This is a genomic window from Burkholderia sp. Bp8984, from assembly GCF_003853755.1.
Classification (GTDB): Bacteria; Pseudomonadota; Gammaproteobacteria; order Burkholderiales; family Burkholderiaceae; genus Burkholderia.
In genome coordinates this window covers 1-57,671 of the sequence record NZ_QTQN01000017.1, presented here as the reverse complement: position 1 = coordinate 57,671, position 57,671 = coordinate 1, and the positions used below count along the sequence as shown (strand labels likewise).

The following is a 57,671-nucleotide window of genomic DNA, read 5'->3' as shown; positions in this document are numbered from 1 at the left end:
CCGGCGCTAGGCGCAAAAGAGCGTGTGCTGACGCTCGACGATGTGCTGAACGCAGACGAGTTGATGATCTGCAATGCGTTGCGCGGGTCGGTCGCGGCGCGGCTGATTCAAGGCAGCGCACCGGCCTGAACGCGGATTACTTCCGCGGCGTGCATTGCCAGCTTTGTACGATGGCGTGCCCACGCCTGTAACGCGCGACGCAAGTCTGCGCCTGTCTGCCGAGCGGTCGTGCGATCACGACGCTCGTATTCCCGTAGTCGCATGAGACCCAGTAATCCTCACGGTTTTCAGCGAGCGACCAGGTATAGACGTCGCTTTTAGGTTCGGAGCGCGAGCGGTTCGGCAGCAAGGACATCATCCGGTCCGGCGGCCCTGACCAGAAGGTGACGCTGGCAAGCGGGTAGGTGCTTTGCGTGTCGAAGCTTTTCCAGCCATCGGGTGGTTGACCGTCGAGCTGCTGGGTAACGGCAACGCGTGCGGGACAGTCTTCGGTCGCAGCGGACGCGGGTAATGCGACGAGTGAACTGCATGCGAGCGCGGCGATGGCGAGCAGCCGATACGGTGTTTGGCGGATGAGCGTCATTATTTCACGACCGAAAATGCATCGGCGTTATTGCTCGGATCGATGTAACGGCCATTTTTGTCCTTGCCTTTGAACGGAATGCATCTTCTCTGAATTGCCTTGAGTGAGCGCCATTGTTCAACGACGTGGATACCGCGCACATCCTGGCCCAGATAGAACGCCGCATGATTGCCATGCGATCGGCTTGGGTAGCGATCGTTCTCGAAAGTCGCAATGACGGTACCGGCGCGGATACTCCCGTCGCCGCCTATCTTTTTTCTGGGCGCCAGATGGCGGTGGGGCCGGCGGAAGTATAAATTTTGACCAGCGCGACGCATTCTCCGTCGCCTGCCAGCTTTTGCCCGACGAGGTCAGCCGCCTTTTCATACACGTGCGCCATCCTTTCCACTCCTTCGATCGACGAAGGCTTGATGGTCGCAGCGACGAAGGTGTGCAGGAATAGGACGAGTTAGAAAGTACGCGCTGTTCGTCATGCACTACGAGAAACGGCGCACCGCATCGCGGCCACGTCAGCGAGTGTGCCGCAGCAAGCGCCGACCGCGCGCCACGGCACGCCCGTCCCGCGTCAGAACGAGTGTTCCGGGCCCGGGAACGTGCGGTCCTTCACCGCGCTCACGTACGCCTCGACGGCCGCCTGGATGTTCGGCTGCCCCTGCATGAAATCCTTCACGAAACGCGGCCGCTTGCCGGGGAAGATGCCGAGCATGTCGTGCAGCACCAGCACCTGGCCCGAGCAATCGAGCCCTGCGCCGATGCCGATCGTCGGGATCTTCAGCATGTGCGTGACTTCGGACGCGACAAGCGTCGGCACCGCCTCGAGCACCACGAGCTGCGCGCCCGCATCTTCGATCGCTCGTGCATCGCGCAGCAGCTGCGCGGCGCCGGCTTCCGTGCGGCCCTGCACCTTGAAGCCGCCGAACGCATGCACCGACTGCGGCGTGAGGCCGAGGTGCGCGCACACCGGCACCGAGCGTTCGACGAGGAAGCGGATCGTGTCGGCGAGCCATTCGCCGCCTTCGAGCTTCACCATCTGCGCGCCGGCGCGCATCAGCGTAACCGCGTTCGCGAACGCCTCGGCCGGCGTGCCGTACGTGCCGAACGGCAGATCGGCGACGACGAGCGCGCGAGGCTGCACGCGCGCGACGCATGCGGTGTGGTACGCGATGTCGTCGAGCGACACCGGGAGCGTGGTCGTGTGGCCCTGCAGTACGTTGCCGAGCGAGTCGCCGATCAGCAGCACGTCGGTGCCGGCGCGATCGAGCAGCGCGGAAAAGCTCGCGTCGTAGCAGGTGAGCATCGCGATCTTCTCGTCGGCTTCGCGCATTGCCTGCAGCTTGGGCACCGTGACGGCAGGCCGGCTCGATTCCTGGAGATAGGTCATGGGAAATCCGGTTCGATGGGGAGGAACGACAGGCGAGGACGCGTCAGCGCGTCGTCTCGCCCTTGACGAAGAATTCCTTGCGGCCGCGCATCGTGTCGATGCGCTCGATCAGCAGCGCGAGGTCTTCGGGGGAATCCAGCGGGTTCAGGTGTTCGGCTGCGACCGTCAGCACCGGCGTGCGGTCGTAGTGATAGAAGAATTCGTTGTATGCATCGACGAGCGAGCGCAGGTACGCGTCGCTGATCTGCAGCTCCATCGGCAGCCCGCGCTTCTGGATGCGCGAGAACAGCACCTCGGGGCTCGCCTGCAGGTAGACGACGAGATCGGGCGCGGGTGCCTGCGGCACGTCGAGGTGCGTCGCGATCGACCGGTACAGCTGCCATTCGTCTTCCGGCAGGTTCAGCCGCGCGAAGATGTCGTTCTTCTGCGGCATGAAATCGGCGACGACGGGCCGGCCCGTATCGAGCGCGCCGATCAGTTCGCGCGCCTGCTGCGCGCGCTGCAGCGCGAACGACAGCTGCGCGGGCAGCGCATAGCGCGCGGTGTCGCGATAGAAGCGTTCGAGGAACGGGTTGTCCTGCGGGCGTTCGAGCAGCGCCTGCATCGACCAGCGCTCGGCGAAGAGGCGCGCGAGCGTCGTCTTGCCGACGCCGATCGGGCCTTCGATCACGAGGTAGCGATGCGGGGCGCGCAGGTCGGGCGCGGTGACGGTCAGCGGAGTGGTGTTCATCGGCAGGGGTTCTTGTCGGCGTCAGCGCCGGCGGCAAGGGCCTTCTGCATCAGGCATTGGCAGGTCTGCACCTTCTCGACGCGCTGATCGGCGACGGCGGCGAGGAACGCATCGGCGCGGCCGCGCGCGGGGATGTCGAGCGCCGGTTCGATTTCGACGAGCGGCACGAGCGCGAATGCGCGATCGGTGAGGCGCGGATGCGGGACGATCAGGTCGGGTTCGTCGATCGAATCGGAGCCGAACAGCAGGATGTCGAGGTCGAGCGTGCGCGGCGCGTTGCGATACGGGCGCTCGCGCCCGAAGTGATGTTCGATCTTCTGGCAGAGCGCGAGCAGCTCCCGGGCCGACAGCGTCGTGTCGAGCTTGACGACGCAGTTGTAGTAATCGTCGCCGCCCGCTTCGAAGGGCGCCGTGCGATACAGGCTCGATTTGCCGAGGATCGAGATGGTGCGCTGCTGCGCGAGGCACACCACCGCGTCCTTCAGGGTCTGGCGCGCATCGCCGAGATTCGCCCCCAGTCCGATATATGCAACCGTCATGGCATCACTTCCTACGTCGTTCGCCGGCGAGCGCGTCAGTCGTCGGAACCGCCCGCGGTGTCCGGCGCCTGCTCGGCGGCGCCTTCGCCCGGCTTGCGGTTTCGCGCACCGCCGCGGCGGCGCCGCTTGCGGGGCGATTTTTCCTTCGAGCCGCCCTGCGTGAGGAGTGCCTCACGGGCGGCCGCGTCGCCTTCGATGAAATCCGTCCACCACTGTCCGACTTCCGCATCGAGCTCGCCGGATTCGCAGCGTAACAGGAGGAAATCATACCCCGCTCTAAACCTTTGGTGTTCCAGCAGCCGCATCGCGCTGCGGCCCGAGCGTTTTTCGAGGCGCAGTTGCAGGCCCCAGATCTCGCGCATGTCGGCCGAGTAGCGCTTGTGGATCGCGAGCTTCTCGGTCTGCATGTCGAGCACGTCGTCCATCGCGCGATGGAGCGCCGGCACCGGGATTTCGCCCTCCGCCGTGTATTGCTCGAAGCGCTGGCGCATGTCGTGCCACAGCAGCGTCGCGAACAGGAAGCCCGGCGACACCGGCTTGCCGGCGCGCACGCGCGCGTCGGTGTTGTTCAGCGCAAGCGTGATGAACTTCTCGCCCTGCGGCTGCTCGAGCACGACGTCGAGCAGCGGCAGCAGCCCGTGGTGCAGGCCTTCCTTGCGCAGCTGCTGCAGGCACGCGAGCGCATGGCCCGACAGCAGCAGCTTCAGCATTTCGTCGAACAGGCGCGCGGCCGGCACGTTGTTGATCAGGTCGGCGAGCGCGTTGATCGGCTCGCGCGTGTGCGGCTCGATCTCGAAGCCGAGCTTCGCCGCGAAGCGCACGACGCGCAGCATCCGCACCGGATCCTCGCGGAAGCGCGTGGCCGGGTCGCCGATCATCCGCAACAGGCGGGCGCGCATGTCGGCCATCCCGTCGTGGTAGTCGAGCACCGTCTGCGTCGACGGGTCGTAGTACATCGCGTTGATCGTGAAGTCGCGGCGCGCGGCGTCTTCGTGCTGTTCGCCCCACACGTTGTCGCGCAGCACGCGGCCGCTCGCGTCCACCGCGTGCGTGCGGCGGTCGAGCTCGTCGCGCTTCAGGCGCTTCGGCGGCTCGGCCGCGGCGGCTTCGGGCGGCGCGTCGACCAGCGCGCGGAAGGTCGACACCTCGATCAGTTCCTGGCCGAACTGCACGTGGACGATCTGGAAGCGGCGGCCGATCAGGCGCGCGCGGCGGAACAGGCGCTGCACCTCGGTCGGCGTCGCGTCGGTCGCGACGTCGAAGTCCTTCGGCGCGATGCCGAGCAGCAGGTCGCGCACGGCGCCGCCGACGATGAACGCGCGAAAGCCCGCCTGCTGCAGCGTGTCGGTCACGCGCACGGCGTTCCGCGAGATCAGCGACGGATCGATCTGGTGCACGCTGGCCGGCACGACGGTCGGCTCGTGGTTGCTGCGCGCCTTCCTGGCGCCGCCGCCGCGGCTCCCCTTCGCGGGGCGCGGGGCAGGGGCCGTTTCGACGGCGGGCGCCTCGACGGGCGACGTGTGTTCGGCGCCGTCCTGGCCGAGCAGCTTGCGAATGAATTTTTTGATCACGACGTTCAGAAGAGATCGAGGATGCGCCAGCCGCGGTCGCTTGCATGCGCACGCAGCGTGTCGTCGGGGTTGGTCGCGATCGGGTCGGTGACTTTCTCGAGCAACGGGATGTCGTTGTGCGAGTCGCTGTAGAAGTAGCTGTGTTCGAAGTCGTCCCAGTGCTTGCCGAGCGACGCGAGCCACGCTTCGGTGCGCACGATCTTGCCTTCGCGATAGCTCGGCGTGCCGGTCGGCCGGCCCGTGTACGGCGAGTCGGGATGGCCGTCGGTCGTTTCGACCTCGCACGCGATCAGCGTGTCGACGCCGAACGCGGTCGCGATCGGACGCGTGATGAACTCGTTGGTCGCGGTCACGACGCAGCACAGGTCGCCGGCATCGAGGTGCTTGCGCACGAGTTCGAGCGCGGCGGGCGTCATCGCGGGGCGGATCACCTCGTGCATGTACTGCTCGTGCCATTCGGCCAGTTGCGCGCGCGAATACTTCGCGAGCGGCGTGAGCATCGCGCACAGGTAAGCATGGATGTCGAGCTTGCCGGCCTTGTAGTCGGCGAAGAACTGATCGTTCTGACGCGAGAAGCTTTCCGCGTCGACGATGCCGAGCTTCACCATGAAGCGGCCCCATTCGTGGTCGCTATCGGTCGGGATCAGCGTGTGATCGAGGTCAAAGAGTGCCAGATTAGTCATGGAAGCGCATTTTACTCGAAGCGGTTCGGGCCTGTGCCCGGCGGTGCGATGTCGTCGCCGGGGCGCGCCAGCATCCGGCGCAGCAGCGGCAGCGTGACGGCGCGTTTCTGCTCGAGCGAGAAGCGGTCGAGCGCGTCGAGCAGCGCCATCAGGCTCGGCATGTCGCGGCGGAAATGGGTGAGCAGGTAAGCGGCGATGTCGTCGGTGAGCGCGATCCCGCGCTCCTTCGCCGCGAGCTTCAGCACGGCGATCTTGCCGGCGTCGGACGGCGGCGACAGGTGGAACACGAGCCCCCAGCCGAGGCGCGTGCGCAGATCCTCGCGCACGTCGAGCGCGAGCGGCGCCGCGGGGCCCGCCGCGACGAACGCGCTCGACGGGTGCGCGCGGACCTCGTTGAACAGGTTGAACAGGGCGACCTGCTGCGTGTCGCTCATCTTGTCGCAGTCGTCGATCGCGTAGATGCCGATGCGCGGGTCGAACGTGAACGCGCCGAGCGGGCTTTGCGGCGTCAGATAGCGCGCGTAGCCGTACGACGCGTCGCTCACGAGCGCCTGCAGCAGGTGGGTGCGGCCGCTGCCGGGCTCGCCCCAGATGTAGAACGACCGGTCCGGCACGGGCCCCGCCGCGAGCGCGAGGTCGAGCTTCTGGAGCCGCGAGATGAGCTCGTCGTTCTCCTCATTCATGATGAAGTTGTCGAACGTGGCGGGCGGCGGCGTGCCGAGATCGAGCGTCAGTTGACGGGACACAACAGTCACAATGCAGGTCGGTTGATGAAACGCGCGCCGTACGCCGGGCACGCGCGGGGGGCTGCTCCGGTGCCTGAACACGCGGCCGCACGCACGGCGGCGCGCGGTTTCCGGCGCGGCTCGCGGGGCGATGAAAACGGGGACGTGTCGACCAAGATGCAATCCCTGACGATTCGGTGCTGGGAATTCCGGCCAACGGGCCGGCTTCGGGTAAAATCGCATTTTACCGACCTTCTCGCATTCCCCCATGAATCCTCCGAAATCCGCTCCCGACGCCCAAGGTCTGTCCTACCGCGACGCAGGCGTCGACATCGACGCGGGCGACGCGCTCATCGACAAGATCAAGCCTTTTGCGAAGAAAACCCTGCGCGACGGCGTGCTCGGCGGCATCGGCGGGTTCGGCGCGCTGTTCGAAGTGCCGAAGAAGTACCAGGAGCCCGTGCTCGTGTCGGGCACCGATGGCGTGGGCACCAAGCTCAAGCTGGCGTTTCATCTGAACAAACACGACACCGTCGGCCAGGATCTGGTGGCGATGAGCGTGAACGACATCCTCGTGCAGGGCGCCGAGCCGCTGTTCTTCCTCGATTACTTCGCGTGCGGCAAGCTCGACGTCGACACGGCCGCGACCGTCGTCAAGGGCATCGCGCATGGTTGCGAACTGTCGGGCTGCGCGCTGATCGGCGGTGAAACGGCCGAAATGCCGGGCATGTACCCGGACGGCGAATACGACCTGGCCGGTTTCGCGGTCGGCGCGGTCGAGAAGAGCAAGATCATCGACGGCAGCACGATCGCCGAAGGCGACGTGGTGCTCGGCCTCGCGTCGAGCGGCATCCACTCGAACGGCTTCTCGCTCGTGCGCAAGATCATCGAGCGCGCGAACCCCGACCTGTCGGCCGATTTCCACGGCCGCTCGCTGGCCGACACGCTGATGGCGCCGACGCGCATCTACGTGAAGCCGCTGCTCGCGCTGATGCAGAAGCTGTCGGTGAAGGGCATGGCCCACATCACCGGCGGTGGCCTCGTCGAGAACATTCCGCGCGTGCTGCGCGAAGGCCTCACGGCCGAGCTCGACCAGAACGCGTGGCCGCTGCCGCCGCTGTTCAAGTGGCTGCAGGAGCACGGCGGCGTCGCCGACGCGGAAATGCACCGCGTGTTCAACTGCGGGATCGGGATGGCCGTGATCGTCTCGGCGGCCGATGCCGACGCGGCGATCGCCGACCTGACGGCCGCCGGCGAACAGGTGTGGAAGATCGGCACCGTGCGTGCGAGCCGCGAAGGCGAGGCGCAGACGGTCGTGGTCTGACGCAGCGCACGCAGGATGCAGCAAGGAAAGCCGCCCGGAGTCGATCCGGGCGGCTTTTTTTCTGGCGTGGCGCTTGGCGTATTGGCGGGCGGCCCGAAAGAGGAACGACGCTGACCGAAGACGAGGGTATCGCGCGCAAGCAGGATCGATGCGCGGCGATCCTGCCCCGTTATTGATCGTCGATGCGGCCGTCGAGCACGCGTTCGAGCGTGTCGAGCGCCTGCGCCGTCGAATCCGGCGCGACGCAGTCGACGACGATCCGCTCCGGCATCGCGCGCAGCCACGTGATCTGCCGTTTGCACAGCTGGCGCGTCGCGAAGATGCCCTTGTCGCGCATGGTTCGGTAGTCGGTGTCGCCGTCGAGGAATTCCCACGCCTGCCGGTAGCCGACGCAGCGCATCGACGGCAGGCCGAGATGCAGATCCTCGCGGCGGCGCAGCCGTTCGACTTCGTCGATGAAGCCCGCGTCGAGCATCGCGTCGAAGCGTTGCGCGATGCGCGCGTGCAGCACCGCGCGGTCCGACGGTTCGAGCGCGACCGGCACGAAGCGATAGGCCGCGGCCGCGTCGTCCGCGCGCCGCGGCGCGGCGAGCAGCACCGACATCGGCTGCCCGCTCAGCAGGAACACTTCGAGCGCGCGCTGGATCCGCTGCGAATCGTTCGGTGCGAGCCGCGCGGCCGTCGCGGGGTCGACCTGCGCGAGCCGCGCGTGGAGTGCCGGCCAGCCGTCGCGCGCGGCCTCGGCGTCGAGCTCCGCGCGCACGGCGGGATCGGCGGTCGGCAGGTCGTTGAGGCCCTGCGTGAGCGCCTTGTAGTACAGCATCGTGCCGCCCGCGAGCAGCGGCGTGCGGCCGCGCGCGGCGATCTCGCCGATCAGGCGCAGCGCGTCCGCGCGGAATTCGGCCGCCGAATATGCGTCGGCCGGGTCGATGATGTCGATCAGGTGATGCGGCACGCTCGCGCGCTCGTCGCGCGTCGGTTTCGCGGTGCCGATGTCCATGTCGCGGTAGACGAGCGCCGAATCGACGCTGACGATCTCGATCGGACGGCGCGCGGCGAGCGCCAGCGCCGCGGCCGTCTTGCCCGATGCAGTGGGGCCGAGCAGGCAGGCGATCGTCGTCGGAGCGGACTGCGGTGAAGCGTTCATTGCCCGCGCATGAAGAGACGGTCGAGATCGTTCAGCGTGAGCTGATACCACGTCGGCCGGCCGTGATTGCACTGGTCCGCACGTTCGGTCGCTTCCATCTGGCGCAGCAGCGCGTTCATCTCGTCGAGCGTCAGGCGCCGGTTCGCGCGCACCGCGTGGTGACACGCAAGCGTGCCGAGCAACTCGTGCTGGCGTTCGGTGAGCACGCGCGAACCGCCGAACGCGTGCAGGTCGGCGAGCACCGCGCGCGCGAGCGACTGCAGGTCCGCGTCCTTCAGCAGCGCGGGCACCGCGCGGATCGCGAGCGACGTCGGCGACAGCACCGCGAGGTCGAAGCCGAGCGATTCGAGCGTGTCGCGTTCTTCCTCGACCGTGCCGATCTCGACCGGCGTCGCCGTCATCGAGATCGGCAGCAGCAGCGACTGCACGGCGACCGTGCGGTCGGCGAGCGCGTTCTTGAACTGTTCGTACAGGATCCGTTCGTGCGCCGCGTGCATGTCGACGATCACGAGGCCGTGCGCGTTCTGCGCGAGCACGTAGATCCCGTGGATCTGGCCGAGCGCGAAGCCGAGCGGCTGCTCGTCGTGCGCGGTGGCGGCGAGCGGCGACGCGACGAAGCTCGACAGCGGCGCGGCCGGCGCGGCCGGCGCAGCCGCTGCATCGGCCGCGTCGCGCGCGACGATCGTCGTGCCGTCCGGCGTGCCCGCGCCGGTGTCCTTGCGGCCGAACAGCGCGTCGTAGAGCGCGAGCGGCTGCGCGACCGGCAGCGTGCCCTGCGTCATGCGCGCCTGGCGCATCCACGTGTTGCCCGACGACGAAGAGGACGACGGCGACGAGAAGCCGCTGCCGCCCGTGCCGGCGGCCGCGCCCTGGCCGAGCGGCGTATTCAGGAACGATGCGGGGCCGCTCGGCGCCGGTGAGAGTTGTGCGGCATGGCCGCCCGCGGTGGTTTCCGGCGACGCGCCTGCATGGCGCGCGAGCGCGCGCTGCACCGCGTGGAAGACGTACTGGTGGATCGAGCGCGAATCGCGGAACCGCACCTCGATCTTCGACGGGTGCACGTTCACGTCGACGGCTTCGGGCGGCAGATCGAGGAACAGCACGTACGACGGGTAACGATCGCCGTGGAGGACATCCTCGTACGCCGCGCGCACCGCGTGCGTGAGCAGCTTGTCGCGCACGAAGCGGCCGTTGACGAAGAAGTATTGCTGGTCGGCGCGGCCGCGGCTCGCGGTCGGCAGGCCCGCGCAGCCGTAGACGGCGAGCGGCCCGGCCTGCTCGTCGAGCGGCAGGTGTGCGGTCGCGAAGCCGTCGCCGAGGATCTTCGCGACGCGCTGTGCAGGTTCGGTCGCGTTCCAGTGCTCGACGGCCTTGCCGTTGTGCAGCACCGAGATCGCGACGTCCGGCCGCGCGAGCGCCGCGCGGCGGATCATTTCGAGGCAGTGGCCGAACTCGGTCTGCTCGCTTTTCAGGAATTTGCGGCGCGCGGGCGTGTTGAAGTACAGCTCGCGCACCTCGATCGTCGTGCCGACCGCGCCGGCGGCCGGCGACAGCGCGCCCGTGGTCGCGTCGATCTTCGTCGCATGCGCGACCTCGGCCGTGCGGCTCGTGATCGACATCTCGGCGACCGACGCGATCGACGCGAGCGCTTCGCCGCGAAAACCCAGCGTCGCGACCGCCTCGAGCTCCTCGAGCGAGCGGATCTTGCTCGTCGCGTGGCGCATCAGCGCGAGTGGCAGTTCGTCGGGCGGAATCCCGCAGCCGTCGTCGGTAATCGAGATGCGCTTGACCCCGCCTTCCTCGAGCACGATGCGCAGCGTCGTCGCGCCGGCGTCCATCGCGTTCTCGAGCAACTCCTTGACGACCGACGCCGGGCGTTCGACCACCTCGCCGGCGGCGATCTGGCTGATCAGCTGGTCGGGCAGGGGCTGGATCGCGCGCAGCGGGCGCGCGGCGGGCGTGGGCACGGCGCCTGCGGCCGTTTCGGTGATTTCGGACATGGCCGAATTATAGCGAGGCGGCGGCGGATACCGTGGCCGTGGCTGCTTACGTTTTTTTCACGGAGCCTTAAGGTAGTTTCGGTATGATGACTGCGTTCCGCGCACCGCCTTGTCCGGCGGGCACTCCCGCTTTTCGGCCACTCCGGCCCTTTCGCCTTCGAGGAATCGCATTTGGATACGCTGCTTCATTTCGTCAACCTGGTCCTGCATATCGACGCGTTCCTCGGCGACTTCATCCGGCAGTACGGTGCGTGGGTGTATCTGGTGCTGTTCCTGATCGTGTTCTGCGAGACGGGGCTCGTCGTGTTGCCGTTCCTGCCGGGCGATTCGCTGCTGTTCATCGGCGGCGCGTTCGCGGCGACGGGCGACATGAACGTCGGCGGGCTGATCGTGCTGCTGCTGGTCGCGGCGATTGCCGGCAATACCGTGAACTACCTGATCGGCCGCTGGGTCGGGCCGAAGGTGTTCAATACGCATATCCCGGTGCTCGAGCGCTTCCTCGATCGCGCGGCGCTGCAGAAGACCCACTCGTTCTACGACAAGCACGGCGGCAAGACGATCGTGCTCGCGCGCTTCATCCCTGTCGTGCGCACGTTCGCACCGTTCGTCGCCGGCGCGTCGTCGATGAGCGTCGCGCGCTTCCAGCTGTTCAACGTGGTCGGCGCGTTGCTCTGGGTGCTGCTGCTGGTGCTGCTCGGCTACTTCTTCGGCAATATTCCGTTCATCCGCCAGTATCTGAACGTGATCGTGCTGGCGGGGATCGGCGCGGCGATCGTGCCGGTCGCGATCGGCGCGCTGTGGAAGCTGGTGCGCGGGCGGCATTCGGGCGGTACGCAGAACACGCGCGGCCACTGAGCCTGCGCGTTTTCGCTTCGGCGCAGTAAAAAGCGTGGCAGTTGCCACGCTTTTTTTCGTCCGTGCGGTTCGTGCGGTCCGATCGATTGCCGATGTGCGGTATCGGCCGATCCGGCTGCTCGACGCCGGCAGCTTCAGTCGGATTCCGCGAACCGCTTGGCGACACCGTTCCTCAGGTCGTGCGATGGAAGATCGGCGTTTCGGGCGTCGGGTATTGCGCGTCGCGGAACGTCTCGAGGATCACGCGGTTGGTGTCGCAGTACACCTGCCAGTAGTTCTCCGGCTGCGTCGACGGACGCACGAACAGCAGCGGGCCTTCCGGCGTGAACTGCAGCACGCCGACGTCCGGCGCAGGCACCTTCATCACGTTCGGGATCAACTGGATCTGCGTCTTCAGGCGGTTGATCGCATCGGCCGCGTCGACGCCGTTCGCGATCTTCGCGGTCAGGTCCACGCGGCGATGCGGCGTCGCGCTGTAGTTCGCGATGTTGTCCGAGAAGATCTTGTTGTTGCCGACGATCGTCACGACGTTGTCGGCGGTGATGATCGTCGTGCCGAACAGGCCGAGTTCCTTCACCGTGCCCGTGACGCCGCCCGCGCTGATCACGTCGCCGATCTTGAACGGACGCAGCACCTGCATGAACACGCCGGCGGCGAAATGCGCGAGCAGGCCGCCCCAGGCCGTGCCGATCGCGAGGCCGAGGCCGGCGAGCAGGGCGGCGAACGACGTGGTCTGAACACCGAAGATCTGCAGGATCGCGAGGATCAGCAGGATCGTCAGCAGCACGCTGACTACGGACGTCAGGTAGTCGGTGAGCGTCGGGTCGACCTTGCCGCTGCGGCGTACCACCTTGCCCAGCAGGCGCGTGCCGAGGCGGATCGCCCAGCGGCCGATGAACCACAGGACGATCGCGGCGAGGAGGTTGAGGCCGAAGTCGAGGCCGCGGGTCATCAGGAATTGCTGGGTAGATTCCAGGTTCGGCATGGGGGCTCCATAAATGAAAAAGGGGCCGGCAGGCGGCTTTTCGACGGAAGGTTATAACCGAAGAGAAGTCGATCGAGGATGAAAGAGTGTTAAAACCCCGAGCGATGTAGCAAGGGAGATGTTTTCCCGACGCTTATGCCGAAGCGCGGAAATGCCCGAGTCGCCGGATTGCCGTGCGGACTGTTTGGGGAAAATATTCTATGAATGATGCGCGTTTTTTGTGGGGCATGTCGGATAATGCTGCCGAAAATATCACGATCCAAATCCATATCTCTCGACCATGCCTACACGAAAAAACGGGGTTCCGCGTTGCGTGCTGATTACGGGTGCAACGGGCGGCATCGGTTCCGCGCTGGCGCAGGAATATGCGCGTGCCGGCTCGGCGGTACTCATTTTGCACGGCCGCAATACCGCGCTGCTGCAACAGGTGAGTGACGCCTGTACCTCGCTCGGTGCGCGTGTCATCACGGCGGCATTCGATGTTCGCGATCACGAGACGTTGCGGAATTGGGTCAGCGAAATGAGCGCGGCCGAAGCGCCCGATCTCGTGATCGCAAATGCCGGCGTCAATATCAATACCGGCCCCGGGCATCAAGGCGAAGACTGGGAGGACATGCACCGTCTGCTGGACGTGAACGTGAAGGCAAGCATCGCCACCGCGCATGCGGCGATGCCCGCGATGCGCGCGCGCCGCGGAGGGCAGATCGCACTGGTCAGCTCTCTTGCCGCATGGCGAGGATTGCCCGAGACGCCCAGCTACAGTGCGAGCAAGGCTGCGGTGAAGGCCTACGGGGAAGCGATGCGCGACGGGCTGGCTGCGGAGGGTGTCAAGGTCAACGTGATCATGCCTGGCTACGTCGAGTCGCAGATGTGCTTCGATATGCCCGGTCCGAAGCCATTCCTCTGGAAAGCGCCGAAGGCGGCGCGCGTGATACGCGTGGGCCTGAGCACCAATCGTGCGCGAATCAGCTTTCCATTCCCACTGAACCTCGGATGTTTCCTGCTGGCCGGATTACATCCGGCCGTATCCGGCTGGTTCCTGAGTCGGCTGGGTTACGAGTAAGCGCGACTTGCTCGGGCGCGGTGCGAATCATCCCGATCGGGGCTGGCTGTTCGGCAGGGGGAAGTTGAAGGAGCTTCTGTGCGGCCACGCGCAGTGCGTGTAGGCGGGCCGGATCGCCGGCCAGCGCGCATAGTGCATCCACCCAGATCTGCGGATCATTGGCGAGCAAGAGGCCGTTCTCGGCGTGCCGGATGACCTCTTGATACGGACCCGCGGCGGCATACAGCCCCACCGCGCGGCAGCGGGCGATATCGTAGGCCTTCACGTGCGCGCGCGTAGTGTTGAACGCGGAGGGTAGCAGCGGGGCGAGGCCGATATGCCCGTCGAGAAGGCGGCAGTGGCCGCGATAGTTGGCCCAGTCCATCGGATGTACGACCCGTGTGCGTGGCAGGCTGCGAAAGAGCACATTCACCGCATGCGCGCCAATCAGCTCGAAATGGACGTTCGGACAGCGTGCGAGCACTTGCGCGATGATCGGTTGCAGCCATGTGATCTCGGCTTCATGAGCGGCGCTGCCGTGATAGAACACGAGGATCGGCGATTCCGGTGCGTCGACTACAGCGTTGCGTACCTGCAGCGGGCGGGCATCCTCCGGCAATGCACGCGGCGTCACGAGTTTAGCCGCCCGCTCCGGATAGCGATCGCGTAGTGCCTGCGTCGAAAACCAGTATTCCGTGGCAAGGTCGCGGATGTCCGCGGTATGCGCATGGCAGTATTTGCGGAGTTTTTTCACATACGGGCGAGGCAGCCCGTTCCATGACCGTGGCTGCAGCAGGTCATCGTCCATGAAATACACGATTCGCGCCAATTGCGCGCGATGAATGTGCAATGCGCGCGCCCATCGCGTGTTCAGGTAGCGGATGATCACGACGGCCGTCCCGGGTGCCAGGTCACCGGATTCCGGCAATGCACTGTCCAGGTTTTTATAGACGACAGGCAGCCCCGACTCCCGCAGGCGCGGCAGCACGTAATAATCCGTGGACGGATTTTCACCTTGATGCAGAACGAGCCAACGTAGCACCGCCGTGTTGCCACGGAGGTGAGACGGGCCGTGTGCCGATTTTCGGTATAGGAGCCTGCGCAACATCAGAACATCAAATGCGTGTGGTTGGTCGGCGCGCGTATGCGCGACTCGTGCAAAATCATCCCGGCATGAGCGGGCGTTCTGGACTTTTTGTTGATTGGGTGATTCTAAAGATGTTTGATCGTGTGTGCGCAACTGGCAATGACAAATTTATATGGCTCCACCCTCGTAATAATTTTTAATATTGTAAATTATTTACATTTGTGATGTCGGTACAGGTTGATGTTGCATCCGCAACCGATGGCAGGCCATGGGGCGGAGCGGCCGCTCCAGTGTGCATTCATCGGCTTGCCGGCCTCTTTGAAGGGGATTGCCCGTTAAAATATCGACATCGACCGGATACGGCAGTGGTGGCGGGTCGAGAAGTACAATGCGATTGCTCCCGCGCGAGGATGAGGGCAGGTGGTGAGCGCATGAATTGCATCGTGCGCGCAGCATTTCTGCCGTTGTCGTCCGGTTGCGCGGATCGATATCCGAAGTCCGCTCGACATGACCATCCCGGTGGGCGCATCGATATTCCATTACTCCGGCTTCGCAGGATATACCTCCGCTTTCGGCAATTACCGGATCGCGTGAGCGCGTGTGGCCGCATTTGTCGAGGCTCAAGTTTTTGACTGATTTTTCTGTTGGCCGGGGCGAATTCGCCGGGCAGCCGCTTCGAAAAGCGTCGACAGGTTTGCCGCCGCGCGCCTATACGATGGCGCCCGGCGTGAACCGCATCCCGACACTCGCCGCGTTGCTGGATGATTTTCAACTGCACTACCGGCCGGTGGGCCAGCCGGTCGCGGGTGCGGGTGTCCTTGCATGGGGGCGCCGTCCGAGCGCAATGGCCGCCGAGCGCTACGCGAAGAAACATGGCCTCACGGTCTATCACATCGAAGACGGCTTCGTGCGTTCAGTCGGACTCGGCAAGGACGACCCTCCGCTTTCGGTCATTTTCGACGATGTCGGGCTTTATCTCGACGGCAGCCAGCCATCGAGGCTGGAATCCCTGATTGCGCAGCCGCTGCGCGACGACCAGATCACGCGGGCTCGCGCACTGGCTGCGGCATGGCGGGACGGCCGCGTGTCCAAATACAACCACAGCCGCGACCTGGACAGGGCATTGCCCGATGGATGCATATTGGTCGTGGACCAGACGCGTGGCGATGCCTCGATTTCCTGCGGTCTTGCCGACGCGTCCAGCTTCCACCGCATGCTGGAAGCCGCGCTGCGCGATCATCCCGATCGCACGATTCTGCTCAAGGTTCATCCCGACGTCGTGTCCGGCCGCAAGCAAGGCCATTTCGATCTCGACGCGGTGCGCGCGATGCCGCGCGTGCGCGTGCTGGCCGACAGCGCGCATCCGGCCAGTGTGCTGCCGCTGGTTCACGAGGTTTATACGGTGACTTCGCAACTCGGTTTCGAGGCATTGATATGGGGGCTGCCGGTGCGTGTATTCGGCATGCCGTTCTACGCGGGGTGGGGGCTGACTCGGGACGAGTTGCCGGCACCCGGGCGACGCGGTATGGCCACGTTGGAGCAACTCGTTCATGCTGCGCTGATCGATTATTGCCGCTATGTCGATCCGGAAACCGGCAAGCGCTGCGAGGTTGAAGCCGTGATCGCGTGGCTGGCGTTGCAGCGCCGGATGCGGCAACGATTTCCCGTCGAGATCGATGCGCTCGGGTTTTCAGGTTGGAAGAAGGACTATGTGCGTCAGTTTTTCGGCGGCAGCGCCGTTCGATTTCGCTGGCGGATGCCGCGGGCGAGCGATGCCGCCGTTGCCACGTGGGGACGCAAGCTTGACGACCGGCTTGCCCCCGCATTGTCCGCGATGCACCCGGTCATCCGCGTCGAGGACGGCTTCGTGCGCTCCGTCGGCCTCGGCGCCGACCTGACTCGCCCGTTGTCGTGGGTGCAGGACGACGTCGGCATCTATTACGATGCCACCCGGCCTTCCAGACTGGAAATGCTGCTTGCACACGCGACGTTTTCCGCCGAACTGGTTGAACGTGCAGCCAGTCTGCGCCGGGCCATCTGCGATGCGGGCATTACCAAGTACAACCTCGCGGGCCGCGCGAACTGGAGCCGTCCGCAGGGGCGGCGCGTGATTCTGGTGCCCGGACAGGTCGAGACGGATGCGTCGATCCGCTTCGGTGCGTCGGATATTCGCAGCAATATGGATCTGTTGCGTGCGGTTCGGGTCGCCAATCCCGATGCGTACCTGCTGTACAAGCCGCACCCGGACGTCGTGGCCGGCCTGCGCAATGTGGGGCGCGGCGAGGGCGACGCAGCGCAGTGGTGCGACGAGACGCTTGGCTCAGTTTCGTTTCACGAACTGCTCGGCAGCGTGGACGAAGTGCATGTGCTGACGTCGCTGGCCGGGTTTGAGGCGCTGATGCGTGGCGTGAAGGTCGTGACTTACGGGCAGCCTTTCTACGCGGGCTGGGGCATGACACGCGATGCCGGCTTGACGGAAGCGGTGCGTCAGCGGCGCGCTCGTGTGCTGAAGCTCGACGAACTCGTGGCGGCGGCGCTGATTCTGTATCCCACCTATGTGAGCCGAACGACGAAGCGCTTCACCACGCCGGAGCGGGCACTGCAGGAACTCGTCGAATGGCGTGCTACGCCGCAGGTGCCACGTTGGCGCCACTGGGTTGCACGTCTGTTTCGGGAGGCGTGATGACCGGGGCCACGCCCGTTGCCGGTTCGATACCGCTACCGCGCAGCGAGCCGAAGATCGGGACATTCGACTGCAGCGCGCGATCGAGCCGCGGGGGCGGGTCGACAAACGCGCCCTGGCCATTGACCTCGTCGTTCAGCACGCGACGCACGATTTCGGCGCATGCCGCATCGCGGCCCGCGCGGTTGTAGAACGAGCCGTGTACTTGAACGGTGGCGGCGATCGCCGCCACGAAATCCTTGAGCAGCGGCTTGTTGACGCGCTGCGGTTGAGTCCAGAACGTTTCCAGCGGCCCCTGGTGCGTGAGTCCTTCGATGTCGTACATCGCCATGCCCAAGACTTTTACCGGGCAATTGGCACGTAGCGCGTGCAGACCGACGGTCGAATTGACCGTAATTACACCTTGACTGTGTTTAATCGTGCGTTTGAGATCGCAATCCGTCACAGCGATGACACGCGATGTCACGCCGTGACGTTCACTCGTGCGTGCGACAAATCGCTCCCAGCGTTCCATCCCGTTGTCGAGCGGATGTAGCTTGATGATCAGCGAGCCGTCCTGCGGCGCATGCTGAGCGAATGACGAAATGACTTCCTCGATCACGTGCCGCTGATCGCTGTACGCGGAATTGGCGCGTAGCTGGTAATCGGCCTGCATTTGCAGCGCGAGCATCCAGTAGCGGTCGTCGGAATGGCGCAATACGTCGGCAGCCGCTACCCGTGCCGGTTCATACAGTCGCTGGCCAATCATGCGCGGCAACCAGCGCAGATAATCCAGTAACGGTAAGTAATATTTGTCCGTACGATAGAGTGGGAAGAAGTATGGCACCAACGAGGTCAGGAGGTTATAAAGGACCTCGTTGAACGCCTCCTGCCCGAAAGAATGTGAATAATGTGCGTCGTCCTGTTTCAATGGGCCGACACGGCGGGCGATCGCGCGAATCGTTTGCGGATCGGTGGGGAAGTGCGACAGCGTGCCCATTCCGCCGCGCTCCAGCGTTAGCCAATCGGGGCGCAGATAGCCGAATTCGACCGCGTACGTACGAATGCCGAGCGATTCGGCCACTTCGCGCGCGACCGCATGATAGGGCAGGCGATCAGCAAAGTAGAGGATGTCGGTAATCTGGTGCTGTACCAGATAATCGCGCAGAAAACCAGCCCAGCGGCTAAAGCGCCCACGGTAGTTGACTGCGCCGGATTTGCGCCAGTAGGCCCAGTCTCCCAGCGAAAAATTGATCCGATGCGTGCGTGCGCCCGCCGAATCGAACCGCTCGCATAGTTGACGCCAAAAAAGCGAGGGCGGGCCCTGGAGAAATAGTATAGATCGGCGCATGTTCGATACTTCTAGGTTTATCTGGTCATCCTCTGGTCGTGAATTATAATCGCGGATCCAAAGTGGCGTCATGGTCAAGACAGGTAGTGACGAAGTGCTGGTTAAAAAATCTGAGAGGAATGGCCGCGCGACCATGGCGTGGCTGATAGAAGGGCTGGCGGTGGACAAGGGCAAGGCGCGCGTTGCTACCGCAGTGCTTACCCTGGATGGCGCTCGGACACAATATTTAAAAGTCTTGATAAGCAGCAAGGGACGCATACAGGAGCTAGTCAAGACTGACGCGGCTGTGCGGGCGATCCATTTGATCGTGGACGGCGCCGAGCAACCTGCTCGCATGGAATTCCTTCAATATCGCCGCTTGAGTTTCGCAGTGTATCGTTTGCGACAGCTATGGAGAGTGGGATGCACGTTGTACAAGCAGCCTTGGCACAGGTGTATCCGAGCGGGACTCACGCCAGCTACGCTTTTCTCCGATATTGATTACGCGTACGATGTGGCTTGCCGCTTTCGGGCAAATGTGTTTCGTGGCGGCTACTCGGGGTGGTATCAGGATTTCTATGCTATTACGCCGACGGATCGCGCCCTGATGAGTCGTCGTGCTGCAAGTTGGCAGTTCTCACCAAGATTTAACATTTTTTTGTCGGCAAACCGGCAAACTACACAGGCCGATATCGACGCGACGCGAACCAGTTTGGCGGCGCAGACTTATCAGCGATTTGACGTCGAATTGGTGACGGGCGATTCGGCTGAAGAATGGTCCCGTTTGATGTCGACGACAGTCGAGCAGAACGAGTGGCGCCTTGTTATCCGCGCGGGAGTCACGCTTTCGGAGCAAGCGTTATTCTGTCTCGCGGACGCTGTAGTCAAAACGCCGGATGCTGCTGTTATTTATGCGGATCACGATGTCGTCGGTGCAGACGGTCAATTGTGTGATCCCGTTTTCAAGCCGGATTGGTCCCCCGAGCTGCTGCGCTCCACTAACTACATTGGAGAGGCGTTCGTCTGGAACGGCCGGTATGCATATCGTCTGCCTGAATTCGGTGCGGACGTGAATGGCGCGAATGTCGCTCATGCATTACTGCTGCGTTTGAGCGAACTCGGTTCACCGATGGTGCACGTCCCTGCCCCGCTTTGGCATATCACGCCCAGAGAAGGGCCGGTCGATGGCGTTGAAACGGTGAGTGCGGTGACTGCGCATTTGCGCCGCGTCGGGATCTCGGCGGAGGTGGAAGGCGCGGGGCCTGGCAGATGCCGGGTGCGTTACGCGATAGCGGAGCCGGCTCCGCTGGTCAGCATCGTCATTCCGACGCGCGATCAGTTGGGGCATCTGCGTCGTTGCATCACCAGTGTGCTGGAGAAGACGCGCTACGGGCCGTACGAGATTCTCGTCGTGGACAACCAGAGCGTCGAACCCGAAACACTGGACTACCTGCGGAGCTTGCAGCAGGTGGCCAATGTTCGGGTGTTGGCGTTCGATGAGCCGTTCAATTACTCGCGTATCAACAATGTGGCGATTGCCCACGCGAGGGGCGAGTTGGTGTGTTTGCTCAACAACGATACCGAGGTGATTTCCCCGGAGTGGTTGGGGGAGATGGTGGGGGTGTTGTCGAGCGGTAACGTGGGCGCGGTCGGCGCCAAGCTGCTTTATGGAGACGATACGGTCCAGCATGCGGGCGATACGGTGGGGCCGGGCGGGTGCGCGAACCATTTGCATAACGGGATCGGGCGGAACGAGCCTGGTTATTGTGGACGGGCGTTGGTTGCGCAGGATTTGTCGGCGGTGACGGCGGCGTGTTTGTTGACGCGGAAGGTCACTTATCAGACGTTGGGGGGATTGGACGAAACGCATCTCAAGGTAGCTTTTAATGATGTGGATTATTGCCTGCGCGTACGAGATGCGGGATTTCGTGTGGTGTGGACCCCGCATGCAGTGCTGTATCACCATGAATCGGTTTCTCGGGGCAAGGATGACAAACCTGCCCAACGACGCCGGTTCAACGCCGAGGTCAGTCATATGCGAAAGCGCTGGGCGCATCTGATGCATCACGACCCTTACTACAATCCGAACCTCAACTATCTTCAGCCTGATTTCTCCCTGGCGGCAATGCCAGATATTCAGCGGCCGTGGACGAGGGGTAATCGTTCAAGCGCGCGGCAGTAGTGCAACAAAAAAGTTCCATGTCGATCCTGATGCCGAATTGTGTCCGGCATCGCGTGAAATTATAAAGAATGCAAAAGAAATGAATCTCGATAGTATCAAGAAAAACAGGCTATTCCTGTACATGGTGGTGGTGCCTATGATACTGGCCGCCGTGTACTACGGAATTTTGGCGCGCAATCGTTACGTCAGCACGTCTCAAGTTGTCGTCCACAAGGTCGGTTCGAGTGACGATGCGGCTGCAGCGCAAATTTCGGGGTTGGCGGTATTGATGGGTGGTGGCGCGCTTAGCTCAAGCGCAGAGACGTTGTATGTTCGTGAATTTGTTATTTCACAGGATATGCTCGATATCCTGCAAAGCAAGTTGAAGTGGAGTGAGCATTACTCGGGGCATACTCGCGATATGTGGTATTACCTTTCGCCTAATGCATCACGAGAAGAGGTGTTGAAATATTATCAGAGGATGGTTCATGCGCAATATGACGAAACCACCGGGCTACTGACTATCGCCGTCGATGCGTTCGATCGCGATTTCGCAAAGCAAACATTGGCTCTGATCATTTCGGAAAGTGACCGGTTTGTTAACGAGATATCTCATCGATTGGCGCGTGAACAAGTTAGCTTCGCCGAAAGCGAAGTTGCTCGCTCCCGTCAAGTCTTCGAAGGGAAGCGGCAAGCACTGCTGAAGTTCCAGGGCGCAAATAACGTACTCGACGCGCGTCAGACCGCACGTGCACGGAACGAGGTTATTACAACGCTGCAAGCCGATCTCGCGAAGGAAGATACGGTTCTGCGAGCGCTCCACGCGAATTTTGCGGAAGATAGTCCGCGAGTACGACAGCAAAAAATTAGAATTCAGGCCATCCAGGGTCAAATCGCCGCCGAGCAGGAAAAATTGATCGCCAAGGATTCGCAGAATCAAATGAACGTGATCGCATCCAGGTATCAAGCGCTGGAAATTGACGCAGGGATCGCTGAAGATGCTTATAAGGGGTCCGTCGCGTCAATGAATACGGCGCGAATTGAAGCGGCAAAGAAACTCCGCAGTTTGGTTGTCGTAGTCAATCCGAATATGCCGGAGGAATCTCTGTTTCCGAGGCGCATGTATAGTCTCTTTACCGCTTTGGTTGTTGTTTTGTTGGTCTATGGGATTACATGTTTTGTCATTGCTACGATCAAAGATCACCAGGACTAGAAGGCGGGGAGCGGCTATTATGTACAGAAGTATGATTTTGAAGTGCGGTGTGAGCGGTCGTCGCTCTGTATCCGTAGGTGCGCTGCTCGTCGGCATGTTGATCCTGGGTGGTTGTCAGACCTTGTCCGGCACAGGTCCTCGAGTCGCAGAAATAACGTCCGAAAATAGTGCGCAAAATGCGGCCTACCCGTATCAGCTCATTTCTCTGACGCCGCAAAACGTAGGTGCATATGTGCGCAGGCCGGAAGGCGAGCCACTGAAGCACGTGGTGTTTCCGGCTATGATGGACGTACGGTTGATGCCCGGCGACGTACTTAAGGTGATGATTTCCGACGACAGCGGAGAAGCTGCTGTATTTGCGGCGCTGGCGCAAGGTGGAACGACCTTTGACAAAGTCCTGGTGGACGCGTATGGCGCAATATCGCTTCCCTATCTCGGTAAAAAGAAAGTAAGCGGGCTGAGTCTGTCAGAAGCAGAGGACCTTATCCGGCGCGGCCTCAAAGGCCGCGCCGGAGAACCCCAGGTCCATGTGGAATTGGTGAGCGATCTGTCCGGTTCGGTTCTCGTTGCCGGTGCAGTTAAGAATCCGGGCCGCTTCTCGAAACTGAAGGGTCCGTTGACATTGCTAGATGCGATCAATCAAGCGGGCGGTCCGGTCCTCGAACCGTACTTGATCAATGTTGCCCTTCGCACTGGCAAGTCCGTACAGGTGTTCAATTATCAAGATTTGTTGGCGGGAGGGAATATTCCCGTACCACCAAACTCCGAGGTTGTGCTGGATCGGGCGCGCAAGCGATTCGTCGCCATGGGTGCCGTTGGTGACCCTGGTCTGCACGATCTGCCCTCTGCTACGCCAAGCCTGCTGGAGGTGCTTGGTTCCGTGCACGGATTAAGTGAGCGGAGTGCGAATCCGAGCGGTGTATTTGTATTCCGTCTATCGGACCGTGACGAGAACGGGAAGAAGACTGCCCAGGTGTTTCACGTCGACATGCGTGAGCCGGCATCGATGTTCATGGCGAAAGACTTCCTCGTTCTGCCGGACGACACGGTTTATGTGACCAATGCACCTGTTTACGAGATGCAAAAGATCATTACGCCAATAGTTCAGGTGTTGTTGCTCGGACAGAGAGTTGATTCATTCTAAGGATTTGAATTATGGAAACTCTCGAGCGTTCATTTAAGACAAAGCGTCCGCCTATAAAGATAGTTAAGGCAGTGTTGTTTGCATTGTTTATGCGGGAGATGCAAACGCGTTTCGACGCCCGGAGAATGGGTTTTATCTGGGTGATCATGGAGCCGCTGGCAATTTTGACGGTGGTCATGATTTTTCATGCCCATTTTTGGCATAACCCGGTCTTGGGCGTGGATTTCGTAGTTTATATGGTGAGTGGCATCGTGCCATTTAACCTGATGAGAAGTATTCCGTGGAGAATGGTTGACTCTATTCAGGCAAATCAGGGGTTGTTCTCGTATCGACAGGTCACACCTTTCGATACGTTTGTTGCTCGCGTGATTGTCGAGATATGCATATATTCGTTCGTTTACTTCATCATCTGCTTCTTTCTCGTAGTCTGGTTTGACCACGATTTGCTTATTGCCGATCCGCTGGAGTGGTTGCTGGCGTTGTCAGTCGGTGTATTCCTGTCGTTCTCCATCGGGGTCCTGTATGCAATTATCGGAAATGCGATCCCTAACAGCGGAAGAATATTGAAGCTGTCGTACATTCCCCTGTATATAACTTCGGGGATATTTTTTCCGATCTGGCGAATTCCCGCTGAGAAGTTACATTTCATGGCAATTAACCCATATGTTGCGGTGATCGACCAGATTCGCGCTGCGATGATCGATAACTATCCGGCAACAGAGGGGTTAGGATTGGGTTATCCGTTTATCTTTTCGCTCATCGTTTTGCTGTTTGCGATGCTTTTGTACAGGCGTCGCCGTCAAAATTTGAGGGTGGTTAATACATAATGATCGCGCTCGATAAGCTGACCAAGTCATATGTAACCAAGCTCGGTCGAAAGTATATATTTCGTGATCTTTCGTTTGTCGTGCCACCCGACAAGAATATTGCATTGATCGGCCGAAATGGCGCTGGGAAAAGTACGCTGATGCGGCTGCTATGCGGAACGGATGTTCCGGATGCAGGGCGAATACTCACGGATAAACGAATCTCATGGCCGGTGGGGCTTGGTGGCGGATACCAAGGGTCATTGACGGGGCGCCAGAACGTGAAGTTCATATGCCGAGCATTGGGGGCCGAAGGCGATACCATGGAGAAGATAATCAACTATGTTCAAGATTTTGCTGAACTTGGCGATTACTTCAATCAGCCAGTCAAGACGTATTCGTCGGGGATGAGTGCTCGATTAAGATTCGGAATGAGTCTGGCATTTGATTTTGACTATTACATGGTCGACGAGGCAATGTCCGTCGGCGATGCGCATTTTCGAGCAAAAGCAGAGAAGGAATTCAAGAAACGTGTAGGGCACTCCAATTTGATTGTCGTTACTCACAACATGAATCAAGTAAGGAGTCTGTGTGACATCGTGCTGCTGCTGCATAACGGCACGGTTAAGATATATGACGACGTAGAGGAAGGCATTCGCGTCTATACGGATCTTTGAGGAAATTCGTCGGAATGTTGCCTAATTCTGAGGGGGCTGTAGTGAGAGACTTGTATGATTGATGATCAAGGGCGTGCAAAGATGGAAGAACTCGAGCGTTACGTTCAGGAGATTGATCGTCAAAACAAAAGATTGATTTCTTCGTGTGATGATTTGAAGAGGAGCCTGAATCGACGCTTCCGCGAGCTTGGGCAGCTGGCGCGGTTGCTGGAAGAAAAGGAGCGTGAACTCGCTGCTAGAGAAAAAGACGTTCTTCTATACAAGACGAGGCTGGAAAGGATAAAGGAGACCGTGTCCTGGAAGATTACGGCTCCATTGAGAAAATTTGAAATTCCGTTCTTCGAAGATTCTCAAAGTAAAGAGTTGAAAAAACGTCGACGAATTATTGAGAGATCTGGCTTATTCGATGCAAATTGGTACTTGATGGAGTATCCGGATGTGGCCGAAAGTGGGCAAGATCCAATTCTGCATTATTTGATTTTTGGCGCCAAAGAGGGGAGGCGTCCAAATCCGAACTTTATCGCAATATCCGATCTATCGGCGATGTCGAGTAATGCGGAAAATAATCCACTGCTGCTAAGTATTGCTGCCAATAAAAAATCCAAATAATTGTATTCCACGAGGGCTGGGAGAGTAGTTATGGCGAGTGAGTTTCAAGAGTTTTCAGTGAAAATCGATGAAGAATGGTACGCACGGGAGTATCCCGATGTTGCATTCTCGGGAATGACTCCCATTGAACACTATCGAAAATACGGAATTTTGTTTGGGCGGCCGGCACGCCCTTCGCCCGTCGACAAAAAGGACGATCCGGTGCGTTCGGTTGGGTATCTTCCCAGGCTCCAACCGGATCCTGTGTCGGTTAGTCTTGACAAGGGTGAAAAGAGATCGCCCGGCGAGCGCGATAAGGGGACGCGTGCCACCGATGAAACAAAGGAGCGAGGATCCGCTCAAAAGTCGACTGAGAGGGGCGAGGTAGCTCCGGGCGATCCTGTCAAGGAAGGGCGCGCGATTCAGATATCGGAAAAAACATCATCGGATGTGCGGAAGGAGGAACCTGCCAACTCTCGGCTTTCCGAGGCCAAGCATACTTTCCAGGAATTGATTCGCGTCGTGGAGGCGAGCGGCCTATTCAATAAACCCTGGTATCTGTCTGAATACAAAGATGTCGCTCGACGAAACATCGATCCTGTTTCGCACTATGTGAGGCATGGCGGGCGAGAGGGGCGTGATCCGGGGCCTGCATTTAGCACCAAGTGGTACGTGAGCGAGTATGGCACGGAGATTCCGGAGGGCATGAATCCACTGGTTCACTTTTGCCTGTTCGGAAAATTGAAAGGATACCTGGCGAGACCGCCCGTGCCGGAGTTCAAGATCTGGTGGATGGGACTCAATTCAGTCGAACGAGACGGAAGTCTTCAGTCTGAAGAAAATTGCTCGTCCATTCGAGCGGCATACGAAATGGCCGATCGACTGCAGAGCAACAAGCATTTGCCTGCTGTGATTATTCCGGTCTATAACGCACCAAGAGAGGTTGACGACTGCCTGCAAGCCGTACTGGCACATACGGAAAATGCATGTCGCGTTATCGTAATTGACGACGCGAGCCCGGACCCTAGAATAAAAAAGGTTCTAGGCAAATACAAAGGGAAGCGAAATGTCGAAATTCATGCCAATAAGTCGAATCTTGGGTTTACGAAGACCGTCAATCGAGGAATAGCCTTGGCTGGGCGAGCAGACGTCGTCTTTCTGAATTCGGATACGAAAGTAACGCCTGGTTGGCTCAGGAGATTGAGGTACGCTGCATATTCGGAAAAGAATATTGGAACGGTGACACCTTTCTCCAACAACGCTGGTGCCTTCTCGGCGCCGGTCGCCGGCCCGGAAGAATCCCCAGTTCCTGAATGGTTGAGTCTCGACGAGTACGCTCGCGCAATTTCGCAAGTTTCCAGGAGAGAGTATCCCGTCGTTCCGACCGGAAACGGATTCTGTCTGTACATAAAGCGTGATTGTCTCGATGAGGTCGGGGAACTGGATGCGGCAAGCTTTCCTCGAGGCTATGGGGAAGAAAACGAATTCTGCATGCGTGCCGGTCGTCTCGGTTGGCGTCATATCATCGATGACACCAGTTATGTCTATCACGTGCGATCTGCTAGTTTCGGCGATTCCAAGCGCGACTTGATGGCGGCCGGAAGGCGAGTTGTCGATACTCGATATCCAAATTACTCTACCGTCGTGAAGGAGTGCTTCAACTCCCAGTCGATCAAAAACGCGCGGCAGCAGGTTAGGATTGCTACGGACGCCCTAAGCGGTCAAGGCGATATAGCGCGACCGCGTATTCTCTATGTATTGTCGACGTATACGGGAGGGACGCCGCAAACGAATCAGGATTTGATGCAGTCTCTGACCGACAGAGTAGAAGCCTTCGTTCTTCGTTGCAATAGTAGACGTATGAGCCTGATGTACTACCAAGATGGCGAGTACATTGAAATGGAGGCTCATATCCTCGCCAATGAAATCAAGGCATTTCCGCATCGAAGTGAAGAATACGATGTTGTGATTTCACATTGGTTGATCAAGTATGCATTTGAGCTCGTCCACGTGAGACATGTCGCGTGGCACAGCTTCGGGCTGATAGAGCAGGCGAAAAAGCTCGAATTGCCCGTTGTATTTTCGTTTCATGACTTTTATACCGTTTGTCCAACGGTGAATTTGCTCGACGAAACCAATACGTTTTGCGCCGGCAGCTGCACGGCCAGTTCCGGCCAATGCAAACATTCGCTGTGGACGGAACCCGATTTCCCGCCCCTGAAAAATAATGCAATCAATCAATGGCGAGTGATGTTTGATAAGCTGTTGCGTAAATGCGATGCATTTGTGACGACAGCGCAAAGCGCGAAAGATCTGCTGGTGAAAAGCTACCCGTTTCTAGCCAGTCGGCAATTTTATGTAATTCCGCATGGACGGGATTTTGCTGAATTTGATAATTTGGCATGTCGTTACGATAATCGGGAAAAGCTGAGAATTCTGGTTCCGGGAAATATTTCCAATTGGAAGGGCGCGGGTGTCGTAAAATATTTGAGCAATCATTCCATCGCTCGCAATTTCGAAATGCACATTATGGGAAGTGCCGCTGAAGAGTTATTGGCCGCCCCTGGAGTCGTGTTTCACGGAAAGTATGAGCGGGGGGAGTTCGCGGAAGTTGTCAAGAAGATCAATCCGCATATCGGTGCGGTATTCTCCATTTCCCTTGAGACATATTGTCATACTCTGACCGAGATGTGGTCGCTGGGTATTCCAGTGCTCGCATATGATCTTGGCGCTGCAGGCGACCGAATCAAGGACACGAAGGCCGGTTGGCTGGCGGACGAGGTGACACCCGAAGCGGCGCTCGAGGCGATTCTCCACATCAAGGAAAATTCCGAAAGCATCGTAGAGAAACGGGCCAATGTTCTGGAATGGCAAGCAGGTGAAGGCTTCTTGCACGATTGCCATTACATGGCACATCGATACTTTGATGTATATCGTTCGCTCATGTGTGGTGGAATACTCAATAATTCGGATGCGCGACCGAAAATTGGCGTTCTCACTCCGAACTCACGAGTCTCGAACTATACGCTGCAGACGGCTCCTGCCTCGACGCACATTCGTCTTGGTGAGAAAACGCTCGATAACCTCGAACGGCCGGTTCGCTATGAATACATCGAGAAAAGCGCAAATCCAGACCGATTGATGTCGCGCTATGACGCATTGTTGATTCAAAGAACGGCGGTAAATCATGAAAATGTCGCCGCGATCATTGATGCCGCCGATGGTCCGACTGTTCCGATCATTTTCGAGCTGGATGACGATTTGCTGGAGAGATCCAAAATCGATGCGCGAGCGGGAGGTGAGTATGGAAATTATTTGGAATCGATCAGTACACTGATTTCCCGGGCCTCCCTAGTGACTGTTTCAACTCAAGAGCTCAAGGACCGCTACGAGTCGTTGAATAGCCGCATTGTGGTCATCGAGAACGCCGTCAGCGATCGTCTCTGGTTTTCGCCAGTCGAGGCGCAGGAAGTCGGTTTTCTAGGGACCAAGGAGGCGGATGCTCGATGGGTGATCTACATGGGTTCCACCACGCACAGCGACGACCTGGCGCTCCTCAGGAATGCCGTGAACGAAGTGCAGACGAAATTTCCGAATTTCAAACTCTTCACAATCGGTGTTACGTCGACGAAAGAGGACTGGTACGAATCTATTCCGGTTCCATCTGATAAGAAGAACTATCCAGATTTTGTGCGATGGTTGCGAGCCGTTATGGAAGAGATGGATTTTGGCGTTGCTCCGCTCGTCGATTCGAGGTTCAATTCCGCGAAATCCGATCTTAAATTCATTGAGTACTCGGCGGCGAGGTTGCCCGCGCTGTGTAGCCGCGTTCGTCCGTACGTCGACGTGGTCACTCACGAAGAGAACGGCCTTCTGGTCCAGAACGACGACGAGTCGTGGACACAAGCGTTACTGTACGCGTGTGAGCACCCGGAAAGGTTGGCGGAAATGGCCGAAAAAGGTTATAAGTACGTCGCGACCCAGCGCTCCGTGCGTATGCAGGTAGAGTCGTTCGATGCCACGATGTGTGAGGTAATTGAAAGAAATGCGATCAATAAACGTCGTACAAGGTCGAACGCGAAAACGAAATCGCGATTGGGTTAATTTTTATGGTGAATGAGTTTTGAAAATTGGGATTGCCGCCATATTTAAGAATGAATGCGAGTCCATCGTCGAATGGGTTGCATACCATCGCGCTGTTGGTGTTGATTATTTTTTGATTGCCGACAACGAAAGTACGGATGGGTCAGGTGAGCTGCTAGATAAGATGGCTCAGGTGGGTTTGGTCAATGTGATTAATTTCGAAAATCCACATGAAGAGCGACCCCAATTACCGGCTTACACGTATATGTTGAAAGTATGCCCCAGTGACGTGGATCTGCTTGCATTCATAGATGCAGACGAATTCATTTTTCCGATGGATGGCACCGAGTCAATTCGGCCGTTGTGTGAGGATATATTTTCAAATCCGGGGGTGAGTGCGTTGGCACTGAATTGGGCGACCTTCGGGTCGTCCGGGCATGTCTTCGTGAAGCCAGGGTTGGTTATCGACAAATTCACAAAGATGGCCGAAATGAATTTTGGGGTGAATAACCACTACAAGAGTATCGTTCGTCCACGCAGCGTCGATTTTTTCGAAAATCCGCATCATGCGAAATTAAATTCCGGTCGATACGTTGATTCGAACGGAAATGATGTTGTGTGCCACGAAAGGCACGGTCATGGGCTGAGCCGCACGGTGGTTTGGACACGGGCGCGTATCAATCATTATGCGGTCAAATCATTAGAGGAATTTATTGTCGGGAAGAGCCGTAAGGGCAGTGCGAGTCGTGCATCGAGAGTAAAGCATGCTGATTATTTTTATCGTCACGATAAAAACGATGTGGTGTCTGAGATGCCGGCATCTCTGCATGCGAAGGTGATGGGCGAGATCGCCGGTATTCAGGCCAAAATTGCATTGGTTGAACCCGTCGTAGGAGGCGAGAAATCGATGGGGTTGAAAAAAATTATGAAAATCTTCGGTCGATAATGCTCGTTTATGAGTGTTAATGCGGGGATTGATTTAAGGGAGTGTGGGATGGCTGATAAGGTGGTCGCGACGAAGGAGTCACCGGGATTTCTGATTTCCCCCCCGGTTGTGCAGGGCGAATCTCTTAGTAAAAATATTTCGGATCGCCAGATGTCGGCCTGGAACGTCGGAGGCTGGGCGGGCAGAGACATTCGAGTTCTCGAAATTGAAAATGCACTGGTCCTGCACAACGGATTGGTCTTTCGAGGGGATGGTACAGTCGTTTCCGAGAGCGCGCGAAACTTCAATGGTGATACCATCGAGAAAGCCAAGCTCCAGTTTTCGGAACTCTATCAGTCCGCTAGTCGACTCGATAAAGATGCGTTACTTTGCGCGCGACCCGGTGGAATATGTTATGGACATATTCTAGTAGAGATAATGGGCAGTGCTTGGATTGGGCATAAAATGATGTCCGATCGTTCATGGGCACTGCTTGCCGGAACACGGCCCGGGATATTCGAACTGTACAAGCAAATCGCGCGCTATTCTGGCATGAGTGATGTCGAATTCCTGAATATCGGAACTTCGCCGACGGTCGTGCGTAAAATATATATAGTGGATGGCTTCGCTATTACCGGTGAATATGTCTCGCCGTTGCTGAAGAATTTTTCTGAGCGTATCGTCGAAGGTATGGGAGGCCTTGCCGAAGGTCGTCGAACCCGAAAGTTGTTTGTTGCTAGGAAACCAAAAGACGGTAGAAATATCAATAATCACGAAGAGGTGCAGTCATTTTTGGTGTCTCAGGGCTATCAGATTGTTTATCCAGAGGACCTGGAGTGGAGCGATCAAGTTCGATATTTCAGCGAAGCTACGCATATCGTTGGCGTGATGGGATCTGCATTGAGCACGGCAATGTTTTGCAAACCCGGAACCCGACTGCTCCTGATGACGCCACCTGGAATGCTCGATACTTTCTTCTGGAGAATAGCCGCAATCTGTCGATTGGATTACCAAGAGTTGAGAGTCAAGACACTAGACAGTGAGAGATCCAAGGAGACGGGGCGGCCGTTGGACAAGGATGTGTATGTTGATCTCGGTTTGTTGTCTGACTGGATTTTTTCCAGTCAGATATGAGCGATTGACGAAATGATGCAGAAGATGCGGCCGCTTTAGTAGATTTTTCACAATTCGATCGCTAATGAGGTTGGTGACGACTGCTTTTTGCCTGGGACGAAATGCATTCAGGTGCGGCGGATGGTAAAGGTCGGCGTCTCATTGCGTGCTGATAGAAATTTTAATCTTATTGAATGGATAAAATAATCGGCTATCGTGAATATATGGCGATCTTCATTTCATAATCGTTCATGCCAACGATGAGTCGAGTGTATGACATAGTGGTATTGTGGCTGGGTGACGCGCGGCGGTCTGACGGGCTGCGCGGCATTCCGCCCGCGCGAAGGCTCCGCCCGTGGGGGCGCGTAAGGTTCGACTCAGCACATGTTCTGCTTTGACGGAAAATTCGTTTTACGGATAAAGACGAAATCATGCACAAAAAGCTACGTATTGCTTCTCACTTTGCGGCAACGATTCGCAGCATTCTTTTTAAAAAAAATATCAATCGAAGGAATTTGAATGTTGTTGCCGTCGCATTGATGTTGTTGCTCTCGATGGAGCGGACAAGCTGCGCCAGTTCCGCTATAAGAGAATCGAATTTCGATGACTCTGATAGCACGATTTCGGAGTTTAATGGAAGTTACCGTTTGCTCTCTCAAGGCGGAAGAAAATTCAATATGCCGTATCAGGGGCAGTCTTCCGAGCCCCAGTTCAGCAGAAGGGCGGTCAGGCCGGGTGGCCGGTCGCTGAAATTGACCATCGGTCCTTCTGCGCCGGGGCAGACGGAGAACGATCGATCGGAATTTACCCTGATGCACCAGGGCGATCCGTCCGGCCTGCGGCTCGGCGAGAGTCGCTATATTGGATTTTCGATCTTCTTCGACGAAAAGAGCTTCCCTCCGCCCTCCAGAGAAATCATCGTAAGCCAGGTGTGGCAAGCATATAAGGAGAAGAAAACCGGCCCGCCGGCTTTTATCGTGATGCTGCCTGGCAAGGATGATCTGAGTTTTGTTCTCGCAACGCGGGACGACAGCAGCGAGAAGTCAACCCAGGTTCCGTTGGGGCATGTCCATTTCTTGCGCAATAAATGGAATTCGGTGGTGTTGCATGTGCTGCCTCGTGCCGTGAATGATCCGAGCGGGCCCGGGGAGATAGAAATGTGGCTCAACGGCCAATATCTCGGCGGAGCCCGCCGGTCTTGGGGCTACGCGGTTCCAAACTCCGTCAATGCCTTCGATGTGAGAGTCGGCTTGTACGGAAATCCCCAACCCGCTGCGCACAGCGTGTGGATCGATCAGGTCCGTTGGGGGATGACGCGAGAGTCCGTAACGCCGAATTGAGGCGTTGTTTCACGGTCGTCAGGTGGGCGTCCAGTCAATGACGGACTGGACACTACTTGCACTCGAGACACAAGCGAAACGAGGGATGCCGAGAAAAGCAGGGTCAGATATTTTGCTTAGTTTTCGCCGAAAAAATCTCGTGTATATATCTTGTCTGCCACGTCTCGAATCGCATCCGTTATGCGATTGCTTACGATCACGTCAGCTTCCCGCTTGAACGCTTCGAGATCCTCTACCACTCTCGAATGAAAGAACTGCGACTCCTTCAGCGTCGGTTCATACACGATTACCTCGACCCCCTTCGCCTTGATCCGCTTCATCACGCCCTGAATACTTGACGCCCGGAAGTTGTCCGAGCCGCTCTTCATGATCAGCCGATAGATCCCGACAACCTTGGGCTTGCGACGCAGCACGTCTTCAGCGATGAAATCCTTCCGCGTGGTGTTGGAAGCCACGATCGCTTGAATCAGGTTCTGCGGCACCGCCTTGTAGTTGGCGAGAAGCTGCTTGGTGTCCTTGGGCAGACAGTAACCACCGTAGCCGAACGACGGATTGTTGTAGTGGCCACCAATCCGCGGATCAAGACAAACCCCGTCGATGATTTGCCGCGTATCGAGCCCGTGCGTTGCCGCGTAAGTGTCGAGTTCGTTGAAGTACGACACGCGCATCGCGAGGTAGGTATTCGCAAAGAGCTTGATGGCTTCTGCTTCCGTCGAGTCGGTAAAAAGAACCGAGATGTCCTTCTTGATCGCGCCTTCCCGAAGCAGTTCGGCAAAAACCTTCGCCCGTTCCGACTGCTCGCCGACGATGATCCGCGACGGATGCAGGTTATCGTGCAGCGCGCGGCCTTCGCGCAGGAATTCAGGCGAGAAGATCACGCGATCGCAATCCAGCTCCCGTCGAACCTTCTCGGTATACCCGACCGGCACGGTCGACTTGATCACCATCACGGCCTTCGGATTGATCGCCTTGACGTCCTTGATCACGGCTTCGATCGAGCGCGTGTTGAAGTAGTTGGTCTCCGGATCGTAGTCCGTCGGCGTGGCGATGATGACGTAGTCCGCCCCTTCATACGCATCGTGCTTGTCGAGTGTCGCGCGGAAGTTTAGACGCTTGTTCACGAGATAGTCTTCGATCTCGGCATCGATGATCGGAGACTGCTTGCGATTGAGCATCTCCACTTTCTCGGGAACGATGTCCAACGCGACGACTTCGTGGTGCTGGGCGAGCAAAATCCCGTTGGAAAGCCCTACATAGCCGGTGCCGGCGATAGCGATTTTCATGAGTTATCGTTTATTGAATTTGAACAAGAGTGGCCCTCGACCCCGAACGTACTGCGACTACCGTTTTTCGAGCAACACCTTCATCGCCTCAACCGTCCTGTCGATCTGCGCTTCACTATGCGTACAAGCGATGAAGAACCGTAGCCGCGCCGACTGCTCCGGAACGGCTGGATAAAGAATGGGCTGCACATTGATCCCTTGCTCGAAGAGCGCGTCCGACCATTTGGTCGCCCGCAGCGAACTCCCGAGAATCGCGGGAATCACGGCAATCCCCGCGCTGCTTCCCGTATCGATCCCCGCGGCCTTGGCCTGCGCAAGAAAATACTGCCCGCGTGCCTGCAACGTCGCCACGCGTTCCGGCAACTCCAGCATGCGCCGCAGCGCCGCGAGCGAAGCCGCGGCCACCGGCGGCGGCATCCCCACGCTGTACAGGAACCCGGGCGCCAGAAACTTCAGGTGCTCGACGAGCGCGGTTTCACCGGCGACATAGCCGCCACAGCCGGCCAGCGATTTGCTGAGCGTGCCCATCCAGATATCGACGGCATCGCCGGTGAGGCCGAAGTGCTCGCGAATCCCGCGCCCCGTCTTGCCCATCACGCCCATCGAATGTGCTTCGTCCACCATCAGGAAAGCCCGATGGCGGCGTTTGATGTCGACAAAGCGCGGCAGGTCGGGGTAGTCGCCGTCCATGCTGTAGATGCCTTCGAGCACGATCAGCACGCGCTCGAAATGGTGCCGCTGTTCTGTCAACAACCGTTCGAGCGCATCGGCGTCGTTGTGCGCGAACGAAAAGCGCTTCGCGCCGGAAAGCTGGATCCCCTGCAGCACGCTGTTGTGGATCAGCTCGTCGTGGATCACCAGATCGCGCGGTCCGAACAGATAGCCGATCGTGGTCACGTTGGCCGCATGGCCGCTCACGAACGTGATGGCGTCGTCGACGCCGTACAGATCGGCGAGCGCGCGTTCGAGCTCGCGGTGGATCGGGCGTTCGCCCGATACCAGGCGGCTTGCCGACACGGACGTGCCGTACCGGTCGATCGCGTCCTTGGCGGCCTGCGAGACAACCGGATCTCCCGACATGTCGAGGTAGTTGTAGCTGGCGTAATTGATGTACGTGTTGCCGGCGATGTCGGTCTGCGCGCCGGCAGTGCCTTCGTGCAGCTTGAAGAACGGGCTGCGCACGCCGAGCCGGGCGGCGCCGTCGTTCATGATGCGCAATTGGCGGTAGCCCGGATACTGGTCGAAGCGCGTGTACGCTTCCGGCACGGACGAAGCCTTTTTCCGGCCCGCGACGGGCGAGGCCGCGGGCTGGTCGCGCCCGGCTTCGCGCAGCTTGCGTTCGAGTGCCTGCTGGATGAGCTTGTTCTTCAGGGCCGAGGTCAGGCCCGGCAGGCCAGTGGTCTTGGTCTTGCTCATGTCGTCGCGCCTATCGGATCATGCGTTGCGGCTTGTGGCCCGCTTCTTGTGCGGCCTTGATTTCGTCGGTGAATTCGGCAATCGCTTCGCTGGAAACATCCTCGGTGTGCTGGGCCACCACGTGGGCCACCTGCTGGGCGACGGTGTCGGGCTCGGCCGGCTCGTCGCCGCGCAGCACCTCGATCAGTCGCGTCGCCAGCTTGGTCAGGGTAGGGCTCTCGGATAGCGCCATGACCGGCAGCCGGACGCCGAAACGGCTTTCGAGCGCCACCACCAGTTCCACACCCATCAGCGAGTCAAGCCCCATGTCGTAGACGGAGCGGTCGGGGTCGATCTTGTCGGCCGGCACACGCAGGATCTCGCTCACCTCGTGCTTGATCATGTCGACCACCGCCGGGTGAAGTTCCTCGTCGTTCAGCGTGGCCAGCAATTCGGCGACGTCGTCGCTGCCGTCTTCGTCCTGGTGCGAGGTGGCCGCATCGCGCGCCACCCACGCGAACTTGGGCGTCTGCGCGCTGGGCAGGAAGCGGGCGAGCGAGCGCCAGTCGAGTTCGAGCACGCCGAGGTCGCCGGTGTTGGCGAGCAGCATGTCCTCCAGTGCGTCGAGTGCCGTCGCGGCGGGAAGCGCGCTGCCGCCCATGCGGTTTTGCAGCGCGTCTTTGACCTTCTGGTTGCGCGCGAGGAAGCCCGCATCGGCAATCGCGCCCCAGCGCGGGCTCGTGGCGGGCAGGCCGCGCGCGCGCCGGTGGCGGGCGAGCGCTTCGAGCCAGCCGTTTGCGGCCACATAGTTCGATTGGCCGGGGTTGCCGAACAGCGTGGTGCCCGACGAATGGAACACGAAAAAGTCCAGCGGCAGCGCGCGGGTCAGCTCGTCGAGGTGCAGCGCGCCGATGATTTTGGGCGCCATCACGCGTTCGATCTGTGCGGCGGTTGCGCCACGCACGAGACCGTCGTCGATGACCATCGCGGCATGCACGATCCCGCGCAGCGGCGGCATCTGCGCATCCACGTGCGCGAGCAGTGCGGCGAGCGCCGCGCGGTCGGTCACGTCGCACGGCGCGGCATGCACGGCGACGCCGCGTTCGCGCAGCGCGGCGATCGCTTCCTGAGCCTCTTCCGACGCCGGGCCGCTGCGGCTCACGAGCACCAGATGGCGTGCGCCCTTGTCGGCGAGCCATTGCGCGGTGCGCAGGCCGAACCCGGAGAGGCCGCCGGTGACGAGGTAGCTGGCGTCGCCGCGCAACTGCAGTTCGCCGTCGGCCACGGCCGCTTGCGCCGGGGCGCTGGCGTGCAAGCCGCGACGATAGGTGATGACGATCTTGCCGATCTGGCGCGCCTGCTGCATGTGGCGGAACGCATCGACGATGTCGTTCGCGTCGAACGCGTGATACGGCAGCGGGCGCAGCACGCCTTCCTCGAACAGCGCCATCATCTCGCCGTACAGGCGCCGGGTCAGGTCGGGTCGCTTCGACATCAACTGGTCGGCGTCGATGCCGAAGTAGCTGATGTTGTTCCGGAACGGGCGCAACCCGATGCGCGTGTTCTCGTAGAAGTCGCGTTTGCCGAGTTCCAGGAACCGGCCGAACGGCTTCAGCGCGCGCAGGTTGCGGTTGATGGCTTCGCCCGCGAGCGAATTGAGCACGACGTCGACGCCTTCGCCATCGGTGGCCGCGAGGATTTCGTCGGCGAAGTCGAGCGAGCGCGAATCGTAGATGTGCTTCACGCCCATCAGGCGCAGGAAATCGCGTTTTTCGTCCGAGCCGGCGCTCGCGTGAATCTCCGCGCCGATCCATTGTGCGAACTGGATGGCCGCGATGCCGACACCGCCGGCGGCGCCATGGATCAGCACGCGTTCGCCGGGCTCGAGCCGGGCCAGGTGATGGAACGCGTAGTAGACGGTGAAGAACGTGCTCGGGATGGTGGCCGCGGCCTCGAACGACAGGCTGCGCGGAATGTGCGACAGCGCGCTCGACTGCGTCACGACGACGTTGCCGAAGCTGGCCGGCCCGAAGCCGACCACGGCGTCGCCCGGCTTGTATCCGGTGACCTTGCGGCCCACGCGCTCGACGACGCCGGAGAACTCGAGGCCCAGCGTCGGGCCGGCAAAGCCGTTTTCGATCGCTTCGTCGGACAACAGGCCGAGCGTGTACATCACGTCACGGAAATTCAGGCCGGTGGCCTCGACGCGGATTTGCAGCTCGTCCTCGCGCATGTCGGGCAGCGTATGGGCTTCCCAGCGCAGGTTGCGCAGCTGGCCCGGTACCTCGAAGCCGAGGCGCAGCGCTGTGTCCGTGGCGGATGCGGGCATCGCCGGCGCTTCGGGATGCGGGCGTGGGTTCTTGCGCAGGCGTGGCGCGTAACGCTCGCCTGACGCACCCAGCGCCACTTCCTGTTCGCCGTCCGGCCACAGCAGTTCGCGTGCGAGCGCTTCCAGTGGCAACGGGGCGGCCTGCGGCAGGTCGACGAGACGCACGTCGAAGCCGGCGGCCTCGTTGATCATCGTGCGGCCGTAGAGCCACAGCGAAGCGTCGTTCAGCGTTGCATATCCGTCGGTATGCGCGGCAGGCAGGAACGGCGCGGCGCCGGCGGTCAGCAGCCACAGCGTGGTCTTCAGGCAGGCGCGCTCGCTGGCCGACGCGAGCCCGGCGGCCAGCGAGCAGCGCTGCACCTGAGCCAGCAGCAGGCGTTGCGGATCGCCGGTGTCCAGGTTGGCGCCGCAGGCGAGGCCAGCAAGATGCACAATGCCGCGGATGTCGCCGAGCTCGGCGTGTGCGCGCTGGAGCAGCGCATCCAGCTGTTCGGGCGCGACGTCCGTCTCCACGCGCACCGGCAAGCGGCGGCGGTTCGACAGATAGTCGGCCAGCTTGCGTGCGGCGCCGGATTCGCCTGCCGTGTGCGCGTCGGCGAGAATCAGCCAGCCGCCTTGCGGCAGCTGCGGCTGCGCGACGGCGGGCGCTTCTACCGGCAGGCCGGCAGCGAGCAGATAGGGGCCGGACGCGCTTTCCGGCGCGAGGTCCAACGGTTCGTCGCAGTCGAGGCCGAACTGGGCCAGTTCGGTTTGCCAGTAGGCCGCGGTGCGTTGCGGGGTGCCGGACGTGCCGTCGGCGCGCTTGGTCCACCAAGCGGCGTTGCCGCCGAAGATGAAGTCCATCCACGCGGCGGGTTGCGTGCCCCACAGCAGCAGCGTGCCGCCGGGCTTCAGGCGGTTCGCGCCATATTGCAGCGCCTGCTGCGCGGCTTCCAGGCTGCCGAAGTCGCAATGGAAGATGATCAGGTCGGCGTCGCGGCTCGTGCTCGCCGCGCTTGCGTCGATCCGCTGGACCGACAGCTCGGGGCAGTGCTCGCGCAGGCGTTCCGCCTGTTCGAGCGCCGCGTCCTCGGTGCTTGCGTAGCCGAAGTCGGCGACGGCGAAATCCAGGCGGCGGCACAGGTCGGCTGCGACGCGCGATGCGCCGGCGCCGATTTCCAGAATGCCGATGCGCTGGTCGGGCGCGCGGGCAAGCAGTGCTTTCTCGAGATGGGCGCCCAGCGTGTCGGACAGCCGCCGGGTTGCCGTGTCGCCGAGCACGTAGTGCGCCAGTTCGACGGGCGAGATGTCGCGCGGGCAGATGTTCGCCCACTCGGTTTCGCCGCTCAGCAACGCCGGCAGGTGCAGACCGATGCGGCCGGTCGCGTGCACCAGCGTGAAGTAGTCGGGGTATTCGCGCAGCAGGCTGTTCCAGATGTCGGCCGTGCTTGCGCCGTCATCCTGCGACGCGTCGATCTGCCAGTCCTGCGAATCGGGAAGTCGGCGCGCGTTGCGGCCGAGCAGCCAGTCGAGCAGCGGTGCCGCATGCGGTGCGGCATCGCGACAGGCGGTGAGCGCGCTTGCGTCGAGGTTGCCATTCGTCGACAACGTCAGCAGTGCCTCGGTGGCGTAGCGGTCGCACAGCGTTTCCAGCAGCGGATCGACTTCCTGCGCATAGCGTTCGAGCAGGCCGTCCGTCACGATGGCGCGGACCATCGCGCGCAGCGCAGGCTGCAGCGCATTGCGTCGCAGCGCGGGGCTCGCCTGTTGCGGGCTTTGCGGATGCGGGCTCGGAATCGCGGCGTAGTCGAGGAACGCGAGCGGCTCGGCTTGCGCCTTCGACAGCCGCACGCTACGGAAGCGCGCTTCGCTGATGGACGCGATCTGCTGTCCTTGTTCGTCGAACAGCGCGAACTCGGCGGTGAGCGAATGCGGCGCGCGCTTCAACAGGCGCGCACGCACCCGATGCGGCGTGCCGAGACCCGCGCGCCAGCGCAGCCGGCCGATGCGGGTCGGCACGAACGCGACACCCTGGCCGAGCGACGGATCGTCCTTCAGCATCTGGATGATGAGCTGGAACGTGCAGTCGAGCAGCGCCGGGTGCAGCAGGCTGTGCGGCAGGCTCTCGGCGAGCGCTTGCGGCGCGTGCAGCACGGCCACCACGTCGCGCGGCGATTCGAGCCAGCCGTGCGACACCGCCTGGAAGGCCGGGCCGTAGTCCAGTTCGGCCGCGCGCGTCAGCGCGAGGTGCGTCGCGCCCGTGAAGTCGGGCTCGCGCGCGGGCAGCGCGGGCGCGGTTTCGGCCAACTGCTGCGGATTCGCGCCCGACAGCAGGCGGCCGCTCGCGTGTACGGTCCACGGGTCGGTGCCGCCGACCTGCTTGCTGCGCAGCCGGAAGCGGCCGTCGCTGTCGTCGAGCGACAGTCGTGTGATCTTGCTCGGGGCGGCGGACAGCAGCAGCGGCGCATGAATTTCGAGCTCCTCGATGTCCGCGTTGTCGCCGGGGTGCCATTGCAGCGCGGCGGCGAGCGCGATTTCCGCGAAGCCGGAGCCCGGGAACACGGTCGCGTGGCCGACGACGTGATCGGCCAGCCACGGCTCGAGCTGCGTATCGAGCTGGTTTTCCCACGCCGGCTGCGTCTGCTGGCCCATCTTGTAGCCGAGCAGCCGATGCACGCGGCGGCGCCCGAGCTGGTTCAGCGATTCGGTCGTGACGGGGTGCCAGTAGCGCTCGCGCTGCCATGCGTACGACGGCAGTTCGGTGCGTGCCGCACCGATCGGGAAGAAGTGGGCCCAGTCGACCGGCGCGCCGCTGATGAGAGTCTGGGCAACGGCGGCTTGCACGCGCTCTGGCGCGTCGTCGTTGCGACGGCCGGTCGGGATGCAGTGCCCGGTCTTGCCGTGATGCTTGAGCATCTCGTTGACGTAGCTGCGCAGCACCGGCGCGGGGCCGACTTCGATCAGCACGTTGCTGCCTTGCGCGACGAGGCTGTCGAGTGCCTGCTCGAAGCGTACCGGCACGCGGATGTTGCGCCACCAGTAATCGGCGTCGAGCGCCGCGCCGTCGAGCAGCGCGCCGGCCACGGTCGAGAAGAACGGCACGTTGCCGCGTTGTGGACGGATATGCGCGAGCGCCTGTTTGAGGGGGGCTTCGATCGGATCCATTGCGCTGCTGTGGAACGCGTAATCGAGATCGAGGTGCTTGTAGAAGACACGCCGCTCGGCCAGCACGTGGCCGACCTGTTCCAGCGAGTCCACGGCGCCCGCGAGCGTCGCGCCCTTGATGCTGTTGTAGCCGGCGACGCATAGCGTGTGCCGAAGGCCGAGTTCGTCCAGCAGCGCGGCGGCGGCGAGGCCGTCCATGCCGACTGCCGCCATGCGTCCCTGGCCCTTCGTGCGCCCTTGCTGCTGGCTGCGGTGGTAGATCACCGTGATCGCATCGGCCAGCGTGAGCGCACCGCACGCCCAGGCGGCAGCGACTTCGCCGACGCTGTGGCCGGTGACGGCGGCAGGCTGCACGCCTTGCGCCGCGAGCATGCGCGTGATGCCGACCTGGATGGCGAAGAGGGCGGGTTGCGCGACTTCGGTGCGCTCATAGACACCGCCCTGTGCTTCGCGCTCGAACAGCTCCTTGAGTGACCAGCCGGCGAGCCCGGTGAACAGGCGGTCGATCTCGGCCACCGACTCGGCGAACACGGGATGCGTGAGCAGCTTGCCGCCCATGCCGGCCCATTGCGAACCGTTGCCGGAATAGACGAATACCGGGCCCTGCGCGTCCCGCACGGCCACACCGTTGTGTACGGCCGGGTTTGATGCTTCGTCCGCGCCGATCTGGTCGAGCAGTTCCGCTACGCTGTCGTTGTCGGTGCCGAATACGACAGCACGCTTGTCGTGCCAGTCGCGGCGCAGCGCGGCTTCATAGGCGACGTCGTACAGCGCCGGCGCCCACGGGCCGCGCAGCGTGTCGGCGAGCTTGCGGGCATTGGCCTGCAGTGCTTCCGCGCTGCGGCCGCTCACGATCATCGGCACGGCGGCCGGCGGGTTCGGCAGCGCATGGGCAGCACGGCCGGTTTGCGTCGGCGTCTGCAGGATCACGTGCGCGTTCGCGCCGCCGAAACCGAATGAGTTCACGCCGATGGTCAGCGTGCCGGTCTCGCGCAGCGGATGCGGCTTGGTCACGACCGCGATGTTCCAGTCGTCGAAGCGGATGTTCGGGTTGAATTCCTGGATGCCGATCGTGGCCGGCACCACGCGATGCCGCAGGCTGTAGATGGCCTTGACCAGCCCAGCGACGCCCGATGCTGCTTCGAGGTGGCCAAGGTTGCTCTTGACCGAACCGATCGGCAACGGCGCGTCGGTGGGGCGTTGCTGGCCGAGCGCCTGCCCGATCGCACGGGTTTCGATCGGATCGCCCACCGGCGTTCCGGTGCCGTGCGCTTCCAGGTAATCGATGGCTTCAGGCGGAATGCCCGCCTCTTCGTAGGCCCGGCGCATCAGCGCGGTCTGCGCGTCGACGCTCGGCACGGTGAGGCCTGACTTGCGGCCGTCGGTGTTGACCGCGGTACCCGCCACGACGGCGAGGATCCGATCGCCATCGGCCACCGCCTGGTCGTAGTCCTTCAGCAGGAACAGGCCGCCGCCTTCCGAGCGCACGTAACCGTCGCCCGACGCGTCGAAGACCTTGCAGCGCCCGTTCGGCGACAGCATCGATGCCTTCGAGAAGGTGATGAAACCATAAGGATGCAGGTGCAAGCTGACGCCGCCCGCGATCGCGTGACTGATTTCGCCGTTGACGATCGCGCGGCACGCGAGGTGAAACGCCACCATCGCCGACGAGCACGCGGTATCGATGGCGAGGCTCGGGCCGCGCAGGTCGAAGACGTAAGACAGGCGGTTGGCGGCGATGCTGGCGGTGTTGCCGGTCGCCATCGACGCGTCGACCGTGGCGAGATCGTCGGCCATCCGGTACGAGTAGTCGGCGCTGGCGATGCCGACGAAGACGCCGCAATCGCTGCCGCGCAGCGACGACGGTTTGACGCCGGCGTTTTCGATGCTTTCCCAGCAGAGTTCCAGCAACAGCCGTTGCTGAGGATCCATCAGCGCGGCTTCGCGCGGCGAGATCCCGAAGAAGTCGGCGTCGAAGCCCGAGACATCGCCGATCGAACCGGCAGCGAATGTGTACGCGGTGCCCGGATGTTCCTTGGCCGGATGCAGGTACGCATCCTTTGACCATCTGGCAGCCTCGACTTCGGTCACGCAGTCCTTGCCGTTGAGCAGATCGCTCCAGTAGTGACGACTATCTGTTCCCGGAAATCGAAATGCCAATCCGACTAAAGCGACGCGTTTGCTCATGAGCTTCTTTTCTTTGTGACTGGCTGACTGTGTGTTTCCCTGTTAATGCGTGGAGTTGCGAGATGGCCCGGATGTACGCGTATGGGAGTAGGAATTGCCGTGTCCGCCAGCCTTGGGACATGGGCGCGACCCGCGATTTTATCCCGAAAGCTGGCTGAAACGTAAATTCGCTCTTATTGTCCGCGAATCCTGGTCCGGTGCGCGACCTTGACAGACCGGGGTTTCCGTTTGCCGACACTGATTCGCAGGACGTTATGTTTTGCTCACAACCTTACTGATTGTCTGCAAGTGGGGCGCAGACGTGCTCGACGGGATGAAGGCAATGTTACGCCAGTAATATTTGCTTTTCCGAGATGGCGGTGATACTGCAAACGGGCGTTTTCATCTCTTGCTCCGAAGTATTTTTCGGTGTATCGGAATCATGTATGAGGATTTAAAGTACCGCACGGGTCCGCGTATTTCGAGGCGGTGTTCAGCAGGAAAGAAGGGGTAATGGCTTGACAAGAACTAGTATGTTTTAACCGCCTTCAGGCCGCCGGTTGCATGACGGCGGGAATAAGATTGCCGCCGCGCTTCTGGAAGCACGGCGGCGGCTGGCGTTACATCCCCTTCATGCACAGCTCGAGCGCAGCTTCCCAATGCGGCGCGCGCACGCCGAAGTGCTCGGCCAGTTTCTCGTTCGACATCCGCGAATTGGCCGGGCGGCTGGCGGGTGTCGGATAGGCGCTGGCGGGAATCGGCATGACCGCAGGCTTCCTTGGTAGATTCGAGAGACGGAAAATCGCCTCGGCGAAGCCGTGCCACGAAGTCGAACCCGCCGCGCACAGGTGATAGATGCCTGAATGCGCGTTCCACCATGCTTCCCGACCGGCCGCGCCGGTGGCGGCGGCCTGTGCGACGACATGGGCGGTCAGCGTTGCGATCGTGTTCGACCAGGTCGGTGCACCGATCTGGTCCGCGACGATCTTCAGTTCGTCGCGCTCGGCGCCCAGGCGCAGCATCGTCAGCAGAAAGTTCTTGCCGCGCGCGCCGTACACCCAGCTCGTGCGGAAGATCAGATGCGCGCAGCCGGCGGCCGCGATCGCCTGTTCGCCCGCGAGCTTGGTCTTGCCATAGACGTTTTGCGGATCGACGGGATCGTCCTCGACGTACGGGCCGTCCTTCGTCCCGGCAAAGACGTAATCGGTCGAGTAGTGAATCAGCGCCGCGCCGATGCGCTTCGCCTCTTCGGCCAGCACCGCGGGCGCCTCGGCGTTCAGGCGCGTGGCAAGCGCGACGTCGGTCTGCGCCTGATCCACCGCCGTGTACGCGGCCGGATTCACGATCAGGTCGGGCTTCACTTCACGCACGACCTCGCGCACCTGGTCGAGGCGCGACAGGTCGAGCCGGTTGCGGTCGAGCGCGACCACGTTACCGAGCCCTTGCAGCGTGCGCGCCAGCTCGAATCCCACCTGGCCGTTGATTCCGGTGAGCAGGATGGTTCGCGGTTCGGGCGTTTGCACGGCGGCCCTCACTGGAAGCACTCGGCTTCGGCGAGCCGCTTGCCCGCCGCGTCTTTCGCGGCCAGCAGCGGTTCGCCGTCGAGCGGCCATTCGATGCCGATCTCCGGATCGTTCCACAGCAGGCTGCGCTCGTGCTCCGGGAACCAGTAGTCGGTGGTTTTGTAGAGGAATTGTGCGGACTCCGACAGCACCACGAAGCCGTGCGCGAAGCCGGGCGGCACCCACAGCTGGCGATGGTTGTCGGCCGACAGCGTCACACCGACCCATTTGCCGAAATTCGGCGAACTGCGCCGGATGTCGACTGCGACGTCGAACACCTCACCTTCGACCACGCGCACGAGCTTGCCCTGCGCGTGCTCGATCTGGTAGTGGAGCCCGCGCAGCACACCCTTCGCGGAACGCGAGTGGTTGTCCTGGACGAACTCGACGTCGGCCTCGACGAGCGCCGCGAATTCGCGCCCGTTGAAGCTCTCGTAGAAATAGCCACGCGCGTCGCCGAATACTTTCGGCTCGACGATCTTGACTTCGGGGAGCGCCGTAGCAGTTACCGTGATGGCCATGCAACCTGATCCGTAAGAATGTTCAGCAAATATTTGCCGTAGCCGTTTTTCGACAGCGGCTGCGCGAGCTTCTGTACCTGTTCGGCATCGATCCAGTGCCTGCGGTACGCGATCTCCTCGGGGCAGGCGACGACCAGACCTTGCCGCTTCTGCAGCGTCGCGATGAAGCTGGCGGCCTCGATCAGCGAATCGTGGGTGCCGGTGTCGAGCCATGCATAGCCGCGGCCCATGATCTCGACGTTCAACGCGCCGTCGGCGAGATAGCGGGAATTGACGTCGGTGATTTCGAGTTCGCCGCGCGGCGACGGCTCGATGTCGGCGGCGATGTCGCACACGCGGTTGTCGTAGAAGTAGAGGCCGGTCACGGCGTAGTGCGAACGCGGCTTGGCCGGCTTCTCTTCGATCGATACGGCACGGAAGTGCTGGTCGAACTCGACGACGCCGTAACGCTCCGGATCGTGTACGTGATAGGCGAACACCGTTGCGCCCGCGTCCTGCGCGTCTGCGTGCTCGAGCTGCTTGGCCAGGTCGTGACCATAGAAGATGTTGTCGCCGAGGATAAGCGCCGACGGGTCGTTGCCCACGAATTCGCGGCCGATGACGAACGCCTGCGCAAGACCGTCCGGTGACGGCTGCACCGCATACCGGATGTTCATCCCCCACTGGCTACCGTCGCCGAGCATGGCTTCGAAGCGCGGGGTGTCCTGCGGCGTCGAGATGATCAGCACGTCGCGAATGCCCGCTACCATCAGCGTCGACAGCGGGTAATAGATCATCGGCTTGTCGTAGACAGGAAGCAACTGCTTCGAGACCGAATGCGTGATCGGATAGAGCCGTGTGCCGGAACCGCCGGCGAGAATGATGCCCTTGCGCGCCATGTCCGTTCCCCTTACGCGCGGTGCGCGTAGTTCGTTGCGACCCACTTGCGGTACTCGCCCGAAGCGACTTCGTCGACCCATTCCTGATGGTCGAGATACCAGCGCACCGTTTTCGCGAGACCGGTGTCGAACGTTTCGGCGGGCTTCCAGCCGAGTTCGCGCTCGAGCTTGCGCGCATCGATCGCGTAGCGTCGGTCATGGCCCGGCCGGTCGGTCACGTAAGTGATCTGGTCGCGGTACGAGCCCGCCGATTTCGGTCGCAGTTCGTCCAGCAGGTCGCACAGCGTGTGCACGACCTCGAGATTCGTTTTCTCGTTCCACCCGCCGATGTTGTACGTTTCGCCGGTCTGGCCGCGCGCGAGTACCTCGCGGATCGCACTGCAGTGGTCGCCGACATACAGCCAGTCTCGTACGTTCTGGCCATCGCCATACACGGGCAGCGGCTTGCCGGCGAGCGCGTTGGCGATCATCAGCGGAATGAGCTTCTCGGGGAACTGGTACTGGCCATAGTTGTTCGAGCAGTTCGTGGTCAGCGTCGGCAGGCCGTACGTATGCTGATACGCGCGCACGAGATGATCGGAACCGGCCTTGGTCGCCGAATAGGGGCTGTTCGGTGCGTACGGAGTCGTTTCGGAGAATTGCGGATCGGCAGGCGACAGCGAACCGAATACCTCGTCCGTGGAAACGTGCAGAAAACGGAATGCGGCCTTGTCCGCCTCCGGCAGCGTATTCCAGTACTGGCGCGCGGCTTCGAGCAGCGTAAATGTCCCGACGACATTGGTCTGAACAAAATCCGCCGGCCCGTGAATCGAGCGATCGACGTGGCTTTCCGCAGCGAAATGCAGGACCGCCCGAGGCTTGTATTCCGCGAACAGCGCGTCGAGTGCTGCACGGTCGCAGATATCGGCGTGCGCGAACACGTGCTTCGGGTTTCCGTGCAGCGATTTTAGCGTTCCGAGATTGCCCGCATAGGTCAATTTGTCGACGTTCAGAACCGATTCGTCCGATTGACGCAGCCAGTCAAGCACAAAGTTGGCACCGATAAAGCCGGCGCCACCTGTAACCAATATCATGTAGCCTCTCTCATTACGTTAATGGCAGTGAATCCTGCCTTGTTCTCGTTCGCGCGCTGCCCTCGGTTGACGCGCGTTGAAGAATATCAAGAAATCGTGCGAGCCTGGCGGACGTGGCGGGCTGGATTGCACGCATATTCTAGGATATTCCTCGGGGGCGACGCATGTGCCAACCGGACAGTCTGCGTTGAAAGACTATTAATTCTCTATACCGCGGGACCCGGCCGGTGCCGGTTGCGTACGGGGTATCACGATTTCCCGTGCTCTTGCGGGGAATTCATCAGACATGCAATCTCGCGCAAACATTTGCGCGAACCGCAGCAAAGAAACGGCAAGCGGGAGTTGATGTCGAATGCGGTGATGGTTTTTGCGATACTTGAAATTGGCGGTAACTATACCATGCTCGATTCAGTCGGTGCGAATCACTCGTTTTATATCGTGATTTAGCATTGCCGTGTTTTTGCTTTGCCGTCACGGCTGGTGGCGCCGTGGTCGTTGGCACGCCTGTCAGTTTATTCGCTAAATCCGGTTTGATTCGGACACATTTCGCCGTGGCGGCAGGAGTTGAAACGCAGCTTCAACCTACTTATGCCGCGGATTGAACGGCCGCTGCTGCACATCCGCCCCCTGCGCGACGATCGCCATGCTTTCCGGCACTTCCTCCCATGCGCCGCGCAAGTCGACGAGCGGCTCCGACACGACCATGAACGCGTCGTCGCCCGCTTCCGCGATGCGCGGGTTGTGCGGATAGAGTTCGTGCAGATGCTTGAACGACGTGCTGTGGAACAGCGAGCGCGATTGCCGTTCGCTCGAGTAGCGCACCGCGATGATCCGCTCACCGTCCGTCGCGCAGATCGTCATGTTGAGCGGCTCGGCAACGCGGTATCGCGCGGCGGTTTCCTCGACCATGCCGACCATCCGTTCGAGCGCCGGCAGCGGCGTCTGCTCCAGGCCGAAGGTCAGCGCGAGACGGAACATCAGCTCGGAGTCGGTCGTCCCTTCGATCGTCGGGAACAGTGCCGGGTCGACCTTCATCGTCAGGTCGCGGCGCAGCTTGTGGAAATCGCGAATCAGCCCGTTGTGCGCGAACAGCCAGCGGCCGTGGCGGAACGGATGGCAGTTGGTTTCCTGGACGGGCGTGTCGGTTGCCGCGCGGATATGTGCGATGAACATCCGCGAGCGGATCGCGCGCGCGGCTTCGCGCAGGTTGCGGTCGTTCCATGCGGGATGCACGGACCGATAGCGGAACGGCAGTTCCTCGGGGCGGCCGTACCAGCCGATGCCGAACCCGTCGCCGTTGGTGGTCGTGGCGCCCAGCTCCGAATGCAGGCTCTGGTCGATCAGCGAATGCTTCGCGCGAAACAGGACGGTCTCGAGATGGATCGGATTACCCGTATAGGCGAGCCAGCGGCACATGGAGCGCTCCTTCGCGATGAATCTTCTCGCGCATGGTAGCCGACTTCGCGGCGCCGGCGTACGCGACCGCGCCGCGTCCGCCGGCTGGCCGGCTGCGCCGGCGATCGTCCGCGAAGGATGCGGCGGGCGCCGCACCCTTCAGGTGCGCGTCACTCGCCGAGCGCGTCCATCACGCGGGCCGAATAGACGAGCGCCGCGCCCGCATTCAGCGCGATCGCGACGCCGAGCGCCTCGGCCACTTCCTCCTTGGTTGCGCCATGCTTCGCGGCTTCGGCCGTGTGCACCGCGATACAGCCGTCGCAGCGCGTCGTGACGGCCACCGCGAGCGCGATCAGTTCGCGCGTCTTCGCGTCGAGATGGCCTGTCTTGGCGCCGGCGCCGGACAGCGCCTTGTAGCCGGCCAGCGTGTCGGGCGAGAGCTTCGCGATGTCGCCGATGCGCGTCGTGAGTTCCTTCCGGTATTCGTTCCAGTTCAGCATGATGCGTCCTTTCGAGAAGAGGTGGATCAGGCGGCGGATGCCGCGATCTCGGGCGATGCAGGACTTATTCTGAGCGTTCGCGCTGAGGGTTTCGATACGCTAGAGTGTCAATTTTTAGCGCAAACGTCTCATGGACGCGTTGAGTCAACTGTTGTCGCTGGGCCGCAGCCATGTCGAGCTCGACGTGCGCTGCCTGCTCGACGGCCCGTTCGCGATGCCGCACGATCCGTTGCCGCCCGGCGAGGCGGCGTTTCACCTGCTGCTGTCCGGAACGTGCCGGCTGCGCACGGCCGACGGGCGCACGCTGCGGCTGGCCGACGGCGACTTCGTGCTGCTGCCGGCGGGCGACGCGCACGATTTGTCCGATGTCGGGGGTGGCGGCGCGCGGCCGCCGGTCGCGTCGCTGCGCGAGCCGGGCGCGGCCGGCGGCGCGGTGCTGCCGGTCAAGTCGAATCGCGATCCCGCGGATCCGGCCGATGCGAGCGTCGACCTGCTCTGCGGGCGCTTCATTTATGCGCGCGGCGCAGGTGAATTGCTGATGCGTACGTTACCGCGGGTGCTGCATGTCGGGCTGCGCGCGGCGTCGGGGCCCGCGTCGCTGCAACTGCTGACGAGCGTGCTGCGTGCCGAGGCATCGAGCGCGCAGCCGGGTGCGCGCGCGATCGTGAATGCGCTGGGGCAGGCATTGCTCGCCTACGCGTTGCGTGCGTACGGCCGCGATGCGCGCGTGCCGGCCGGCTGGCTCGCGCTGGCTGCCGATGCGCGGCTCGGCCCGTCGGTCCAGGCCGTGCTGCAGGCGCCGGCGCAAGCGTGGACGGTCGAATCGCTCGGCGCGGCATCCGCGATGTCGCGCGCGACCTATGCGCGGCATTTCCGCGAGAAGGCCGGGATGAGCGTCGGCGCGTTCGTCGCGCAGATCCGGATGATGCATGCATGCGCGCTGCTGCAGGACACGCAGCGCGGCCAGGCGGAGATCGGGCAGGCGGTCGGCTATCAGTCCGAGGCGGCGTTCGGCAAGGCGTTTCGCGCGGTGCTCGGCACGACGCCGGGGCGCTGGCGGAGCGCGCAGCGGGGCACGTAAGACCGACAGCGCGATCGTCGTGTGGTGCGGCAAAGCGGCTAGCATGCGCGAAATGTATTCCGATGAAAACGATTTCGAACAAGACACAACGGCTGGGTCGCGCTGTTGATCGCGATCGCGCTGCTGGTCGTCGGCATTCTTCAATGCGACGCTGCAACCGAGCGAGAAGGGCTTCTACGCGATTTGTCGTTCGCGCTGTTGCTGTTCGTTCGGCGCGGTGACTGTGCAGAAGAATACGCGTGACATGCAGCGCGCCAAGCCGCGCTTCACCGACGCGGATTCCGCGCCGACCGTTCAGGAGTGACGGTGACGCCACGCGAAGCGGGCGCCCGAGCGGGCCGCCTGTGTCGCATGACACGCGCCGGCTCCGCGTTCGATCGACTTCGTCGAAAGCGGCGCGAGCATCATCGAGATGCCGAGCGCAATACTGCGGGAAGCAGACGCAAAAAAGCCTCCACTCGGGAGGCTTTTATTGCACTATCAAAGATAGTTGGTAGGGTGGGAGGGACTCGAACCCTCGACTCTCTGATTAAAAGTCAGATACTCTAACCAACTGAGTTACCACCCCACGTTCTTGAAACCGGTTGGTCCGTTGCGCTGACAACTTGCTCAACGACCCAAAGAGCAAAAGATTATATCGGCGAATTGAAGGGCTGTCAACAATTCGACACGGTAATTTATTTGATGCTCTCGATCTTGCCCTGCGCAGTCTGCGCAGCGTTCGATCCGGCGTACTGCGACACGACCTGCTCGAACGTCTTCTTCGCGGCCGCCTTCTGGCCTTGCTCGAGCTGGTTCGTCCCGATCGCGACGAGCGCGTCGGCCGCACGCGGATGCTGCGGATACTTGCTCACGATCGCTTGCCACGTCGCGGTCGAGCCGCGGTAGTCGCGCAGCGCGTATTGCGCATTGCCGAGCCAGTACTGCGCGGTCGGCTGGTACGGGCTCTGCGGGTACTTCGCGATGAAGCTGCGGAACGAGGTCGCGGCCGCCTTGAAGTTGCCGTTGCGGAATTGCTGCTGCGCCGCGCTGAGCGCATCCGTTTCACCCGGCTGCACGGTGCCTTCGACACCATCGATCGTCGCCTGTTGCGGCTCGAACTTCTTGAGCCGCGTGTCGAGATCCTGGTAATACTCCTTCTGCTGCCGCTCGAGCGTCGTCAGCCGGTTCGTCAGATCCTCGTTCTCGCCGCGCAGCGTCGCGACCTGCTGGTTCAGCTGGTCGATACGGCCGGATTGATCGAGGATCGTACGCTGGGCGGCCGACAGCTGGCTGGACAGGTTGTCGCTCTTGCTGCGCAGATCGAGCACGGCGCGGCGCGCCTCGTTGTCGTCGAACATGCCGGCGTGCGCCGGCGCGGCCGACCACGCCGCGCCGACGACGCAGAACGCTGCGGCGATGCGCAGCCAGGATACACGGTGCGTCATACGGCAACTCTTCCGTTACTTACTGTTGGTAGACGAGATCGGCGCGACGGTTCTGCGCCCACGATGCTTCGTCGTGACCCGCTGCTTGCGGCTTTTCCTTGCCGAGGCTCACGGCTTCCATCTGCGAGTCGTTCACGCCGAGCAGTGCCATCGCGCGGCGGACAGCTTCCGCACGCTTCTGGCCCAGCGCGAGGTTGTACTCGCTCGTGCCGCGCTCGTCGGTGTTGCCCTGGATCAGCACGTGACGCTGCGGATGGCTCTTCAGGTACTGAGCGTGTTGCTGCATCAGCGGCTGGTACTCGTCCTTCACCGAATAGCTGTCGAAGTCGAAGTAGATGCTGCGCTTTGCGAGCGGGCTGTTCGGATCGTTCAGCGGATCGACGTTCACTTGCGCGACGTTGTCGGCGCTCGGCTGCGTGCTCATCGCACCCGCGTTGGCCTTGTCGTCGAGCTTCACACCCGACTTGCACGCTGCGAGCGCACTGATCATCATCACGGCCAGGGCCAGACGAGCTTTATTCGACATCATGGTTACTCTCCTTGTGGTCATTGCATGAAGGGCCCCCACGACGGCTCACGAACGGAGCCGCCCTGGACGGACAGGATTTGCGGCGGCGCGCTGCCGTCGGAGGGCACTGCTGCCAGCACGTTACGACCACCCGACTGGGTCGCGTAGAGAAGGTACTGGCCGTTTGCCGCGAAGCTCGGCGATTCGTCGCGATTGGTATTCGTGACGGCGTTCGCCGCCCCGGATTGCAGATCCTGAACGTACAGCTTGAACCCCCCACCCGTGCGGGAGATGTAGGCGAGCAGCTTGCCGTCCGGGCTGATGCGCGGGCTGGTGTTGTAGCTGCCGGTGAAGGTCACGCGTTGTGCCGCGCCGGCGCTTTCGCCTTGCGCCGGCATCCGGTAGATCTGCGGCGCGCCGCCGCGATCGCTCGTGAAATAGATCCAGCGGCCGTCCGGCGAGTAGAACGGCTCGGTATCGATCGAGCTGCTCTGCGTGAGCCGGTGCAGACCGCCACCGGTTGCATTGACCGTATAGATTTGCGTATTGCCCGTCAGCGACAGGGCAACGGCCAGCGTGTTGCTGTCCGGCGACCACGCCGGCGCGCTGTTGTTGCCCTTCTGGTCGGAGACGATGTAGCGGCGGCCGGTCGGCAGGTCATGGATGTAGACGATCGGCTTCTTGCGCTCGAACGACACGTACGCGACCTTCGTGCCGCTCGGCGACCACGACGGCGAGATGATCGGCTCGGTGCTCGACAGCGCGATGCGCGGGTTCTGGCCGTCCGAATCCGAGATCTGCAGCTGGTAGCGGTTACCCGTCTTGATCACGTACGACAGGCGCGTGGCGAACACGCCGCGCACGCCGAGCAGCTTCTGGTAGATGTAGTCGGCGATCTTGTGGCCGGCCGTGCGCAGCGTGGTGTCGGTGGCCGTCAGCGACAGGCCGCCGAGGCTTTGCTGCTTCACGGTGTCGTACAGGATGAAGTTCACCTTGTACTGGCCGTTCGCTTCGCGGTTCACGCTGCCGGCGACGAACGCATTCGCGCCCTTGGCCTTCCATGCGCCGAGATCGACCGATGCGGTCTCGGGCACGGGCGTGCTGCCCGCGTCGATGTTGGTGAATTTGCCGCTACGGGCGAGGTCGGAGCGGACGATCGACGTGACCTGCTGCGGCAGGCCTGCCTCGTTCGCGAAGTTCGCGGTGGCGATGGGGAACTGGGTCGAACCGACGCCGGTGATCAGCACGTTGACCTGCGCGTTAGCGGCGCCGCCGGCCGCAATCAGACACGAGGCCACGAGTGCCCTGAAACCTAGTTTCGTCATCAAACTCATGCTTCTTGCTTCCCATGTGACTTGGATCGCTGCGCAACCGCAGAGACAGTAAAAATACCCGATTCGTTCCCGTCCGGCAGCGACGCACGGAGTGTAAGCGCATTTGCGATCACTCCGCCGCCTTGAAGGTAATCGTAATGTCGGACGGGGTACGACCGTTAGAATCGGGCGGCAATGGGACCGACGACTGGATCGCATTGACCACGGCTTGATCCCACCCCGAATTTCCGCTCGAACGGCGGATCGAAACACTGAGCACGTCGCCCGACGGCGTGCAGCGGATCGCGACGACGGTCGTCAGACCCGCGCGCTCGCCGCCCCAGACGATGTTCGGCTTCACGCGGCGACGCACCTTGTCGGGATAGCCGGGCGATGCGGCATTGCCGCCGGAGCCCGTGCCGGTGCCGCTTTTCGCGAGGCCCTCGCCGCCGCCTTCGCCGGCGCCGGACATGCCCTGCATCTGCGCGAGGCGCGCGTTGCGCTCACGGTCGAGCTTCGCCTTCGCTGCCGCGTCGGCCTTCGCGCGCGCCGTCGCTTCAGCCTTCGCCTTGGCCTGGGCTTCCGCCTTCGCCTTCGCGGCCGCGTCGGCCCTGGCCTTCGCTGCCTGCTGCGCTTCCAGCTGCGCCTGCTTCTGTTGCTGCTGTTTCTGCTGCTGGAGTTTCTGTTGTTCGAGCTTCTGCTGCTCCACGAGCTGTTGTTGCTTGAGCTTGTCCGCCTGCTTCTGCCGTTCGCGCTCGGCGGCCTTCTGCGCGGCGAGCGCGGCAGCCTGCTGGGCCGCGAGTTGCTCGCGCCGGGTTTCCTCTTGCTGGGCCTTCAGTTGCTGCGCGCGGCGCTGCTGCTCGAGCAGCGCTTCGCGCGCGGCCGCTTCCTGCTGCCGTTTCTTCTGCTGCAGCGCGATGTCCGCCTGCTCGTCCCGGACCGGGGGAGGGGGCGGTGCGAGCTTCGCGGGCGGCGCGGACGTGACGACGGGCCGCGGCGCGGGCACGTCGGGTACCTCGGTCCACAGCTCGGCCTCGGAGCCGGCCGGCGTGCTGTTCTGCCATTGCACGCCGTGATAGAGGAACAGCGCGAGCAGCACGTGCATCAGCGCGGCGAGCGCGAACGCGCGCCAGGTGCCGCGCTCGCGCGGGGGCTGAGACGGGTAGGCGTTGCCGCGCGTGGATTGCTGCCGGTTCATTGCGATTTGACGAGGAGGCCGACGCGCTTGACGCCGCGCGCCTTCAGGTCCGACATCACGGTCATGACCGCATCGTACTGCACGGTCTTGTCGGCCGCGATCACGACGGGCTGGTCGGGATGGTCAGCCTGCCGGGCCGAGATGAAGCTGTCGAGCTCGGCCTTGGTCATCGTGTCTTCCTGCGTCGCGCCGGCGTCGCTCTTGTACTTGACGCTCATCGTGCGGTCGGCCTTGATGTTGACGACGACGGGGGGCGTCTGTTCCTGCGGTGCTGCGTTGCCGACGGTCGGCAGATTGATGATCGACGGGGCGACGAGCGGTGCCGTGACCATGAAGATCACGAGCAGCACCAGCATCACGTCGATGTACGGCACGACGTTGATGTCGGCCATCGCGCGGCGCGAGCGGCCGCCGCGCATGCTGGATCGAATGGGGCTTCCTGCCATGGCGTGCTCCTTACTGGGCCTGGCGCTGCAGGATGTTCGAGAACTCTTCGATGAAGGTCTCGAAGCGGATCGCGAGGCGGTCGATGTCGTGCGCGTAGCGGTTGTACGCGACCACCGCCGGAATCGCGGCGAACAGGCCGATCGCGGTGGCGACGAGCGCCTCGGCGATGCCCGGTGCGACGTTCGCGAGCGTCGCCTGCTGCACGTTCGCGAGGCCGCGGAACGAGTTCATGATCCCCCAGACGGTGCCGAACAGGCCGATGTACGGGCTGACCGAGCCGACCGACGCGAGGAACGCGAGGTTCGCTTCGAGTACGTCCATTTCGCGCTGGAACGACGCGCGCATCGCGCGGCGTGCCCCGTCGAGCACGAGGCCCGGGTCGCTGATGCGCTTTTCCTTCGCCTTCAGGAATTCACGCATCCCCGATTCGAAGATCCGCTCGAGCGCGCCGATCGTGTGACGGTTGTTGGCCGCGCTCTGATACAGCGCCTGCAGGTCGCCGCCCGACCAGAAATCCCTTTCGAAGCGTTCGGTCTGCGCGCGTGCGCGGCGGATCGCGAACCACTTGCGGAAGATGAAGGTCCACGACATCAGCGACAGCAGCAACAGCAGCCCCATCACGGCCTGGGCCAGCACGCTCGCGTTGAGGACGAGGGAAATGATCGACAGGTCTTGAGAAGTGTTCATAGAGGTTTGAGTAACGTCCCTTCGGGGGTGTCCGGCGAGGGCGCACGGTATGCGTGTGGCGCGGCGCGCCGGCCTGGCCTGGCGCCGAACCTTGCTTAGTATCGATTCAGGAAGGCAAGTTCATGGGCCTTGTCTAAACGGTGCTCATCCGAGCTTCGTTGACAGTACGGCAGTCTGCCCGGCGTCGATGACGGGCCCGCGTTGCAGCGCGTCGAGCACGACCGGCGGGATCGCCGCGGGCCGGATGCCGATCTGTTCGACGCAGCCGAGGCGGATGTGCCCGGCGACGAGCAGCGTGTCGCCACGCCATGCTTCCTGCGTGAATTCCACCGAGGCGCGGCCGATGCGTCCGGGCCGGCTCGTGATCGTCAGCGTGTCGTCGAGTCGCGCCGGCGCGCGGTAGTCGAGCGACGTGCTGCGGACGATGAAGATCGCGCCCGTGTCGTCGGCGAGCCGACGCTGGTCGATGCCGCACGCGCGCAGCCATTCGGTGCGAGCGCGCTCGAAGAATTTCAGGTAGTTGGCATAGAAGACGATGCCGCCTGCGTCGGTGTCCTCGTAGTACACGCGTACCGGCCAGGTGAAGCCGGAGTGCGCGTCCGGGGAGCGGGTAGGCTGAGTCATGGCGCGCATTTTACCGGAAGGCCGAGGCCGGATTCGTAACCGATTCGTAACGGAATGTAGTACGGCGCAGCATGCCGCGGGCCGGCCGGAGGCGGGCCCGCGGCTGCGCCCGTCGTGTCAGCCGCGATGGATCGCGAGGCCGGCCGGAGCCTGGGCGACCGGCATCATCTCGATCGTGTTGATGTTGACGTGCGCGGGGCGCGTCGCGATCCAGTAGATCGTGTCGGCGATGTCCTCGGCCGTGAGCGGCTGGACGTTCTGGTAGACGTTCGCCGCCTTCGCATCGTCGCCGCGGAAGCGGACGTTCGAGAATTCCGTGCCGCCGCAGAGGCCCGGCTCGATGTCGGTTACGCGCAACGGCGTGCCGATCAGGTCGGCGCGCAGGTTCAGGCTGAATTGTCTGACGAAAGCCTTGGTTGCGCCGTATACGTTCCCGCCCGGATACGGATAGGTGCCGGCCACCGAACCGAGGTTGAAGATATGGCCGCGGCCGCGCTCGATCATGCCGGGCAGCAACGCGTGCGTGACGGTCACGAGGCCCGAGCAGTTCGTATCGATCATGGTTTGCCACTCGTCGAGGCTGGCCTTGTGGGCCGGCTCGACACCGAGCGCGAGACCGGCGTTGTTGACGAGCACGTCGAGCGCCGCGAATTCGGCGGGAAGGGCGGCCGGCACGGCTTCTACTGCGGCGCGGTCGCGCACGTCGAGCTCGAGCGGCAGCAGTGCCTCGCCAAGTTCGGCCGCGAGCGCATCGAGACGATCCTTGCGGCGCGCGGTTGCGACGACGCGATGGCCGCCGTTGACGAAGGCTCGGGCGATTGCGGCGCCGAAGCCGGCGGACGCGCCTGTGACGAACACGATCATTGCTGCTCCTGGTCGGTAACAAAGTAGCGGATAGTATCCCGCAAGCCTACTGAGATTGCCGCACCGCGGCAAGGCGCCAAAGCGCGTCGGCACGGGTGCGTAAAGTCTGGCCCTTATTGTTTCGGGGCCGCTGCCGCGCGGTTGCCTATTCATGACGCATCCAATAAACTAACGCGCTCATCACCCCTGCGTGACTGGCGATAGAACCCTTCGGGTTCAAGGTGGAGCATCCCACCGTGAAGCGCGGGGCGCCGTTTTTGCCGTTCGCCTGGGCAGCCGTTGTGCGCCGTTGCGTGCATCGCCGGTGGCTGTCCCGTCTCGCGTCATACGGATTCTTCCGCCACGTCGAGCTGGTTCCGCCAGCAGCGCAATGTACTCGGCCGCCCCGGTCAACCTGTACACACTTAACGGAAACCGTATGTTTGACAGAGCCCAAAGCACCATCGCGAACGTCGATCCCGAACTCTTTGCAGCGATCGAGCAGGAAAACCGCCGCCAGGAAGATCACATCGAGCTGATCGCGTCGGAAAACTACACGAGCCCGGCCGTGATGGCCGCACAGGGTTCGCAGCTCACGAACAA

General features: G+C 61.8%; 47 protein-coding genes, 1 tRNA gene, 1 pseudogene and 1 riboswitch (1 of these 50 running past the window's edge). Of the genes and pseudogenes, 18 read left to right on the top strand and 31 right to left on the bottom strand.

Annotated elements, in window-relative coordinates; translation table 11 throughout:
- Positions 1 to 129, top strand: the end of a protein-coding gene (locus DID98_RS18595; protein ID WP_124571180.1) for a chorismate-binding protein. The gene continues 1,809 nt to the left of window position 1, outside the view; 129 of the gene's 1,938 nt are visible here — the last part of the coding sequence; its start codon lies beyond the left edge, outside the window; the stop codon is at positions 127 to 129.
- Between the two features lie 7 nt (positions 130 to 136).
- On the opposite strand, the gene DID98_RS18590 is transcribed toward DID98_RS18595, so the two are convergent.
- The 8 genes from DID98_RS18590 to hda all read right to left on the bottom strand — a co-directional run bounded on the left by DID98_RS18590 (position 137) and on the right by hda (position 6,233).
- Complete coding sequence (locus DID98_RS18590; protein ID WP_124487956.1) at positions 137 to 583, bottom strand: STY0301 family protein; 447 nt, start codon at positions 581 to 583, stop codon at positions 137 to 139.
- A complete protein-coding gene (locus tag DID98_RS18585; RefSeq protein ID WP_260428091.1) occupies positions 583 to 900 on the bottom strand; it encodes a BPSL0067 family protein in 318 nt (105 codons plus the stop codon). Before DID98_RS18585 ends, DID98_RS18590 begins: the two co-directional genes overlap by 1 nt.
- Positions 901 to 1,148: 248 nt before the next feature.
- Complete coding sequence (gene panB, locus DID98_RS18580) at positions 1,149 to 1,964, bottom strand: 3-methyl-2-oxobutanoate hydroxymethyltransferase (protein ID WP_044844052.1); 816 nt, start codon at positions 1,962 to 1,964, stop codon at positions 1,149 to 1,151.
- 43 nt (positions 1,965 to 2,007) lie between these two features.
- Positions 2,008 to 2,694, bottom strand: coding sequence for a deoxynucleoside kinase (locus tag DID98_RS18575; protein ID WP_124487955.1), 687 nt, complete (start codon positions 2,692 to 2,694; stop codon positions 2,008 to 2,010).
- Positions 2,691 to 3,233, bottom strand: a complete 543-nt coding sequence (gene folK, locus DID98_RS18570; protein WP_044844054.1) for a 2-amino-4-hydroxy-6-hydroxymethyldihydropteridine diphosphokinase — start codon at positions 3,231 to 3,233, stop codon at positions 2,691 to 2,693. Before folK ends, DID98_RS18575 begins: the two co-directional genes overlap by 4 nt.
- Positions 3,234 to 3,268: 35 nt before the next feature.
- Positions 3,269 to 4,804 carry a polynucleotide adenylyltransferase PcnB gene (pcnB, locus tag DID98_RS18565; protein ID WP_124487954.1) on the bottom strand — a complete coding sequence of 512 codons (1,536 nt, stop codon included), beginning with the start codon at positions 4,802 to 4,804 and terminating at the stop codon, positions 3,269 to 3,271.
- Positions 4,805 to 4,809: 5 nt separating this feature from the next.
- Positions 4,810 to 5,487 (bottom strand): HAD family phosphatase, encoded by a 678-nt coding sequence (locus DID98_RS18560; RefSeq protein ID WP_044844056.1) that lies wholly within the window; start codon positions 5,485 to 5,487, stop codon positions 4,810 to 4,812.
- Positions 5,488 to 5,498: 11 nt separating this feature from the next.
- Positions 5,499 to 6,233 carry a DnaA regulatory inactivator Hda gene (gene hda, locus DID98_RS18555; protein ID WP_044844057.1) on the bottom strand — a complete coding sequence of 245 codons (735 nt, stop codon included), beginning with the start codon at positions 6,231 to 6,233 and terminating at the stop codon, positions 5,499 to 5,501.
- A gap of 247 nt (positions 6,234 to 6,480) precedes the next feature.
- Between hda and purM the strand changes: the two genes are divergently transcribed.
- Positions 6,481 to 7,536: a phosphoribosylformylglycinamidine cyclo-ligase gene (purM, locus tag DID98_RS18550; protein ID WP_014897998.1), complete on the top strand. Its 1,056-nt coding sequence runs from the start codon at positions 6,481 to 6,483 to the stop codon at positions 7,534 to 7,536.
- A gap of 169 nt (positions 7,537 to 7,705) precedes the next feature.
- Here the strand turns inward: purM and miaA are convergent, their stop codons facing one another.
- On the bottom strand, positions 7,706 to 8,683 hold the full coding sequence (gene miaA / locus DID98_RS18545) for a tRNA (adenosine(37)-N6)-dimethylallyltransferase MiaA (RefSeq protein ID WP_124571179.1): 978 nt from the start codon (positions 8,681 to 8,683) through the stop codon (positions 7,706 to 7,708).
- Positions 8,680 to 10,683 (bottom strand): DNA mismatch repair endonuclease MutL, encoded by a 2,004-nt coding sequence (gene mutL, locus DID98_RS18540; RefSeq protein ID WP_124571178.1) that lies wholly within the window; start codon positions 10,681 to 10,683, stop codon positions 8,680 to 8,682. Before mutL ends, miaA begins: the two co-directional genes overlap by 4 nt.
- A 171-nt stretch (positions 10,684 to 10,854) precedes the next feature.
- On the opposite strand from mutL, the gene DID98_RS18535 reads away from it, so the two are divergent.
- Positions 10,855 to 11,538, top strand: a complete 684-nt coding sequence (locus DID98_RS18535; protein ID WP_124519937.1) for a DedA family protein — start codon at positions 10,855 to 10,857, stop codon at positions 11,536 to 11,538.
- A gap of 172 nt (positions 11,539 to 11,710) precedes the next feature.
- On the opposite strand, the gene DID98_RS18530 is transcribed toward DID98_RS18535, so the two are convergent.
- Positions 11,711 to 12,523, bottom strand: a complete 813-nt coding sequence (locus tag DID98_RS18530) for a mechanosensitive ion channel family protein (protein ID WP_124487949.1) — start codon at positions 12,521 to 12,523, stop codon at positions 11,711 to 11,713.
- A 280-nt stretch (positions 12,524 to 12,803) separates the two neighbouring features.
- Here DID98_RS18530 and DID98_RS18525 point away from each other — a divergent pair, with 280 nt between their 5' ends.
- The gene (locus DID98_RS18525; protein WP_124571177.1) at positions 12,804 to 13,586 is read left to right on the top strand and encodes an SDR family oxidoreductase; all 783 of its coding nucleotides are present in this window, start codon (positions 12,804 to 12,806) and stop codon (positions 13,584 to 13,586) included.
- Here DID98_RS18525 and DID98_RS18520 read toward each other — a convergent pair.
- Positions 13,489 to 14,553: a hypothetical protein gene (locus tag DID98_RS18520; protein WP_260428090.1), complete on the bottom strand. Its 1,065-nt coding sequence runs from the start codon at positions 14,551 to 14,553 to the stop codon at positions 13,489 to 13,491. The genes DID98_RS18525 and DID98_RS18520 overlap by 98 nt on opposite strands.
- A 697-nt stretch (positions 14,554 to 15,250) precedes the next feature.
- On the opposite strand from DID98_RS18520, the gene DID98_RS18515 reads away from it, so the two are divergent.
- Positions 15,251 to 17,335, top strand: coding sequence for a capsular polysaccharide biosynthesis protein (locus DID98_RS18515; RefSeq protein WP_260428089.1), 2,085 nt, complete (start codon positions 15,251 to 15,253; stop codon positions 17,333 to 17,335).
- Here the strand turns inward: DID98_RS18515 and DID98_RS18510 are convergent.
- Entirely contained in the window at positions 17,277 to 18,737 is a 1,461-nt protein-coding gene (locus DID98_RS18510; RefSeq protein ID WP_260428088.1) for a capsule biosynthesis protein, read from the bottom strand. The genes DID98_RS18515 and DID98_RS18510 overlap by 59 nt on opposite strands.
- Here DID98_RS18510 and DID98_RS18505 point away from each other — a divergent pair.
- The 10 genes from DID98_RS18505 (at position 18,736) to DID98_RS18460 (ending at position 32,694) form a co-directional block, all read left to right on the top strand.
- Positions 18,736 to 20,826, top strand: coding sequence for a glycosyltransferase family 2 protein (locus DID98_RS18505; RefSeq protein ID WP_260428087.1), 2,091 nt, complete (start codon positions 18,736 to 18,738; stop codon positions 20,824 to 20,826). The genes DID98_RS18510 and DID98_RS18505 overlap by 2 nt on opposite strands.
- Before the next feature lie 79 nt (positions 20,827 to 20,905).
- Entirely contained in the window at positions 20,906 to 22,018 is a 1,113-nt protein-coding gene (locus DID98_RS18500) for an ABC transporter permease (protein WP_124520039.1), read from the top strand.
- 49 nt (positions 22,019 to 22,067) lie between these two features.
- Entirely contained in the window at positions 22,068 to 23,162 is a 1,095-nt protein-coding gene (locus DID98_RS18495; protein WP_260427826.1) for a polysaccharide biosynthesis/export family protein, read from the top strand.
- Between the two features lie 11 nt (positions 23,163 to 23,173).
- Positions 23,174 to 23,989 (top strand): ABC transporter permease, encoded by an 816-nt coding sequence (locus DID98_RS18490; RefSeq protein ID WP_124519929.1) that lies wholly within the window; start codon positions 23,174 to 23,176, stop codon positions 23,987 to 23,989.
- Positions 23,989 to 24,645 carry an ABC transporter ATP-binding protein gene (locus DID98_RS18485; protein WP_124540631.1) on the top strand — a complete coding sequence of 219 codons (657 nt, stop codon included), beginning with the start codon at positions 23,989 to 23,991 and terminating at the stop codon, positions 24,643 to 24,645. The genes DID98_RS18490 and DID98_RS18485 overlap by 1 nt, the downstream gene beginning before the upstream one ends.
- A 54-nt stretch (positions 24,646 to 24,699) precedes the next feature.
- Positions 24,700 to 25,254: a hypothetical protein gene (locus tag DID98_RS18480; RefSeq protein WP_124571175.1), complete on the top strand. Its 555-nt coding sequence runs from the start codon at positions 24,700 to 24,702 to the stop codon at positions 25,252 to 25,254.
- Positions 25,255 to 25,311: 57 nt separating this feature from the next.
- A complete protein-coding gene (locus DID98_RS18475; protein ID WP_185640871.1) occupies positions 25,312 to 29,337 on the top strand; it encodes a glycosyltransferase in 4,026 nt (1,341 codons plus the stop codon).
- A gap of 19 nt (positions 29,338 to 29,356) precedes the next feature.
- A complete protein-coding gene (locus tag DID98_RS18470) occupies positions 29,357 to 30,262 on the top strand; it encodes a glycosyltransferase family 2 protein (protein ID WP_124519921.1) in 906 nt (301 codons plus the stop codon).
- A 48-nt stretch (positions 30,263 to 30,310) separates the two neighbouring features.
- Entirely contained in the window at positions 30,311 to 31,375 is a 1,065-nt protein-coding gene (locus DID98_RS18465) for a DUF563 domain-containing protein (RefSeq protein ID WP_185640870.1), read from the top strand.
- 410 nt (positions 31,376 to 31,785) lie between these two features.
- Entirely contained in the window at positions 31,786 to 32,694 is a 909-nt protein-coding gene (locus DID98_RS18460) for a heparin lyase I family protein (RefSeq protein WP_124571172.1), read from the top strand.
- 116 nt (positions 32,695 to 32,810) lie between these two features.
- Here DID98_RS18460 and DID98_RS18455 read toward each other — a convergent pair whose 3' ends face one another.
- The 9 genes from DID98_RS18455 to DID98_RS18415 form a co-directional block, all read right to left on the bottom strand.
- Entirely contained in the window at positions 32,811 to 33,977 is a 1,167-nt protein-coding gene (locus DID98_RS18455; RefSeq protein WP_124571171.1) for a nucleotide sugar dehydrogenase, read from the bottom strand.
- 57 nt (positions 33,978 to 34,034) lie between these two features.
- Positions 34,035 to 35,393: an aminotransferase class I/II-fold pyridoxal phosphate-dependent enzyme gene (locus DID98_RS18450; RefSeq protein ID WP_124571170.1), complete on the bottom strand. Its 1,359-nt coding sequence runs from the start codon at positions 35,391 to 35,393 to the stop codon at positions 34,035 to 34,037.
- 10 nt (positions 35,394 to 35,403) lie between these two features.
- On the bottom strand, positions 35,404 to 43,032 hold the full coding sequence (locus DID98_RS18445; RefSeq protein ID WP_124571169.1) for a type I polyketide synthase: 7,629 nt from the start codon (positions 43,030 to 43,032) through the stop codon (positions 35,404 to 35,406).
- 599 nt (positions 43,033 to 43,631) lie between these two features.
- A complete protein-coding gene (gene rfbD / locus DID98_RS18440; protein ID WP_124571168.1) occupies positions 43,632 to 44,534 on the bottom strand; it encodes a dTDP-4-dehydrorhamnose reductase in 903 nt (300 codons plus the stop codon).
- Positions 44,535 to 44,542: 8 nt separating this feature from the next.
- Positions 44,543 to 45,094 (bottom strand): dTDP-4-dehydrorhamnose 3,5-epimerase, encoded by a 552-nt coding sequence (gene rfbC, locus DID98_RS18435; protein WP_044844082.1) that lies wholly within the window; start codon positions 45,092 to 45,094, stop codon positions 44,543 to 44,545.
- Positions 45,079 to 45,972: a glucose-1-phosphate thymidylyltransferase RfbA gene (gene rfbA, locus DID98_RS18430; protein WP_044844083.1), complete on the bottom strand. Its 894-nt coding sequence runs from the start codon at positions 45,970 to 45,972 to the stop codon at positions 45,079 to 45,081. The genes rfbC and rfbA overlap by 16 nt, the downstream gene beginning before the upstream one ends.
- Positions 45,973 to 45,983: 11 nt before the next feature.
- Positions 45,984 to 47,045 carry a dTDP-glucose 4,6-dehydratase gene (gene rfbB, locus DID98_RS18425; RefSeq protein WP_124571167.1) on the bottom strand — a complete coding sequence of 354 codons (1,062 nt, stop codon included), beginning with the start codon at positions 47,043 to 47,045 and terminating at the stop codon, positions 45,984 to 45,986.
- A gap of 582 nt (positions 47,046 to 47,627) precedes the next feature.
- Positions 47,628 to 48,461, bottom strand: coding sequence for a class II glutamine amidotransferase (locus DID98_RS18420; protein WP_044844085.1), 834 nt, complete (start codon positions 48,459 to 48,461; stop codon positions 47,628 to 47,630).
- 149 nt (positions 48,462 to 48,610) lie between these two features.
- Positions 48,611 to 48,940 (bottom strand): carboxymuconolactone decarboxylase family protein, encoded by a 330-nt coding sequence (locus DID98_RS18415; protein WP_044844086.1) that lies wholly within the window; start codon positions 48,938 to 48,940, stop codon positions 48,611 to 48,613.
- Positions 48,941 to 49,070: 130 nt separating this feature from the next.
- Here DID98_RS18415 and DID98_RS18410 point away from each other — a divergent pair, with 130 nt between their 5' ends.
- Positions 49,071 to 50,021 (top strand): AraC family transcriptional regulator, encoded by a 951-nt coding sequence (locus DID98_RS18410; RefSeq protein WP_124571166.1) that lies wholly within the window; start codon positions 49,071 to 49,073, stop codon positions 50,019 to 50,021.
- Positions 50,022 to 50,172: 151 nt separating this feature from the next.
- Positions 50,173 to 50,325, top strand: coding sequence for a hypothetical protein (locus tag DID98_RS36315; protein ID WP_311767935.1), 153 nt, complete (start codon positions 50,173 to 50,175; stop codon positions 50,323 to 50,325).
- A gap of 187 nt (positions 50,326 to 50,512) precedes the next feature.
- Here the strand turns inward: DID98_RS36315 and DID98_RS18400 are convergent.
- From DID98_RS18400 to DID98_RS18360, 9 genes are all read right to left on the bottom strand, one after another.
- A tRNA-Lys gene (locus DID98_RS18400) sits at positions 50,513 to 50,589 on the bottom strand.
- A 109-nt stretch (positions 50,590 to 50,698) separates the two neighbouring features.
- Positions 50,699 to 51,448 (bottom strand): tol-pal system protein YbgF, encoded by a 750-nt coding sequence (ybgF, locus tag DID98_RS18395; protein WP_124571165.1) that lies wholly within the window; start codon positions 51,446 to 51,448, stop codon positions 50,699 to 50,701.
- Positions 51,449 to 51,467: 19 nt separating this feature from the next.
- Positions 51,468 to 51,977, bottom strand: a complete 510-nt coding sequence (gene pal, locus DID98_RS18390) for a peptidoglycan-associated lipoprotein Pal (protein ID WP_044844089.1) — start codon at positions 51,975 to 51,977, stop codon at positions 51,468 to 51,470.
- Positions 51,978 to 51,994: 17 nt separating this feature from the next.
- Entirely contained in the window at positions 51,995 to 53,290 is a 1,296-nt protein-coding gene (tolB, locus tag DID98_RS18385; RefSeq protein ID WP_044844090.1) for a Tol-Pal system beta propeller repeat protein TolB, read from the bottom strand.
- 109 nt (positions 53,291 to 53,399) lie between these two features.
- Positions 53,400 to 54,467 carry a cell envelope integrity protein TolA gene (tolA, locus tag DID98_RS18380; protein ID WP_124571164.1) on the bottom strand — a complete coding sequence of 356 codons (1,068 nt, stop codon included), beginning with the start codon at positions 54,465 to 54,467 and terminating at the stop codon, positions 53,400 to 53,402.
- The gene (gene tolR / locus DID98_RS18375; RefSeq protein WP_124487921.1) at positions 54,464 to 54,913 is read right to left on the bottom strand and encodes a protein TolR; all 450 of its coding nucleotides are present in this window, start codon (positions 54,911 to 54,913) and stop codon (positions 54,464 to 54,466) included. The genes tolA and tolR overlap by 4 nt, the downstream gene beginning before the upstream one ends.
- A gap of 10 nt (positions 54,914 to 54,923) precedes the next feature.
- The gene (tolQ, locus tag DID98_RS18370; RefSeq protein WP_010091489.1) at positions 54,924 to 55,601 is read right to left on the bottom strand and encodes a protein TolQ; all 678 of its coding nucleotides are present in this window, start codon (positions 55,599 to 55,601) and stop codon (positions 54,924 to 54,926) included.
- Between the two features lie 144 nt (positions 55,602 to 55,745).
- The gene (ybgC, locus tag DID98_RS18365) at positions 55,746 to 56,234 is read right to left on the bottom strand and encodes a tol-pal system-associated acyl-CoA thioesterase (protein WP_044844093.1); all 489 of its coding nucleotides are present in this window, start codon (positions 56,232 to 56,234) and stop codon (positions 55,746 to 55,748) included.
- A gap of 108 nt (positions 56,235 to 56,342) precedes the next feature.
- Positions 56,343 to 57,089: an SDR family NAD(P)-dependent oxidoreductase gene (locus DID98_RS18360; protein WP_124551582.1), complete on the bottom strand. Its 747-nt coding sequence runs from the start codon at positions 57,087 to 57,089 to the stop codon at positions 56,343 to 56,345.
- Between the two features lie 180 nt (positions 57,090 to 57,269).
- Positions 57,270 to 57,370: riboswitch (ZMP/ZTP riboswitch) on the top strand.
- Between the two features lie 137 nt (positions 57,371 to 57,507).
- Here DID98_RS18360 and glyA point away from each other — a divergent pair.
- A pseudogene (glyA, locus tag DID98_RS18350) lies at positions 57,508 to 57,671 on the top strand (serine hydroxymethyltransferase); the annotation flags it as partial.

What these genes read in the sequence shown, in the direction of transcription:
- DID98_RS18485 (WP_124540631.1), top strand. Translation starts at nt 23,989, where the DNA reads ATGATCGCGCTCGATAAGCTGACCAAGTCATATGTAACCAAGCTCGGT.
- DID98_RS18420 (WP_044844085.1), bottom strand. Translation starts at nt 48,461, where the DNA reads ATGTGCCGCTGGCTCGCCTATACGGGTAATCCGATCCATCTCGAGACC.
- rfbB (WP_124571167.1), bottom strand. Translation starts at nt 47,045, where the DNA reads ATGATATTGGTTACAGGTGGCGCCGGCTTTATCGGTGCCAACTTTGTG.
- tolA (WP_124571164.1), bottom strand. Translation starts at nt 54,467, where the DNA reads ATGAACCGGCAGCAATCCACGCGCGGCAACGCCTACCCGTCTCAGCCC.
- tolB (WP_044844090.1), bottom strand. Translation starts at nt 53,290, where the DNA reads ATGAGTTTGATGACGAAACTAGGTTTCAGGGCACTCGTGGCCTCGTGT.
- DID98_RS18525 (WP_124571177.1), top strand. Translation starts at nt 12,804, where the DNA reads ATGCCTACACGAAAAAACGGGGTTCCGCGTTGCGTGCTGATTACGGGT.
- purM (WP_014897998.1), top strand. Translation starts at nt 6,481, where the DNA reads ATGAATCCTCCGAAATCCGCTCCCGACGCCCAAGGTCTGTCCTACCGC.
- panB (WP_044844052.1), bottom strand. Translation starts at nt 1,964, where the DNA reads ATGACCTATCTCCAGGAATCGAGCCGGCCTGCCGTCACGGTGCCCAAG.
- DID98_RS18410 (WP_124571166.1), top strand. Translation starts at nt 49,071, where the DNA reads ATGGACGCGTTGAGTCAACTGTTGTCGCTGGGCCGCAGCCATGTCGAG.
- DID98_RS18445 (WP_124571169.1), bottom strand. Translation starts at nt 43,032, where the DNA reads ATGAGCAAACGCGTCGCTTTAGTCGGATTGGCATTTCGATTTCCGGGA.
- DID98_RS18510 (WP_260428088.1), bottom strand. Translation starts at nt 18,737, where the DNA reads ATGACGCCACTTTGGATCCGCGATTATAATTCACGACCAGAGGATGAC.
- DID98_RS18560 (WP_044844056.1), bottom strand. Translation starts at nt 5,487, where the DNA reads ATGACTAATCTGGCACTCTTTGACCTCGATCACACGCTGATCCCGACC.
- DID98_RS18460 (WP_124571172.1), top strand. Translation starts at nt 31,786, where the DNA reads ATGCACAAAAAGCTACGTATTGCTTCTCACTTTGCGGCAACGATTCGC.
- folK (WP_044844054.1), bottom strand. Translation starts at nt 3,233, where the DNA reads ATGACGGTTGCATATATCGGACTGGGGGCGAATCTCGGCGATGCGCGC.
- pal (WP_044844089.1), bottom strand. Translation starts at nt 51,977, where the DNA reads ATGATGTCGAATAAAGCTCGTCTGGCCCTGGCCGTGATGATGATCAGT.
- DID98_RS18415 (WP_044844086.1), bottom strand. Translation starts at nt 48,940, where the DNA reads ATGCTGAACTGGAACGAATACCGGAAGGAACTCACGACGCGCATCGGC.
- rfbA (WP_044844083.1), bottom strand. Translation starts at nt 45,972, where the DNA reads ATGGCGCGCAAGGGCATCATTCTCGCCGGCGGTTCCGGCACACGGCTC.
- tolR (WP_124487921.1), bottom strand. Translation starts at nt 54,913, where the DNA reads ATGGCAGGAAGCCCCATTCGATCCAGCATGCGCGGCGGCCGCTCGCGC.
- ybgC (WP_044844093.1), bottom strand. Translation starts at nt 56,234, where the DNA reads ATGCGCGCCATGACTCAGCCTACCCGCTCCCCGGACGCGCACTCCGGC.
- ybgF (WP_124571165.1), bottom strand. Translation starts at nt 51,448, where the DNA reads ATGACGCACCGTGTATCCTGGCTGCGCATCGCCGCAGCGTTCTGCGTC.
- DID98_RS18360 (WP_124551582.1), bottom strand. Translation starts at nt 57,089, where the DNA reads ATGATCGTGTTCGTCACAGGCGCGTCCGCCGGCTTCGGCGCCGCAATC.
- tolQ (WP_010091489.1), bottom strand. Translation starts at nt 55,601, where the DNA reads ATGAACACTTCTCAAGACCTGTCGATCATTTCCCTCGTCCTCAACGCG.
- miaA (WP_124571179.1), bottom strand. Translation starts at nt 8,683, where the DNA reads ATGAACGCTTCACCGCAGTCCGCTCCGACGACGATCGCCTGCCTGCTC.
- DID98_RS18505 (WP_260428087.1), top strand. Translation starts at nt 18,736, where the DNA reads ATGGTCAAGACAGGTAGTGACGAAGTGCTGGTTAAAAAATCTGAGAGG.
- DID98_RS18480 (WP_124571175.1), top strand. Translation starts at nt 24,700, where the DNA reads ATGATTGATGATCAAGGGCGTGCAAAGATGGAAGAACTCGAGCGTTAC.
- DID98_RS18590 (WP_124487956.1), bottom strand. Translation starts at nt 583, where the DNA reads ATGACGCTCATCCGCCAAACACCGTATCGGCTGCTCGCCATCGCCGCG.
- DID98_RS18585 (WP_260428091.1), bottom strand. Translation starts at nt 900, where the DNA reads ATGCGTCGCGCTGGTCAAAATTTATACTTCCGCCGGCCCCACCGCCAT.
- DID98_RS18450 (WP_124571170.1), bottom strand. Translation starts at nt 35,393, where the DNA reads ATGAGCAAGACCAAGACCACTGGCCTGCCGGGCCTGACCTCGGCCCTG.
- rfbC (WP_044844082.1), bottom strand. Translation starts at nt 45,094, where the DNA reads ATGGCCATCACGGTAACTGCTACGGCGCTCCCCGAAGTCAAGATCGTC.
- mutL (WP_124571178.1), bottom strand. Translation starts at nt 10,683, where the DNA reads ATGTCCGAAATCACCGAAACGGCCGCAGGCGCCGTGCCCACGCCCGCC.
- DID98_RS18465 (WP_185640870.1), top strand. Translation starts at nt 30,311, where the DNA reads ATGGCTGATAAGGTGGTCGCGACGAAGGAGTCACCGGGATTTCTGATT.
- DID98_RS18530 (WP_124487949.1), bottom strand. Translation starts at nt 12,523, where the DNA reads ATGCCGAACCTGGAATCTACCCAGCAATTCCTGATGACCCGCGGCCTC.
- DID98_RS18490 (WP_124519929.1), top strand. Translation starts at nt 23,174, where the DNA reads ATGGAAACTCTCGAGCGTTCATTTAAGACAAAGCGTCCGCCTATAAAG.
- DID98_RS18500 (WP_124520039.1), top strand. Translation starts at nt 20,906, where the DNA reads ATGAATCTCGATAGTATCAAGAAAAACAGGCTATTCCTGTACATGGTG.
- DID98_RS18455 (WP_124571171.1), bottom strand. Translation starts at nt 33,977, where the DNA reads ATGAAAATCGCTATCGCCGGCACCGGCTATGTAGGGCTTTCCAACGGG.
- DID98_RS18575 (WP_124487955.1), bottom strand. Translation starts at nt 2,694, where the DNA reads ATGAACACCACTCCGCTGACCGTCACCGCGCCCGACCTGCGCGCCCCG.